The organism is Methylorubrum sp. B1-46 (assembly GCF_021117295.1).
Classification (GTDB): domain Bacteria; phylum Pseudomonadota; class Alphaproteobacteria; order Rhizobiales; family Beijerinckiaceae; genus Methylobacterium.
The window spans coordinates 4,489,623-4,545,995 of record NZ_CP088247.1 but is presented as its reverse complement, the minus strand read 5'-3'; the positions used below and the strand labels follow the sequence as shown (position 1 = coordinate 4,545,995).

Below are 56,373 nucleotides of genomic sequence, written 5' to 3'. Positions count from 1 at the left end.
CCGCTCTCGATGAAGGACGGCTCGGGCCTCGAGAACCGCATCGCCACCGCCGTCGCCGAAGCGATGGGCCGCAAGGCCCAGTTCGTCTGGCTGGGTAAGCCCGCGATCTACCTCGTGCGCGACGGGCTGGAGAAGAAGACCTGCGACGTGGTGGTCGGGCTCGATTCCGACGATCCCCGGGTGCTCACCAGCAAGCCGTACTACCGCTCCGGCTACGTCTTCCTCACCCGCGCCGACAAGGATCTCGACATCAAGTCCTGGTCCGACCCGCGCCTGAAGGAAGTCAGCCACATGGTGGTCGGCTTCGGCACGCCGGCCGAGGCGATGCTCAAGGACATCGGCCGCTACGAGGAGGACATGGCCTACCTCTACTCGCTGGTGAACTTCCGCGCGCCGCGGAACCAATACACGCAGATCGACCCGGCCCGGATGGTGAGCGAGGTCGCCACCGGCAAGGCCGAGGTCGGCGTGGCCTTCGGGCCCGACGTCGCCCGCTACGTGCGCGATTCCTCGACCAAGCTGCGCATGACCCCGGTGCCCGACGACACCACCCGCAGCGACGGCCAGAAGATGCCGCAGAGCTTCGACCAGTCGATGGGCGTGCGCAAGGACGACACCGCCCTGAAAGCGGAGATCGATGCCGCCCTGGAGAAGGCCAAGCCCAAGATCGAGGCGATCCTCAAGGAGGAGGGCGTGCCCGTGCTGCCCGTCTCGAATTGAGCCGCCGCGCGATCGCTTCCGTGATGAGGACCAAGACCAAGACAATGATGAACCGGACAAAGATCGGTACCGCCCTCCTCGGCTTCGCGCTCTTCGGCGGCGTTCTGGGCAGCCTTCCCGCCCTGGCCCAGCCGCAATCGGGCCCGCAATCGGGCGTGGTGTTCCGCAACACCGTGACCGGCGAGGCGCTGGACGTGACGCAGGGCAAGGAGGGCGGCCGCGACACGCCCGCCGTGAAGAAGTTCTTCGAGACCGGCGAGAACCTCTACATCGACGACAAGTCGTGCCTGCGCAACGGCGAGAGCCTCTACGCGACTTCGTGCTCGGGCTGCCACGGGCATCTTGCCGAGGGCAAGCTCGGACCAGGTCTCAACGACAATTACTGGACCTATCCGTCGAACACGACCGATGTCGGCCTGTTCGCGACGATCTTCGGCGGCGCCAACGGCATGATGGGCCCGCACAACGAGAATCTGACGCCCGACGAGATGCTGCAGACCATCGCCTGGATTCGCCACCTCTATACGGGGCCGAAGCAGGACGCGGTCTGGCTCAACGACGAGCAGAAGAAGGCCTACACGCCCTACAAGCAGGGCGAAGTCATCCCGAAGGACGCCAAGGGCCAGTGCAAGCCGCTGGAGGAGTGATCCGTTCGGGATTCGGGCCGGATCGACCGGCGCGATCGAGGGGGCGAGGACGCCGCTCGCCACATCCCACGAAAGCACGTCCCAAGAAGATCAGGCTCACCCAAGAGCACGTCTCAAGAAGTGGAGGAAACCATGAAGTCCACGCTCATCATCGCCGCCGCCGTCGCCCTGTCCGGCCTTGCCGCCCCGGCGCTCGCCTATGACGGCACCAAGTGCAAGGCGCCGGGCAATTGCTGGGAGCCGAAGCCCGGCTTCCCCGAGAAGATCGCCGGCTCCAAGTACGACCCCAAGCACGACCCCAAGGAGCTGAACAAGCAGGCCGATTCCATTAAGCAGATGGAAGAGCGCAACAAGAAGCGCGTCGAGAACTTCAAGAAGACCGGCAAGTTCGAGTACGACGTGAGCAAGATCTCGGCGAACTGATCCGCACCTCCACCCTCCCCCACGGAGATCGGGCCTGCCCGATATCCGCATTCCTGAGTGCTCAGCCGGGCAAGCCCGACGTGAGACGGGGGAGGGTGCCTGCGAAGCAGGCGGGAGAGGGGCCGGCTCCGAACTCTCCGGACGCGGCGCTCCCCTCTCCCGATCCTCGCTCACGCGAGGGCGTCTCAGTGTCTCTCCCCCCCGCTGCGCCGTCATTGCCAGAATGACGACGGTCAGAGACTGGGAGTTTTGTGAGGCACTCTAAACAAGAAACAAAGGCCAACCGCCGAATGAATACCCTGCGCCCCGGCGACGCCATGCTCACCGACTGGCGGGATGCGGCCGCGCGCTTCGAGCGCGAGGTCGGCAAGGTCGTCGTCGGCCAGGAGCGGGCGATCCGCCTGCTCACGATCGCGATCTTCGCCCGCGGCCACGTCATGCTCGAAGGCGATGTCGGCGTCGGCAAGACCACGCTGCTGCGCGCGGTGGCGCGGGCTCTCGGCGGCGCCTATGAGCGCGTCGAGGGCACCGTCGACATGATGCCCACCGACCTGATCTATCACACCTATCTCGGCGAGGACGGCCGCCCGCGGGTCGAACCGGGCCCGGTGCTGCGGCAGGCGGAAGACCTGTCGGTGTTCTTCTTCAACGAGATCAACCGCGCCCGGCCCCAGGTCCACGCGCTGCTCCTGCGCATCATGGCCGAGCGCAGCGTCACCGCCTTCAACCGCGAGTACCGCTTCCCCAACCTCCAGGTCTTCGCCGACCGCAACCGGGTCGAGCGCGAGGAGACCTTCGAGCTGCCGGCCGCCGCCCGCGACCGCTTCCTCATGGAGATCGGCATGGAGGCGCCGCGCGATGCTCAAGCCCGCCGCGACCTCGTCTTCGATCCCCGCTTCCACGACACCGACCGGCTGACCGGGGCGGTCGCGGCCGGCGTGCTCGACCATGACCGCATCGGCACCATCGCCAGCGCGATCCAGCACGCGATCTCGGCCGAGCCGGCGATCGAGACCTACGTCGTCGGCCTGTGGGAGGCGCTGGTGCGCCCCGGCCCCGCCGGCATCCGGCTGCCGGGCATCGACATGGACCGCCTGATCCAGGGCGGCGCCTCGCCCCGCGGCGTCGCCTTCCTCGTGCGCGCCGCCCGCGTCCGCGCTTGGCTGGAGGGCCGGGACTGGCTCGTGCCGGAGGATATCCGCGCCGTCTTCCCCGAGGTGATGGCCCACCGCGTCTTCCTCGAGCCCGTCTACGAGATGCGGCGCGCGCAGATCGTGCCCGACCTCATCCGCGCGGTGTTCGAGACGGTGCCCGCCCCGTGAGCGGCCCGGAGGACGGGGTCAGCGACACGGCCGACATCATCTACTGGCCGCGCTGGCGGCCCGGCGGACACCGGGTCGGCGCCCATCGCGGGCGCGATGCCGGCGGCCTCGGCACGTTCCGCGATCAGGTCAGCTTCTCACGCCTGCCGGATGCCCGCCGCATCGATCTGCGCGCGTCGCTCCGCGACCCGTTCGAGGGCGTGTTCGTGCGCCGCTTCGAGGCGCGCAGCCCGGTCGAGACCTATGCGCTCGTCGATCTCTCCGCCTCGATGCGCTTCCGCGGCCGGGCCGACCGGCGCGAACTGGCGCAGGCCTTCTGCGCCACGCTCGCCCGCTCGGCGACGCGGATCGGCGACGGCTTCGGCATGATCGCCTGCGACAACACCCTGCGCGACGACCTCACCCTGCCCGCCACCCGCCACCGCGCCGCCGCCCAGGCTGCCGCCGCGCGCCTGGGCGAGGCGATCGGCGATGGACGCGGCGCCGAGGGCCTGCTGGAGGCCGCGCGCCGCCTCGCCGGGCGCCCGAAGCTGATCTTCCTCGTCTCCGATTTCCGCTGGCCGGAGGCGCTGATCGAGGCGGTCTTCTCGGCGCTGGCGCTGCACGACGTGACCCCGGTGCTGCTGGCCGATTCCGCAGAGGCCGAAGACCTGCCGGCCTGGGGCCTCGTGGAGCTCGATGACCTGGAGGGCGCCGGGCGCCGCCTCGTCTTCCTGCGCCCGTCCTTGCGCCGCCGCTGGATCGCCCGCGAGGCCGAGCGCGTCGAACGCTTGCGCCGGATCTGCACCCCCTTCGCCCGTCCGCCCTTCCGGCTCGCCGACCGCTTCGACGCGGAAGCCTTGAGCCGCCACCTGATGACGACGTGAGAGCGATGCGCGCGCTTGGTCTCGCCCTCCTCCTCGCGCTGGTGTCGCTGCCGGCCGCCGCCCAGGTGCGCGGCGTCGAGCTGCGCACGCCCCGCGCCTTCGGCTATTTCCAGGGCGATCTCGTGCAGGTCCAGGCCGAGATCCGCACCGATCCCGGTTTCACCCTGCAGCGCCCTTCCCTGCCGAAGCCCGGCCCGGTCACCTACTGGCTCGACCTGCGCGACGTGCGCACCGAAGAGAGCCGGGGGGCTGACGGCGCGCATGTGATCCGCCTGCGCCTGACCTATCAGGACTTCTACGTGGCGCTCGATGCCCGCACCCTCGAAGTGCCGGGCTTTCCCGTCACGGTCGAGAGTGCCGGCACGAACGGATCGACCACGGCGGTGGCGCAGGTGCCGACCTGGAAGATCGGCGTCTCGCCCCTTCGCGAGGTGCAGCCCGAGCGGCGCGACGACCCGGCCGAGTACCTCCGGCCCGACGGACGCACCCCGCGCCTCGATCCGCAGCCGGCCCTGGCCTCCGCCGCAGGTTTCCTCGCGCTCGCCGTCCTGGCGCTGGGGCTGCTCGCCTACGACCGGGCATGGTGGATTTTCGGACATCGCCGCGGCCGGCCCTTCGCGCAGGCGCTGAAAGCGCTTGGCCGGGCGAAACGGCAATCGCAGGGGGAAGCCCTGTACCGCGAGGCGCTGCTCGCCCTGCATCGCGGCCTCGACGCCACCGACGGGCGCCGGGTGCTCGCCGACGACCTGCCGGATTTCCTGGGGCGGCACCCGGCTTTCCAGGCTCAGGCGGAGGGCCTCCAAACGTTCTTCTCCGCCTCGCGGCTGGCCTTCTTCGGCCGGGACACCGCCGGGGCCGGCACGACGCTGCCCCTGCCCGAGGCCGAGACCCTGCTGCGCCGCCTCGGCGCGGTCGAGCGGAGCGCGTGACGCGGGTGACGGCGCTCCTCCCCTCCCTCGGCGTGGCCACGCCCTGGCTGCTCTGGCTCCTGCCGCTGGCGCTCCTGCCGCTGCTCCTGTCCGTCACCCGGCGCAGCGCGGTGTCCTCGGTCGCGGCGGCGCCCGAGGATCCCCTCTCCTCCGGCCTGCGGATCGCCCTGACCGCCGCCGGCATCCTGGCGGTCGGCGGCCTCGTCCTGGCACTGGCCGGGCCGTACCGCGCCGGCGAGCGGGTGACCCGCACCGGCATCGGCGCGCAAGTTTCGATGCTGATCGACCGCTCAGGCAGCATGAACGAGACGTTTGCCGGCCGGCAGCCCTCGGGGGCGGAGGAGTCGAAGGCCATGGCCTCCCGGCGCATCCTGCGCGACTTCGTCGGCGAGCGCGCCCACGACCAGTTCGCGGTGACGGCCTTCTCAACGGCGCCGATGCTCGTCGTGCCGATGACCGACCGGCACGACGCCGTGCGCGCGGCCATCGCCGCCATCGACCGGCCGGGTCTCGACTACACCAACGTCGCCCGCGGCCTCGGCATGGCGCTGTCGCAATTCGGCGCCGGCGCGCCGGGGGTGTCGCGCGCCCTGCTGTTGGTCTCGGACGGGGCGGCGGTGATCGATCCGCGCATCCAGGCGCAGTTGCGGGCCGAGTTCACTCGGGTGCAGCCGAACCTCTACTGGCTGTTCCTGCGCACCAAGGGCTCGCCCTCGATCCACGACAAGCCCGCGGGCGAGGACACGCCGCAGGCCGCGCCCGAGCGCCATCTCGACCTGTTCTTCAAGAGCCTCGGCGTGCCCTACCGCGCCTTCGAGGCCGAGGGCGCCGACGCGGTGGCGAATGCCGTGCGCCAGATCGAGGCGCTGGAGCGCGATCCCATTCCCTATACCGAGGAGCGTCCCCGCCGCGACCTCAGCGGCTGGGCCTACGGGATCGCCGCCCTCGGCCTGCTGCTCCTCGTCCTTGCCAAGCTCGCAGAGACGGATTTTGTCCGCACGCCCGCGCGGCTGTCGTCGAAGCGCCGCGCTGATCCGGCTCCGGCCACCGATGGGGCGGCCGCCGTGCCGAAAAGGGCCGCCGCATGATGCCCTCCGCTCTCGCCCCCGCGCATTCTCAATCCCCATCGCTGCGCACCCGGATCGGCGCAGGCGTGCGCCAAGTCTGGCGCAGCCTCCGCCCGATCCTGCTCGTGCTGCTGCCGATCCTGCTCGCTGCCGCCGCCGCCGCCCTCGCGCTCGCGGCGTGGCGGGACACGCGCACCAACGCGGCCATCGCCGAACTGGAAGCGGGGCGCGACATCGCCGTCCTGCCCGACGCGCCGGACGCGCTCCTCGTCGCGCGGGTCAAGTTCCTGGCCTTCCGCGACCGCCTGGGCGAGACCGAGCCGCTGCTGGAGACCCTCGACAACCGCAGATCCGGGGATGCGGCGGCGCGCGCCCGCTACATCGTCGCCAATGCCCGCATCCGCGAGGCCTTCCGGCTGATCGAGCGCAGCGAACTCGACAAGGCGGGCCCGCAGGTCACGCTCGCGCGTCAGGACTACCGCCGGGCGCTCCAGGCCCGGCCCGACTTCTGGGACGCGAAGTTCAACTTCGACGTCGCCTCGCGCCTGATCCGCGACTTCCCTGAGTTCGACCGCAAGTTCGGCGACGAGCTGAAGGCCGAGCCCAAGCAGATCTGGACCGACATCCCTGGTCAGCCCCGGGGTGGGCCATGAGTGTGTGGGCCGAGTTCCCCTTCGGAAAAAACCTGCGCGACCGCCGCTTCCAGGCGCTCGCCGCAGCCCTGCTGCTCGCAGGCCTGGCGATCGTCGTGCCGCCGCTGCCGCTCACCCGCTCGGGCGTGTCGGTGCTGGCGGTGGTCGACATCACCGGCAGCATGAACGTGCGCGACTATACGCGCGACGGGCGCCCGGCGAGCCGGCTCGACATCGCCAAGGCGGCCCTGCGCGATCTCCTGCCGGAACTGCCCTGCGGCTCGCGCCTGGCGCTCGCGCTCTTCACCGAGCGGCGCCCGTTCCTGCTGTTCGCGCCGATCGAGGTCTGCGCCGACTTCGCGCCGCTGGACGGGGCGATCGCCGCACTCGACTGGCGCATGGCCTGGGAGGGCGACAGCCGCGTCGCCGCGGGCCTGCACAGGGCCATCACCATGGCCGGCGAACTCGACACCGACCTCCTGTTCGTCACCGACGGCCAGGAGACGCCGCCCCTGCCCGCCAACGGCATCCCGCCCTTCGAGGGCAAGCCCGGCGCGGTGCGCGGCCTGATCGTCGGGGCGGGTGGCCACGCGCTCGCGCCGATCCCGAAATTCAACGATCGCGGCCGTGAGACCGGCTTCTACGCCGAGACCGACGTGCAGCAGGAGAACCGCTTCGGGCCGCCGCCCGCCGACGCGGAATCGCGCGAGGGCTACAACCCGCGCAACGCCCCCTTCGGTGGCGCCGCGGCGCGGGGCGAGGAGCATCTCTCCTCCGTGCGCGAGCCGCATCTGAAGGCGCTCGCCGCCCAGACCGGCCTCGCCTACGCCCATCTCGACGGGCCGGACAGCCTGCGCGCGCCGCTGCTTGCGGCGGCGACCCCGCGCCCCCTGCCCGGCCGGCTCGACCCGCGCCCCTTCCTCGGCGCGGCGGCGCTCGCGCTCGTGCTCGCCAGCTTCCTCGCGGGTGCGCGGCGCGCCCGCCTCACACCCTTCACCCCCAGCAGGATGTTATAATGCGTCTGTCCCTTCTCGTTCTTCCGCTCGCACTCGCCGCGACCGCCGCCCTCGCCCACGGCCCGACCCCGCAGAAAGTCTCCCAGTCGATCACGATCAAGGCGAGCCCGGACGCGGTGTGGAAGGTGGCGGGCGACTTCGCCGGCATCGGGAAGTGGCACCCGGCGATCGCGAAGGCGGAGGGCAGCGGCTCCAAGGAGAGCGGCACCCGCACCCTCACCTTCAAGAGCGGCGGCAAGATCGAGGAGAGCCTCGACGAGTACAAGGCGGACGCGCGCACCTATTCCTACCGGATGGGCGAGCCGGACCTGAAGGCGCTGCCGGTCTCGTCCTACTCCGCGACCCTCACCGTGAGCCCGGAGGGCGACGGCGCCAAGGTGGAGTGGATGGGCCGCTTCTACCGCGGCGATACCGGCAACGAGCCCCCAGAGAACCTCAGCGACGAGGCCGGCAAGGCGGCGATGAACACGTACTTTTCGGAAGGGCTGAAGGGCCTGAAGGCGGCCGTGGAGGGTGGCAAGGCCAAATGATCCGTCCCGCCCTCGCCGCGCTGCCCATCCTCCTGCTCGCCGGCCTGCCGGTGCGGGCCGCGACGGTCTACGTCGCGAGCCAGCAGGGAGCGCAGGTCACGCGCGTCGAGGCGGGCGCGGTCGCGGGCCACGCCACCGTCGCGGGCGCCCCCGCGACGGTGGCGGCGGGCGGCGGGCTCGTCTTCCTCAGCCATCCCGACGGGCAGGCGATCACGGTCGCCGACGGCGCCACGGGGGCGGTGCTGCGCCGCCTCCCCTACAAGGGCCAGGGCTTCGGCCTCGCGGCGTCGGCGGACGGCCGGACCCTGTTCGTCGCCGACTGGTCGGGCCACCGCGTCGATCGGCTCTCGGCCGCGGACGGCACCGTCGAAGCCTCCGCCGAGACCGGCCGCGACCCGGCGCACATCGCCCTCGACCGCGCGGGCCGGCTCTACGTCGCCGACCGGGAAAGCCACCAGGTCAGCGTGTTCGACGCCGCCCGGATGACGCGGATCGCGACGATCTCTGTGGGCACCGCGCCCTTCGCCCTGGCGCTGAGCCCGGACGGGCGCCGCCTCTATGTCGGCAACGTGCGCAGCAATGACCTCACCGTGATCGACACCGGAAGGCTCGAGGCGCTCGCCACCGTCCCGGCCGGCGCCATGCCCTACGGGCTCGCCGTGAGCCCGGACGGGGCGCGGGTGTTCGTGACCAACCAGCAGGCCGGCACGGTCACCGTGCTCGATGCGGGCACCCTCACGATCGCCGCGACGGTGGGTGTCGGCCGCTATCCCGAGGGCATCGTGATCGAGGGCGGCCGGGCCTATGTCGCGAACTGGTTCTCCGACAGCGTCTCCGTCCTCGATCTCGCCACGCTGAAGGAGGTGGACCGCCTCTCCGTCGCCGAGGGCCCGCGCAGCCTCGCCGTCGCTACCCCCGCACAGGACATCCCGCGATGAGATCGCCCGCGGCCCGTCTGATCGCCGGGCTCGCCGCCCTGCTCCTCCTCTCCGCCTGCGACCGCGGCGCCGAGACGTCCACCGAGACGGCGAGCGCGGCGCCAGACCGCGGCGACGACGGGGCGATCGTCGCCTCGACCGCGGAGGATCACCTGCCCGACTGGCTCTCGCCCACCGACGGCACGGATCCGGCGCGCTGGCTCGCGGGGCGCGAGGCGGGACACCCCTTGCCCGCGGACGCCGCCGCGGTCAGGGACTTGCGCGAATCCCTCGACCGGGCGCGCAGCGCCTTCGTGGAAGACAAGCGCATGATCGCCAACCGCACGGTGCAGCTCGGACAGATGCTGTCCGAGATCGGCAAGACCGAATCCTATCGCGGCCTGATCGACGGCCTCGGCGCGATCGCGGCTTTGCGCGGTCGCCACAAGAGTCTCTACGGCGAGATGTGCCAGCATTACTACAACACCCGCGCCCAGGGCGCCGACCACGCTACGGCCCTGGCCCGCCTCGAAGCCCGCGAGCGGCCTGAGGTCACCGCGCCGGAGCTGCCGCGTCAGCCGGGAGGGCAGCCGTGAGCAGCGGACGCGCCGCCGCCCTGCCCCGGACCGTGCCGGCCCGGCCGGAGACGCTCCTCGTCATCGACGACCACCCGATCGTGATGCAGGGCGTGCGCCGGCTGGCGGAAGCCGCGGGCGTGGGACGGGTCTACGAGGCCGCCGACATCGTCTCGGGCTACCGTCTGTTCCACCGGCACCGGCCGGCCCTCGTGGTGGCCGATCTGAGCTTTCGCGATGATGGGCTGTCCGGGCTGTCGCTGATCCGCCGCATCCGGGCGCTGGACCCCGCCGCACGCATCCTGGTCTTCAGCATGCATGCCGACCCGGTGCTCGTCTCCCGCGCCCTGGAGAGCGGTGCGCTCGGCTTCGTGCTCAAGGATGCCGGGTCGGACGCCTTCCTGGAGGCGCTCGACGCCGTCCATGCCGGGCGGGGCTACCTGCCGCACGCGCTCGCCACCGACGTGGCGATGCTGAACCGCAGCGCCCGCCCCGCCCCGCTCGCCACCTTGAGCGCGCGCGAGTTGCAGATCCTGTCGCTGCTGAGCCAGGGCAAATCCTACGACGCCATCGCCAGCGCCATGGCCGTGAGCTACCGCACGGTGATCAACGCCAGTTCCAGCATGCGCAAGAAGCTCGGCGTCGAGTCCCGCGCCGGGCTGGTCCAGATCGCGGTCAACCGGCGCCACGCACTGCTGTGAACCGGTCAGCCGTCACTCGGTGCGCCGCTCCGGCACGGGTTCAACGATCGAGGCCCGCGAGCGGGCATCGCCCGCGGGTGTGGCGAAGGGCAGCGTCAGCGCCGCCGCGACCAGCACGGCGGTGATCCAGCGCTTGGGCCGCTCGGGAGCGGAGGCCGCGAGGCTCGGACCGCCGAGCCGGGGCCGCGCGCCCTCCCCGCAGAGGGGTGCCGGACGCAGGAGCCCCCCTTCCGGCACCCGGTCGAGGTCGCGCTCGACCGCACCGAGCAGCGCGGCGGCCTCCCCGTCCAGGCTGTCCCAGTGACGGGTCAGGACGCCGCGCTCCGCCGGCTCGGACGCCGCGGCGTCCGGGCCGGTCTCCGTCGTCCGTTCCTCGGAATCCGTCCTGGCGCCGGTCATGGCGGGTGACGTCAGGCGCGGTGGTAGGCATCCTCGAGGCGGACGATGTCGTCCTCGCCGAGGTAGCTGCCGAGCTGGACCTCGATCAGCTCGACATCGTCGTTGCCGGGGTTTTCGAGGCGGTGGATCGCGCCGAGCGGGATGAAGATGTGCTCGCTCTCGCGGTAATCGGCGACCGTGTCGTCCACGGTGACCCGGGCGCAGCCGCGCACCACGACCCAGTGCTCGGCGCGGTGGCGGTGTTTCTGCAGCGAGAGCCGCCCGCCCGGCGCGACGGTGATCCGCTTGACCTGAAAACCGTCGGAGGCTTCCAGCACCCGGTAGCTGCCCCAGGGGCGGTGCGAGGAGGCGTGCCACTCGGCCTGGGGCCGGCCCTTGCTGCGCAGGATTTCGACCATCTTGCGTACGTCGCCGCAGCGGCTGCGGTCGGCTACCAGGATCGCGTCCTTCTCGGCCACGACCACGAGGTCGCGCACGCCGACGAGCGAGGTCACCATGCCCTCGGACGACACGAAGCAGCCCTCGCTGTCGAACAGTTCGGCCGCGCCGCGGCTGACATTGCCGAGGTCGTCGTGCTCGCTGATCGCCCAGAGCGCGTTCCAGTTGCCGACATCCGACCAGCCGCAGCGCATCCGCGCGACCGCGGCGCGGCTCGTCTTCTCCATCACCGCGAAGTCCAGCGAGGTCTTGGTCGTGCCGGCAAACCCCGCGGCATCGAGGGCGAGTGCCCCGCCCTCGTCGGCGGCGGCCTCTACCGCGAGGGCGGCGGCGGCGGCCGTCTCGGGATCAAATGCGGCATACTCGGCGCACAGGGTGTCGGCCCGCATCAGGAAATTGCCGGAATTCCACAGCCAGCGGTCCGAGAGGTAGCTGGCGGCGCGGGCCGCGTCCGGCTTCTCCGCGAAGGTGTGAACCGCGTGGCAGCGCGCCTCGACCCGCGCGCCGGGGCGGATCCAGCCGTACTCGGTGCTGGGGTGATCGGCCTCGATGCCGAAGGTGACGAGGCGCCCGGCCCGCGCCGCCGGCAGGGCGGAGGCCACCGCCCGGCGGAAGGCGCGCGGCTCGGTGACGATATGGTCGGAGGGGAGCACGAGCACCACCGCGTCCGGATCTTGCCGCGCGACCAGGGTGCAGGCGGCCAGGATCGCCGGGCCGGAATCGCGCCGCTCCGGCTCCAGCAGCAGGGTGACGGCGGCGTCGATGGCTGCCGCCTGCTTCTCGACCAGGCAGCGGTGATCGCGGTTCGCCACGACGATCGGCGGGGCGAAGAGCGGGCCCTGGAGCCGCAGCAGGGTCTGCTGGAAGGTCGAGTGCGGCCCGAGCAGAGGCACGAACTGCTTCGGCAGCGAGGTGCGGGAGGTGGGCCAGAGCCGCGTTCCCGAGCCGCCGCAGAGGATGACGGGCTGGATCCGTGCAGGCATCGACGGGCGTCCTTTTGTGCTGGGACTTGGAGGAGGGAATCGGAGGCGGGACTCGGAGAAAGGGATCAGGGGGTCTCGATCGAGCGGCGCAGGGCCGGCGTGGCCTGCGAGACGGGACCGGGCGCGGCCGCCCCGTCTCGGGTGGGGGGCGGCCCCTCGCCGGTTCCGGCCTTGGCGGGCGAGACCTGCACGACGTCGCCGGGCAGCAGCACCGAGGTGAGCGCGGCCTTGAAGGTCACCGCTCGGTCGCGCAGGGTCCGGGTGACCTCGATCGTCCAGCCGGTGGCCTCGCTGCCGCCGTCGGAGGCGGAGAGCCGCCGGGCGCGGCTCTCCAGGAGGTCGCGGGCGATGGGCAGGCTCGCCTCGGTCTCCAGGAGCTGCTGGCGGGTGGCCTGGAGGTCGGCCACGACCCGGCGCCGGTGGCCGTTCTCGGTGTCGCGCTGGCGCAGGGTGATCTCGCCGGTGGCGGTCCCGTTGCGGGCGAGGTCCGCGTCGATCCGGGCGAGTTCGGCCCGGACGCGGGCGTTCTCGCGCTGCCGGTCCACCATGATCGTCTGCAGGCCGTGGCCGTTATCGGTCAGCCGCGCGTAGTTGCGGACCTGGGCCTCGGTCAGTTTGACCTGCTCCTCGATGAGGGTCCGCTGCTGGCTCAGCGATGCCCGCTCGGTCTCGAGTCGCTCGATCTGTTGGCGCAGCAGGCCGACCTCGCTGCGCTCCGTCTCGCGCTGGAGCGAGAAGATCTCCTGCTCGCCGCGCAGGAGCGCGATGGCCTCGGGGCCGATCAGCTCGTCGGAGACGAAGCTCGTCCGCCCGTCCCGCTGCGCCTCCAGGCGCAGGAGGCGGGCGCGCTGGGCGAGCCGGGCGAGTTCGAGGCTGCGGAGCCGCTCGCGGGCGGTCAGCACCTCGGCCTTGAGCTCGGTGATCGAGCGGTCGCCGACCCGCCCGCCGCCGGCCAGAGCCACCGCGCCGAGCACGGTGAGGCCGTAGCGGTAGGTGTAGCTGCCGGGTGAGCGCACCTCGCCCAGCACGTAGACCGGCTTCATCTCGGAGAGCCGCAGGCTGACGGTGGCCGAGCGCAGGAAGCCGTCGTTGAGCCGGGTGCGGACCAGGCTCTCCGCCTGCTCCGGGCTCAGGCCCGCGACCCGGATGCGGCCGACCATCGGCAGGTTCAGGTCGCCCACCGCATCGACGACGTACTCGCCGGTGAGCTCCGTCTGGCCGAACACGACCATCGTCACCTTGTCGCCGCTCGACAGGAGCAGCGCGGCCTCGGCCGCAGGCTCCGGCAGCAGAGTCTCGGCCGCCATCGGCGCGCCGGTGGGCCAGAGCGCGAGCACCGCTCCGAGCAACGCCGCAAGCCATGCGCCGCAGCGACGCCCGTCGTTCCCAGACCGAAAAGTCCTGAAGTCGAGCATGCCTTCGCCTCTCGAGGCCGCGGTGCGGGCGTCCGGCGTCCCGGAGAATACCGGCTTCGGCGCCGGCCTTCGGTGCCTGCGCCGCCTCCGCCGTGCCCGGAAAAGGGCCAAGCCGTCGCGGCGCCCTGACTGAATGCCAGAGCCCCCACCCGTTTTGTCCTGGCTATTCGGGCCCTCCTCGGTTCGCGACCGGGTTAGTCCGACGGGGCCGGCACCGGCCCGCGGGCGCGGTTGGGAACGATGTCCGCGCCGATGGGCCGGCCGGAACGCGAAAGGGGCGGCGGCCGCCCGGTGGCGGTACGTCGCCTTCGCACCATGAGGCGCCTCGTCTTCCTCGAAACAGCAATGCCGGGCGCGGTCACCGTCTCCTAATCTGTCATCGAACGACAATGGGAGACGTCGAGCGATGAAGAAGCGTATTCTCGTGACAGGTGGGGCCGGATTTGTCGGCAGCCACCTGTGCGATCGACTGGTGGCGCAGGGGCACGACGTGCTCGCCGTCGACAATTTCTACACGGGAGACCGGTCGAACCTCGCAGGGCACCTGGGCAACCCGCGCTTCGAGGTCATGCGCCACGACGTGACCTTCCCGCTCTACGTCGAGGTGGACGAGATCTACAATCTCGCCTGCCCCGCCTCCCCGGTCCACTACCAGCGCGATCCGGTGCAGACGACGAAGACGAGCGTGCTCGGGGCGATCAACATGCTCGGGCTCGCCAAGCGGCTCGGCATCCCGATCCTCCAGGCCTCCACCAGCGAGATCTACGGCGATCCGGACGTGCATCCGCAGCCCGAAGACTATCGCGGCCTCGTCAGCGTCAGCGGCCCGCGCGCCTGCTACGACGAGGGCAAGCGCTGCGCCGAGACCCTGTTCTTCGACTACCAGCGCCGGCACCACGTGCCGATCCGGGTGGCGCGCATCTTCAACACCTACGGGCCGCGGATGAACCGCGACGACGGCCGGGTGGTGTCGAACTTCGTGGTGCAGGCGCTGCGGGGCGAGCCGATCACCCTCTACGGCGACGGCCGCCAGACCCGGGCCTTCTGCTTCGTCGACGATCTCGTCGAGGGGCTGATGCGCCTGATGAACGTCGAGGGCACGCTGGACGGCGCGGTCAATCTCGGCAACCCGACCGAGGTGACGATCGCCGAGATCGCCCAACGGATCATCGCGCTCACCGGCTCGCGCTCGGAGATCGTCTACCGCCCGCTGCCGCAGGACGATCCGCGCCAGCGCTGCCCCGACATCAGCCGGGCGAAGGCGATGCTGCACTGGAGCCCGAAGGTCGATCTCGACGAGGGTCTGATGAAGACCATCGCCTATTTCGAGACGCTGCTCTCGGCCTCCGCCTCGAGCGTGACCCCGTTCGAGCCGGCGCTGCCGGAACTCGCGAAGACCGGCTCATGAGCGCGCCGCTTCCCCGCGTTCCGATCCTGGGGGTGCCGGTCAGCGCGATCACCCTGGACGATGCGGTGGCGGCGGTCGAGGGTTGGATCCTCGGCCGCCAGCGCCACTACGTCTGCATCACCGGCGCCCACGGCGTCATCGAGTGCCAGACCGATCGCACCCTGCGGGCGATCCACGAGGGAGCCGGCCTCGTCACGCCGGACGGGATGCCGCTGGTCTTCATGGCGCGCCGGCTCGGCTTCCCGCGCACGCAAAGGGTCTACGGGCCCGACCTGATGCGCGCGCTCACAGCCCTGTCGGCGCGCAAGGGCTACCGGCAATACTACTTCGGAGGTGCCTCCGGTCTGCCCGAGCGGCTGGCCGCGCGCCTCACCGAGCAGTTCCCGGAACTGCCCGTCGCCGGCACCTTCTCGCCCCCCTTCCGCCCGACGACTCCGGAGGAGGACGCCGGCATCGTCGCTCGCATCAACGCGGCCAAGCCCGACATCCTGTGGGTGGGGCTCTCGACCCCGAAGCAGGAATACTGGATGGCGCGCCACCGCGAGCGGCTGGAGGTGCCGGTCATGGTCGGCGTCGGCGCGGCCTTCGACTTTCTCGCCGGCACCAAGCGGCAGGCGCCGGTCTGGATGCAGCGGCGCGGGCTCGAATGGGCCTTCCGCCTCGGCACCGAGCCGCGGCGGCTGGGGCGGCGCTACGGGCGGATCGTGCCGGAATTCATCCTGCGCGCCTCGGTCCAGCTCGCGAGCACGTCGCGGCCGGCACCGGCGCGGCCGCGGCGCTCCTTCTGAGTGTCTCTCACGAAACGCCCGCCGCCCGGCGGGAGCGCACCCGATGATCGGAAGCCCCGCCAGGCACTCCGAAGGGCTAGATGAGCGCGAAAGTATGATCGCCCATCGAGAAGATATGCTTAGTCGATCCACGAAATAAGAATCGAAGTGCCGAAGCAGAAAGGCGTCAAAACCATGTCGAAGAGCGCAGTTGTCACCGGGGCCGGCGGTTTCATTGGTGGACATCTGGTGACGTACTTGCGTCGCCACGGCTATCATGTCCGCGGCGTCGATATCAAATATCCCGATTTCGGCCCGAGCGACGCGGACGAGTTCATGCTCGCCGATCTGCGCTCCTTCGACGAGTGCCGCGAGGCGGTCAAAGGCGTCGACGAGGTCTACAACCTCGCCGCCGACATGGGCGGCATCGGCTACATCTCCGGCGCACACGCCTCGATCACCTTCAACAACACGATGATCAGCGCGCAGATGCTGAAGGCGGCCTTCGACGCGCGGGTCGAGCGGTTCCTGTTCTCGTCCTCGGCCTGCGTCTACCCGCAGCACCTCCAGGACGTGCCGAGCGTGATCCCGCTCAAGGAGGAGGACGCCTTCCCGGCCGCCCCCGAGGAGGGCTACGGCCTGGAGAAGCTCTACACGGAGAAGCTCTGCCAGTACTTCACCGAGGATTACGGCTTCCCGACCCGCTCCGTCCGCTTCCACAACGTCTACGGGCCCAACGGTACCTATGACGGCGGCAAGGAGAAGGCGCCGGCCGCGATCTGCCGCAAGGTCGCGCATACGCCCGACGGCGGCACGATCGAGATCTGGGGCGACGGCCAGCAGACCCGCTCGTTCATGTACGTGGACGACTGCGTCGAGGGCATCTACCGGATCATGCAGTCGGACCATCACGGGCCGCTCAACCTCGGCACGGACGAGCTCGTCAACATCAGCGGCCTCGTCGATCTCGTGGCCGACGTCGCCGGCAAGACGATCAACAAGTCGTTCGACCTGAGCAAGCCGCAGGGCGTGCGCGGGCGCAACAGCGACAACACCCGCCTGCGCGAGGTCCTGGGCTGGGAGCCGGGCATCCACCTGCGCGAGGGCCTGAAGCCCACCTACCGCTGGATCGAGGCGCAGATTCAGGAGGCGCAGCGGGAGGCGGACGCCGCCCCGAGGCAAGCCGCCGAGTAGGCCGCAGAGTAGGCCGGCCGACCGTCCCTCCCTCCCCGCAGGCAGTGCAGCGCGAGCGAATCCATGCCGGACGTCGATGTCGTCAACACCGGCCTCCTGCCGGCCGGGGGGCCGAGCTGGCAGGAGCGTGCGCAGGACCGGCTGCAGGAGCGGCTTCAGGAGCGTCTCGGCCCGGCCCGGCCCGGACGCTCCGAGGCGGCCGCCTGGGCCCGGCGCCTGACCGTCACCGGCGCCCTCATCGGCGGCGACGTCGCCGCCGTGCTGGCCGCCTGCGGGGCGAGCCTGGCCGTCATGGCCGCGGCCGGGGCCCTTCCCGGTCTCGCCCCGGCCCCGCTGATCGGCTGGTGCGCCCTGCAGATCGGCACCCTGGCCCTGTGCGGGCTCTACGAACCGATCGAGGCGGAGCCGATCGAGCGGCTGCGCCGCCGCGGTCTCGCCGCCGCCTTCGCGTTCGGCGCGGCCGTGCTGGTCGGCGGCGGGGCCTCGCCGTGGCTCTGGACCGCCGCCGGAATCGCCGCCCTCTTCTCGATTCCGCTCGGGCACTACGCGGAGGGGTTCGTGCGTGCGCGGCTCGTCCGACGGGGCGTGTGGGGGGCGGCGACCATCGTCTACGGCGAGGGCGCGGTGGAACTCGCCCGCAGCCTCGCCGCGCGGCCGGAACTCGGCCTGCGGCCGATCGGCATCGTCCGCGCCCCCGATCAAGCGGTCGAGCCGTTCCACGTCGAACCCTTTCGCGTCCAGCCCTTGCGCACCGTGCCGCCGGGGCCGGCCGAGGAGCCGGGGCGCGCGGCGGAGAATCTGTCGGAGCGCATGGCGGAGCTGCTGGCGGCGGCCGAGGTCGCGATCTGCACGCCGGGCGAGCGCGCCCCCGACCGCTTCGCCTGGCTGACCCGGCATCCGTTCCGGCAGGTCATCGTCGCCCACCACGCGCCGGAGGTGGAGACCGTGCGCCTCCAGACCCGGTGCCTCGGCTCGGTGGTCGGGCTCGTGGTGCGCCGGGCGATCTTCCTGCCGCACAACCTGCGCCTCAAGCGCGCCCTCGATCTTGCCGTGGCGCTGCCCGCGCTCCTCCTGTTCGGGCCGCTGATCGGCGTGCTGGCGCTGGCGGTGAAGCTCGCCGATCCGGGGCCTGCCTTCTACGTCCAGCCCCGCGTCGGGCGCGATGGCCGCACCATCCGCGTGTACAAGCTGCGCAGCATGTTCCGCGACGCGGAGGCGCGTCTGGCCGACCACCTCGCCGCCGACGAGGCCGCCCGGCACGAGTGGGAGCGGTTCTGCAAGCTGCGCGACGATCCGCGCGTCCTGCCCGGCATCGGCGGCTTCATCCGCCGCACCAGCCTCGACGAGCTGCCGCAACTGCTCAACGTGCTGCGCGGCGACATGAGCGTGGTCGGGCCGCGGCCCTTCCCGGCCTACCACACCGAGCGCTTCGGCCCGACCTTCCAGGCGCTGCGGGCGAGCGTGCCGCCGGGCCTGACCGGGCTGTGGCAGATCTCGGCCCGCAGCGACGGCGACCTCGCGGTCCAGGAGCAGCAGGACAGCTTCTACATCCGCAACTGGTCGATCTGGATCGACCTGTACATCCTCCTCGAAACGGTGCCGGCGGTGCTCACCGCCAAAGGTGCCCGCTGACGAGGGACCTTGCGGTCCCTCGCCCCCGCTCCCCGACACGCTCCCTTTCGACACCGATGCAGGCGTGACCCATGGACCCGTTCCACGAAGCCGACCCGCCCGGCGCTCGGCCCTCGCTCACCGCCCATTACGAGGCGGTCACCGGGCACGCCCTCGCGGTGCTGTGGCGCCGCAAGCTGATGATCGCCGCGATCGCCGGCCTGTCGGCGCTGGCGGCCGGGGCGGCCTCGCTCGCCCTGCCGCCGAGCTACGTCGCCGAGGTGCTGCTCCAGTTCGATTTCGGCCAGACCCAGGACGTGCGCGGGACCGGCAAGTCCGGCCCGCAGATCGCCCTGGAGCCGGCCTCGGTGGTGGAGAGCGAGGCGCGCATCATCCGCTCGTTCGCCATCGCGCAGGCGGTGGCGGGCCGGCTCGAGACCGAAGGGCCCAAAGCGGAGCACGCGGCCAAGGAGCCGCCGGCGGGATGGGTCGCCTCCCTGCGCCAGGCCCTCGAGACCCGAGTCCAGGCGGCTTTGCCCGCGCCTCCCGGCTCCCGCCAAGGGGAAACGACGCAGCAGGCGACCACGCAGCAGGAGACCGAGCGGGACGCCCGGGCGCAGGGGCTCCTGCGCGGGCTCACCGTCGGCAACGACGCCAAGGCCTATCTGATCACCATCGGATACCGCGACCGCGATCCGCGGCGGGCGGCCGAGACCGCCAACACCTTCGCCACCGAGTATCTCGCCCGTAAAATGCAGGCGGCCTCCCTCGCCACCGAGCGGGCGAGCCGGTGGTATGCCGAGCAGATCCAGGTCTCGCGCGGCGAACTCGCGCGGCTGGAAGGCGAGATCGATGCCTTCCGCAAGCGCACCGGCTTCGTCGAGTCGGTGCGCGAGGGCGTGGACCTGCGCGAGCAGCAATTGCGCGATGCCCTGACCGAACTCTCCAGCGCCTCGGCCAAGCGGCTGGCCGAAGAGGCACGGCTGCAGCGCGCCGGGGACGTGATGCGCTTCGGCGGCGTGCCGAACGCCGCCGACACGACGATCTCGCCGGTGATCCAGCAGATGCTGGCCGACGACAGCAAGCTGCGCCAGGAGCTGGAGCAGCTCACCGCGGTCTCCGGCGACAACCACCCGAGCGTGCTGCGGCTCAAGGCCTCGATCGCCGCGCTGCAGCAGCGGCTCCAGGCCCGCATGGCCGAGGTGCTGAAACTGGTCGAGGTCGATCTCGGCGCCGCCCGCGGGCTCGAAGCCTCGGCCGAGGCGCGGGTCGCGACCGTGCGCCGCTCGCTGATCGAGAGCAAGGCGCTCGAATCGAAGCTGCGCGCGTTGCAGGCCGATGCCACCGCCGCCCGCGACCGCCTGCGCGTCCTCGACGAGGGCTACCAGACCGCCAATGCGCTCAGCGAACTCAAGCCGGTGATGGCGCAGATGCTGGCGCCGGCCAAGGTGCCGACCCTGCCCACCGGCCCCGGCCTCGGCCTCGTGCTCGGCCTCGGCCTGTTTGCCGGCGCCGGGGCCGGCTCGGTGCTGGCGCTGGCGCTCGACCGCCGCGACCGCGGCTACCGCAGCCAGGGCGAGATGGAGGCCGAGACCGGCCTGCCCTGCCTCGCGCTGCTGCCGAGCCGGCCGGCGGGCGAGCATTCGGGCGAGCGCCTGGAGCAGGACCTCGTCTTCCGCGAGGCCGTGCGGGCGGCGGTGGCCGAGCTCGTCGCCGTGCGCGAACCGCTCAAGGTCGTCCTCGTCACCTCGGCGATGCCGGGCGAGGGCAAGTCCGTGGTCGCCCGCTCGGTAGCGCGCTCGCTCGCCGCCATGGGGCGCCGGGTGCTGATCCTCGACGGCTCGCCCCGCCGCGCCGCGATCGAGGATGCCCGCCTCGGCACGTCCGGCCCCGAGACGGAGGACGAGGAGGCGGAGGGCCGCATCTCGACCATCCGCCGCGTCTCCGGTCTCAAGGACGGGCACGACATCTACGCCGAGCCGACCTTCGGCATGCTCGTGCGGGAGGCGCGCGAGCGCTACGACGTGATCCTAGTCGAGGTGCCCCCGGTGCTGCTGCTCGGCGACGTGGCGCTCCTGCGCCAGCACGCCGACGCCGTGGTCCACGTCGTGGCCTGGCACGGCACCCAGAAGGCGGCGGTCACCGCGAGCCTCGCCTATATGCGCCGGCTCGGTCTGACGGTGGCCGGTCTCGTCCTGAACAAGGTCGACCTCAAGCGCCACCAGGGCCGGGCGGCGGACCGCGGCACGCTCTACCGCGACTTCTCGCATTACTACAGGAACAGCGCCTGATGGGCGCCCAGGCCGCAGCCGATTTGGGGGCGGCGATCCTCGTGAGCGCGGGGAGCTTCGCCTGCGCGGCCTGCGGCTCCCCCGCCGTCACCTGGCCGGCGGACCCGACCGCGGAAGCCGCGATCGCCTGCGGCGGCTGCGCCCGGCCGCTGGGCACGCTCGCCGCGTTCCGCGCCGGGATCGAGGGAATTCTGGCCGCCTGCCAGCCGCGCAGGGATGGCATGGAAAGCGGTCGGCACGAGATTTTCGAGGACAACCGCTGAACCGATCCCGTTCGATCCGCGGCCTCATACCAAATCCGGGGGATCCCTTCGGGATGGCGGATTTGGTCATCGCTCAAGCGCCGCGCGGGCTGGCTGATTCGATCCCTGCTTTGATCAAGCGGAGACTGGATCACTCCGTCATCGCAAGGCTCGGCCCGAGCGATCCAGCCTCGCGATGACGGGGCGCTGATCAGCGAACCCCCATGACATCCATCGCCAAGGCACCCATCGCCAAGGCACCCATCGCCAAGGCATCGATCGCCAAGGCATCGATCGGAAGTCTGATGAGCGGCCGCGTAGCGGCCTTCTCAGGACAAGGCGGAGGGCCGGGCCTCCCGCCTCTCCGAGGAACATCGCGATCAGACCAGCAGGAAATGGCCCGCGTTCAATTCGGCCTTGTCGGTGTCGGCGAGCCAGAGGGTGTCCGACCCTGAGCGGATCGCCACATCGTCACCGACATCCTGCGCCGCGGCCAGGACGGCACTGAGCGAGCCGAACATCGACCGGCTGATCTCGATCACGTCGTGAGCGGAGCCGCCGCTCTCGAAATCCTCGACCCAATCGGTGCCATTGCCGGCCTTGAACGCGAACCGGTCGGCCCCCGCCCCGCCCCACAGGTGATCGGTGCCGCTGCCGCCGTCGAGCCGGTCGTTGCCGGCCCCGCCATAGAGGTTGTCGTCGCCGGCGAGCCCGTTGAGCCCGTCATCGCCGCCCATCCCGTCGAGGTCGTCGGCCGCACTCGATCCGGTCATGGTCTCGGATGCGGCGGTGCCGTCGCGGTTGATGCCCGCGCCGGAGGGCGAGCCGCCGCCCGACGGTGACGCGCCGTTGCCGGTGACGATCCCGACGACGGTGCCGACCGTGCCCGCCACCCAGTCGAACACGTTCTGGAGCGGTACCATCGGCGTGGCCGACGGCGCCGCCGACACGTCGGCACCGGACGAGGACGGCCCCCAGGCGATGTTGTTGGCCACCGCCGGATCCGTATAGGTCGAGTCTTCGATCGACACGTTGTCGCCGCTCGCGTTCCAGATGACGGCGTTCGAGAGCGGGTCCCCCCGGCCCTGGTCTTCGGCGATGTTGTCGAAGGAGCGGGTGTCGATGAACGTGACGTCGTCGGAGTAGGACGAGAAGCCGCCATTGCCCATGTGGATCACGTCGACGTTCTGGACGTGGCCTCCTTGAGAATCACCCTCGAACATCACGCCGACGCCGCTCGGCGAGTTGTTGCCGTCGATCACGCCATTCGAAATCGTCACGTTCCGGCTGTCGATGATCGAGACGTTGTCCTCGACATGCGATCCGTTCGGATCGTTGGCGACGGCAAAATTCGTGAGGCTGCCGTCCGGCGACTGGAAGAACTGGACGAACTGGCCCGACGGGTAGAGCCCGTGGAAGTCGTGGCCCTCGATGTGGGAGAGCGTCGCGCCCGGCGACTGGCCGAGATAGATGCCGGTGCCGCTGTCGCGCAGCGTCACGTGCGAGGCGGTGAAGTCGGGTGAATTGACGACGCGGATGCCGGTGGCCTCGCCGGACAGGCCCTGATTGCCGTCGGGCGGATCGGAATTGACGATGAGGCTGTTCTCGACGCTGACGCCACTCGCATCCTCGACGACGATGCCGTGGCCGTCGGCGTGATGGATGGTGACGTTGCGGATGACGACGTCGTCGTGCTCGACCCGGATGGCGTCGCCGTCGGAAACCCAAAGATCCAGATTTTCGATGATCTGGCCGTCATGCGTGGTGCGGATGGGCGTCGTCCTGGTGGTCAATCCCGCGGGCATGCCTGCTCCATTTGTTAATATTTCAACAAAATCAATAACTATATGAATACAACCAGCGGATCGACCGGGCAAATCTGCAACGTCGGCAGTATGGACTAGATCATACGACCTATCGGCCCGAGGAAGTTATTCAACGTTAAGCTTTTACCACGAGCGTCCCGCCGCGATATTTTTCGCGGCGCACAATCGATGTGGCTGTACGGCCACGCTTCTTCGGCCCTAACAGATTCGAAGTCGCGTCGGCGCCGGCCGGGACCGCGGGAGATCCTGCGGTCCCGGCCGCCGAGCAGGCCTCTGAGCGGATGTCACGACGTGCCGGGCACCGATCCGTTCCCGGCCGAACGCGGACGACGCAGCGGCAGACAGGCTCAGACGAACAGGAAGTCGCCGGCCGAGAGCTGCCCCTTGTGGACGTCGGCGAGCCACAGCGTGTCGGCGCCCGAGGTGATGGCGACATCGGGGCCAACATCGTGGGCCGCGGACAGCAGGGCATTGAACGAGGCGAACATCGCCTTGCTCACCTCGATCACGTCCTGCGCAGGGCCGTTGAGCTGGAAGTCCTCGACCCAATCGGTGCCGTTGCCGACCTTGAACACGAAGTGGTCCGCACCGGCGCCGCCCCAGAGGTGGTCGGTGCCGCTGCCGCCGTCGAGCCGGTCGTTGCCGGCCCCGCCGTAGAGGCGGTCGTCACCGGCGAGCCCGTTGAGCGTGTCGTTGCCGCCCCGCCCGTCGAGATCGTCGGCGAAGCGCGAGCCGGTCATCGTCTCGGAGGCCGACGTTCCGTCGCGGTCGATGCCCGTGCCGGTCGGCGCCGGGCTGGCAGCAGGGGGCGTCGCAGAGGGCGTCGCAGGAGCCGCGGCCGTCGGGGCCGGGATCGGAGTCGGCGCCGGAGCCGGCGCGGTGCCCGTCGCCGAGCCGTCGAACACGTTGTGGATCGGCGTCATCGGCGTGGCCGATGGGGCCGCCGTGACGTCCGCGCCGGCCGAAGAGGTGCCCCAGACGATGTTGTTGGCCACACCCGGATCCGTGTAGGTCGAATCCTCGACCGTGACGTTGTGGCCGGTCATGTTCCAGATCAGCCCGTTCGACAGCGAGACGCCGCGGCCCTGATCGCCGGCATCGTTGTCGAAGGAGCGGGTGTCGACGAACGACACGTCGTCCGAATAGGACGAGAAGCCGCCATTGCTCATGTGGATCACGTCGACGTTCTGGACGTGGCCACCCTGGGAGTTGCCCTCGAACATCACGCCGGCCCCGCTCGGCGAGTTGTTGCCGTCGATCACGCCGTTGGCGATCGAGACGTTCCGGCTGTCGATGACCGAGACGTTGTCCTCGACATGCGAGTGACCCGGATCGTTGGTGACGGCGAAGTCCGACAGGCTGCCGTTCGGCGACTGGAAGAACTGGACGAGCTGTCCGCCGGGGAACGGCCCGTGGAAGTTGTGCCCCTCGATGTAGGACAGCTTCGCGCCCGGCGACTGGCCGAGATAGATGCCAGTGCCGCTGTCCTGCAGCGTCACGTGCGAGGCGGTGAAGTTCGCCGCGTTGACGACGCGGATGCCCGTGGTTTCCGCTTCTGTCTCGCCGCCGTTGCCGATGGGCGGATCGAGATTGACGATGAGGCTGTCCTGAACCGTGACGCCGCTGACGTCCTCGACGACGATGCCGTTGCCGTCGGCATGGTGGATGGTGACGTTACGGATGACGACATTCTTGTGATCGACGCGGATCGCGTCGCCGTCGGTGACCCAAAGATCCAGATTTTCGATAACCTGTCCGTCGTACGTCGTGCGGATGGGGGTGGTGCTATAGGTTTGGCCCGCAGGCATGCTTGCTCCTCGAGATGCGGTGATCGCAACGGAGCGGGTGCCTAACGAAGGTTAGTGGGCGGATCGATTGCGTAAATCTGCAACGTAACCCGTGAGGAGTACTCCCGACGGGGTATGGACGTGCGAAAACGGTTCAGCTTAATGCTGTTTTTGCGCGCGCCTGTGTCGGAAATTTTCTGACAGACGATGGCCTGTTGCCGAACGGTCACGCTTGGCTACTTGGCGGGTGTCCGCCGGTGACATACGGCTTCGATTTCCTCGCCGATCTTGCGAGGCGAAGCCGTGGCAATCCAGGGCCTCGCACGCTTCGGAGATGTCGGGACCGGGATCACTTCGGCGCCGCCTCGCGATGAAGCAGGGCGGCAGAAGCCGAAGCGATCACCCGGCCTCCGCATCAGATCGTCTGGTTGTAGGCCCCCACCTCGGGATGCTGGCGCAGCACCCCGTCGACCGCGGCGAACATCTCGTGCAGCCGTGCCTCCGAGACCGGGCTCTCGACCACAACCACGAGTTCGGGCTTGTTCGAGGAGGCCCGCACCAGCCCCCAGGTGCCGTCAGCGGTGGTAATCCGGATGCCGTTGACCGTCACCAGATCGGTGATCGCGTGCCCGCCCACCGGCTCGCCGGCCGCTTGGAGCGCCCGGAACCGCTCGGTCACCGCCTCGACCACGCCGTACTTCACCTCGTCGGCGCAGTGCGGCGACATGGTCGGCGAGCCCCAGGTCTTCGGCAGCGCCCGGTAGAGGTCGGCCATGGTCTGCCCCGGATTGCGGTCGAGCATCTCGATCACCGCAATCGCCGTGAGCAGGCCGTCGTCGTAGCCGCGGCCCACCGGCGCGTTGAAGAAGAAGTGGCCGGACTTCTCGAAGCCGGCCAGCGCCGAGAGTTCGTTGACGCGGCGCTTGATGTAGGAATGGCCCGTCTTCCAGTAATCGGTGCGCACGCCGCGGGCCTGCAATTCGGGATCGGCGGCGTAGAGGCCGGTCGACTTCACGTCGACCACGAAGGTCGCCTCGGGGTGCAGCTTCGACAGGTCGCGAGCCAGCATCACGCCGATCTTGTCGGCGAAGATCTCCTCGCCCTCGTCATCGACCACGCCGCAGCGGTCGCCGTCGCCGTCGAAGCCGAGGCCGACATCGGCGCCGGTCTCGCGCACCTTGTCGGCGATGGCGTGCAGCATCGCCATGTCCTCGGGATTGGGGTTGTAGCGCGGGAAGCTGTGATCCGGCTCGACATCGAGCGGGATCACCTCGACGCCGAGCCGCTCCAGCAGAGCGGGGGCGAAGGCGCCGGCGGTGCCGTTGCCGCAGGCGGCCACGACCTTGAGTTTTCGCGAGACGGGCTTGGCCCGCGCCACGAGATCGTCGAGATAGACCTGCGCGAAGTCCGAGACGAACTCGTAGGCGCCGCCGTCGCGGTACTGGAACGCGCCCGTGGTGACGATCTCCTTCAGGCGGCCCATCTCGTCGGGGCCGAAGGTCATCGGCCGCTCGGCGCCCATCTTCACGCCGGTCCAGCCGTTGTCGTTGTGCGAGGCGGTGACCATGGCTACGCAGGGGCAGTCGAGGGCGAACTGGCCGAAATAGGCCATCGGCGAGAGCGCGAGCCCGATATCCTTCACCCGCAGACCCGCCGCCTGCATCCCGGCGATCAGCGCGAGCTTGATCGCCGACGAGTAGCTGCGGAAGTCGTGGCCGGTGACGATGTCGGGGCGCACGCCGCGCTCATGGATCAGCGTGCCGAGCCCCAGCCCCAGTGCCTGGACGCCCATCAGGTTGATCTCCTGCGGGAACAGCCAGCGGGCGTCGTACTCGCGAAAGCCCGTCGGCTTGACCATCGGCCATTGCTCGAAGGCGAAGGTGTTCGGTTCGAGCTTCGGGACAGGCGTGGGAAAGGTCTTGGGGGACCGATCGGATGACATGGCAGACCTTTCGCGCGGGCGGTGACGCACGAGACCGCGTGCGCCGCCGGAAAAGAAGCTGAAGCCTGTTGCGGTTCTAGACCAAGAGAGCGTCCTGAGCCGAGGCGCCGTTGACCTTCCACACCTCGATCGCCGCCACGGTCGGGTTCTCCGCCGCGCCTTGCCAGAAGGCGAGATCGAGCGTCCCGTCGGTGACCGAGACCGTCCGCGTCAGGCTCGTCGCCGTCGCGCCCCCGGCAGCCGCGGCCCAGATGTCGTAGTTCGTGACCGTGGTGCCCTCGATGCCGATATTGAACTGGCGCTGGCCCGCCCCGCTGAGGCCGCCCGGATCGTCGGGCTGATTGTAGATCTCGGCGAAGTGCAGGATCACCTCGTAGGAGCCCGACGCCAGCGCGCTGCCGTCCGCGTTCTTGACGGCGTAGCCGAAACGCCCGTCATCGGTATCGGTGGTGGAGGCGCTCGCCCAGCCGAAGCGCTGGTTCTGGTAGAGCGCGTCGTCGGTGGTGCCGGCGATCGGATCGACGTCGGAATAGGTCGCGTTCCCGTCCTGGCCGGCGACGTAGAAGCGGTGCGGGGACGCCGCCGTGTCGGCCTCGAACAGGGTCCCGTCCGGACGGGTATAGGCGCTCCCGCCGGAATTGATCGCGAGGACGAGGGTGTCGCTCGCGGGTTCGGCGTCGATGGTGAAACCCTGTGAGGCGGCGGCGTTGGTGTTGAGGGAGGGGCTCGCGTCGGCGATCTCCCCGGCTTTCACCGTAGCGGTGTATGGCCCGTCGGCCCAGCCGCCCGCCGGCGCAGCGACGAGGTAGGTGGCGGTGGCCGAGGTCGCGCTCGTCGCCGCCTTTGATTGCAAGCTGATGGCCCCGACCACGCCTGCTCCCGTTACCGCGAGGTCGCTCGCACCAATGCTGGCGAGATCGATGCCCGAGGCATCGTTGTAGACCACCGACACACTCGCTTGACCCGCGGCGGAGGCGGGCGCCTCGACCTCGAAGGACCCGATGGTCGGCGCCGTCGCGTCGGCGCCGCCAGTCACCTGCCGCACGACGATGCCGCTGAGCTTGGCATTGTCGATGCCGTTGATGAATTGCAGGTCGAGCGTGCCATTGGCGCCTGCGATGACTGGACTCGAGACGAAGGTATAGGGCGTGTCGATGTTTCCCGATTGAGCCAGGATATCGAGGTCGTTCAGGATGGTCTGGCCTTCGAACGTGACGTCGAACACGCGCTGCCCAGGATTGCTCCACCAGAGCTCGGCGAACCGCAGCTCGACCGTGTAGGATTGGGTCATGCTGGCCACGGGGATCGCGTAGCTGAAGTTGCCGTAGCGCTCGGTCTGGTAGACGGTGTCGGCGAAGGCCGTCTGCAGGCCATTGCCACCGGTGCCATCGGTGAAGGCGCCGCCGCCGGTGAAGTACTGGTCGGCCGAGAAGCTGATCCCGCCCTGACTCACCGCACCGCCGCCGGCGTTGATCGCCGCGACGATCCCGATCGGGCTGCCGGGAGCGAAACCCGACAACTGGCTCGATACGGCGTTGGTGTTCCCGGCGGGACTCGCATCGGCAATCTCCCCGGCCTTCACGGTGGTGACGTATTGTCCATCGACCCATCCACCGGCTGGTGCGGCGACGAAATAGGTCGCGGTGGCCGAGGTGGCGCTCGTGGCGGCCTTCGATTGCAGCGTGATCTCCCCGATTGGACCATCACCGGTCATCGTGATGTCGCTCGGCCCGATGCTGTCGAGATTGATCCCCGAGGGGTCGTTGTAGATGACCGTGATGCTCGCGCTCGCGGTTGGGGTCGCTGGTCCCCGGATCACGAAGGGGCCGGCCACCGACGGCCCCGTCGTGTCGGTGTTGCCGCTTCCGTTCGCCTGTCGAACGATGATGCCGCTGAGCTTGGCGTTGTCGATGCCGTTGGCGAATTGCAGGTCCAGCGTGCCGTTGGCGCCCGCGGTGATCGGGCCGGAGACGTAGGTGTAGGGCGTGTTGAAGCTGCCGGTCTGGGCCAGGATGTCGAGGTCATTGAGGACGGTCTGGCCCTCCAGCGCGACGTCGAAGACGCGCTGGCCCGGATTGCTCCACCACAGCTCGCCGAAGCGCAGCTCGACCGTGTAGGCTTGGCTCGTGCTGGCCACGGGGATCGCGTAGCTGAAGTTGCCGTAGCGCTCGGTCTGGTAGACGGTGCCGGTGAAGGCCGATTGCAGGCCGTTGCCGCCGGTGCCGTCGAGGAAGGTGGCGCCGCCGGTGAAGTACTGGTCGGCCGAGAAGCTGATCCCGTCCTGGATCAGCGCCGAACCGCCGGCATTGATCGCCGCGACGATGCCGCCCGCGCTGCTGGTCTGGACCGAGAAGAGCTGCGAGGCGGCGAGGTTGGTGTTGGCCGCCGGGCTCGCATCCGCCACCTCGCCGGCCTTGACGGTCGCGGTGTACTGGCCGTTGGTCCAACCTCCCGTGGGGGCGGCGACGATGTAGGTGGCTGTGGCCGAGGTGGCGCTGGTGCTGGTCTTGGATTGCAGCGTGATCGCGCCGACCGCGCCGGGGCCCGTCACCGCGATGTCGGCCGCGGTGATGCTGGCGAGGTTGATGCCCGAGGCGTCGTTGTAGACCACGCTCACGCTGGCGCTGGCATCGCCCGCCACCGGCGCCTGGACCGTGAAGGGGCCCACCGTCGGCTTGGTGTTGTCGGTGCCGCCACCGCCACTGGCCTGCCGCACGACGATGCCGCTGAGCTTGGCGTTGTCGATGCCGTTGAGGAATTGAAGATCGAGCGTGCCGTTGGCGCCCGCCGTGATCGGACCCGAGACGTAGGTGTAGGGCGTGTTGAAGCTGCCCGTTTGCGCGAGGATGTCGAGGTCGTTGAGGATGGTCTGGCCTTCGAGCGAGACGTCGAACACGCGCTGGCCCGGATTGTTCCACCACAGCTCGCCGAAGCGCAGCTCGACCGTGTAGGCCTGGGTCGTGCTGGCGACCGGAATGGCGTAGCTGAAATTGCCGTAGCGCTCGGTCTGGTAGACGGTGTTGGCGAAGGCCGGCTGCAGGCCGTTGCCGCCGGCGACGTCGTTGAAGGTGGCGCCGCCGGTGAAATACTGATCGGCCGAGAAGCTGATCCCGTCCTGGGTCAGCGCCCCGCCGCCGGCATTGATCGCCGAGACCACCGGGTTCGTCGTGCCCGACTTCGCCGTCGTCGTGATGGTGATCCCGTCGAAATCCGCGGTGAACGGCGCGCCGTCGTTGGAGGTGGCCATCAGGCCGACCGCCATGCCGCTGGCCTTGCCGCCGACGGTGTAGTCGCCCTGGATCGCCTTCAGGAGCGCGCTGCCGCTCGGCACGGTCATGCTGGTGCCGGCGGTGAACGCGGCGTTTGCGTCGGTGGCGGAAGAAACCGCGCCGGTGCCGAAGCGCCAGAGGGGCGTGACCGTGTTGGTCTCGAGATTGACCGCGAGGCGCAGTTGCACCCAGCTCGCATTGGCAGCACTCAGGAGCGCGTTGTTGGTCACCGCCGCGGTCTGGGCGACGCCGAGATTCTCCATCGAGGTCTCGAAGATCGCGCTCGTGTATTTGCCGCCCGCGCTCTCACCGCGCCCGCCCAGCACCAGCTTGATGAAGTTGTCCTGGTCGCCCGTGCCGATCTGCAGGCCGGCCGAGGGGAAGCCGCCGTCGCTGGTGGCGTTGGGGATCCAGTTCGCCATCGTCAGGGTGACGTTGGCGGTGGCGACGCTGTCGTCAAACGTGACGCCGGCCTGGAGCGCGTCCTTGAGGGTGTTGTTGCCTTCCGTGAAGTCGCCCTCCTGCACGTTCTTCAACTGGATGACGCCGCCCGCACCGCCGGCGATGATGTTGGCGGAGGTGTAGAGGCCGCCGTCGAGGAACGGGTCGAGCCCGTTGATCATCGCGCCGGTGAGCCCGCTGCCGCCGAAGGTGCCGGGGATCGCGCCGGATTCGAAGTTGAAGACGACCGTTTCACCGCCCGAGATCACGTCGGTGCCGGCGGTGCCGTTGTCGGGGTCGAGGGCGAAGGGGTCGAGGGTGTTATTGATCCCGTCGCCGTCGAGGTCGAGGTTCTGCGGGTTGGTCGGCCCCGGCGTCAGGACCTTGATGTTGCCGTCGGCCAGCGTCGTGACCCAGACCGTGCCGGCGAACGGCTTGCCGTCGCCGACCGCGTCGATGCCCAGCGGCGCACCGCCGCCCATCGGCACGACCTGCTTGCCCGCCGCCACGATCTGGCCGGCGGCGCCCACCGTGGTGTCGACCCCGCCGGAGGCGTTGCGCGGGATGATGTGGAGATAGCCCGCGAGATCCGTGACGAGGATGGCGCCCTTGATGCTCGTGGTGCCGCCATCCGCCGTCGTCCACGTGGTCGAGGCGGTGTACTCGGCCAAGCCGTTGAGCGAGCCCTGGCCGGTATCGAGCGCCCCGTCGCTGATGCCGCCCTCGAAGAACACGCTCTCGCGCGGGTCGGCGGTGCCGGCCGGGATCACCGAGTCGAAGTCGGCGGGCAGGCCGGGATGGCCATGAGGGAGGAAGGTCGCGCCGTTGACGCCCGCCCCCGGCGTCAGGATCCAGCCGGCCTGGCCCCCCACCGCCCGCACGAGGTTCGGGTGGCCGCCGTAATAGCCTTCCCCGGTGATCTCGTGGAGCTGGTCGTAGTTGAGCCGCTTGGTGCCGCCGTCCTGATCGGGCGTGTTGAGCGGGATCTGGCTCTCGCTCGTGACGACGTTGCCGGCGGCGTCCGACGGGCGCCCGCCCCAGCCGTTATTGGCACCGTTGTCGTAGGTGAACATCTTGCCGTCGGAGGTCAGCAGCACGTCGTAGGCGTTGCGGTAGCCGGGCGAGTAGACCTGAACCGGGCTATCGGCGGTGATCTTGGCCATGTTGAACCCGTCGCGTCCGCCGAACGGGCCGCTGACGTCGGAGCCGTCGGGGTTCTCGTTGCCGGGCGTGCCGTCATTGGGCCGGTAGGGATCGTCGAGGGTCGGCAGGTCGTAGAGGTAGGGGTTGAGGCCGTTGGGGTCCTTCACCGTCATGGCATCGAGGGCCGTGAGATCGACCTTCAGTACGGCCGCCGCGTAGGCGAATTCGGGTAGCCCGGCGAAGTTGTTGGAGGGGGCGCCGGCATTGGTGTTGCCGCCCACCGCCACGTAGAGCGTCTTGCCGTCGGGCGAGAGCGCCATGCCGTTGGCGGAGTGGTTCTCCTCCGAACGGGGCAGGCCGCGCACGAGATCGACCTTCTTCCACGTATCGGTCGCGGTATCGAAGGTGAGACGGGAGATGATCGAGGAGTTGGTATCGAGATTCGTGTCCTCGCCGCCGTTGCCCGCGCCGATGCGGGGATCGCTCGACGTGACGTAGAGGACCGGGTTATCGGCGGTGCCGGTGACGAGGATGCCGGTGACCTGGCGCTCTTCGAGACCGAGGTTCAGCGTACCGTCGTCGTTGTGGTTCGGGATGTCGAGGATGAGGTCGATCGATTCCGTGGCGGTGACGACGTAGCCGTTGCCTTGCTGGGCGACCGTCAGGGCCTTGATGCTGCCGAACCGCTCGGCGACGTAGAGGCGTCCATCCGGTCCCCATTGCAGGGCCGAGGCCAGCCCCGAATACCCGGCAAGGGTCGACTGGGAAAACGTCACATCGGCCATGGTCATGCCCCCCGCATCCGGCTTGGCATCAAGCTCGGGGCCGACCGTATCCGCGCCCGATCCGGGCTTCATGCGCGCAGCGGTATTCCGCGGCGTTCTTCCGGGCTAGCGCGCCGTGAGCCGAAGGAGGGGCCGGTTCGGCGAAAGAGCACGCGCGGGAATTTGGGGGACGACGCCGTCCGACGCCGCGGCGACTCGGCGTACCGAAAGGATGAGGGGCGGGACCGACGTTCGGGTGATACCGCGGCCCCGGCCATCGCCGGTCTCGGCCCTCCGGCGGGCTCCGGCCCTGTCCGGCGCCGCCCCGGACCCGGACGTTCCGCGCTCAGATATAGTGGCGGTAGACGATGGAGTGGGCCGCCTCCTCGCCGTCGCGATCGCGATCGACGCTCGCAGTGCGGCCCTCCGCCAGACCGATCATCGAGACGAGCGCGAGCGGGATCACCTTCGGCAGGAAACGGGCGAGGTGACGTGCGGAGGATGCGAGGCCGCGCGCGGACCGAAACAGGATCGTCATGCGGAAGGTCTCCCTTCGCCGGCCGGCGCGCCACGATACCCGATCGGTGATGCCGCATTGTGTCGGAAATCGGCAGGACGCCGCGATGGAGCGGCCCGCCTGGATCCGGCGACCGCCCGTGATCAGGGCGTGGAGCGACGGCGGCCGAAAGCCCAGGTGCCGAAAGCCAGGGCTCCCACCGGAGCAACCAGGAGAGCGATCACGGACAGCATGCTCGACATGGATTGGGCCTCTCTCGCCGCAATGGGATCGGCTCCCGATCGTTCGTGATCCGCGGAGCCGTTGGGCCTGCCTAACATGAAATATCGTTCAGTCCACGGTCGAATTGATCACTATTCCGCAAGAATGCGGCCCGAGACGCCGCCCCGCGCGGCGGGGCTCATCCGGCCGGGGGTGGGCCCGTGCGTCCCGATCCGGCACAGAATGAACTGGCATTCCGCTCGCACCGGCGCCGCCGTGTCGTTCGCGGAAAGGCGTCATGTTTCCCAAACTGGTCGGGTCTCTCGCTCTCCTCGTGGCCGGATCCGTCCTCCTCCACAGTTGGGCGATGCCGCGCTGGGTGATCGCGACCCTGTGCGCCATCGGCACGGCCGCGACCGTTCTGCTCACCGCGCCCGCTCTGGAACGAACGATCGCTCCGGCCGCGACGACGCCGGACCGCGAGACGCCGAAGGGGCCCGCGCCGGTCTTCGAGGGAATCTGGGATCCGCTCGACCATCGGCAGGTTCTGAGCGGATCGTCCGGAACGGATCTCTAGAACCGTCGATCCCCGGTGTGTCGCGCTGTCGATCGACGAACCGGCATCCACCTCGTCGGAAAACGCTCCCGAACACCGTTCCGGGAGGCTGACCGCGAGACGTTTGGAAACCGATGCGCCCCCCCGGCCGGCACCGCCTTGCCGGCTCGTCCGACGGCCGCGTTTGCATCCCCCGCCGCCACGGCCGGCCGATGCATCGCCGCAACAGGCTGCCAAAAACATCGGTCAAGTAGAATGGTTGTGCGTAAGCGAATTCAAGAAATCAAGTATTTGTATTTATAACAGTTATAAAACATAGATCTTGCATGCATCATTCGCTCTTTGCCATACGCGGCGCACAGTTCGTTGTGTCCTCTTAGGTCGTTATAACCTAAGTTAAAAGCGTTTCGGAAAAGATGTTCGAAGATCGTGCCGCTTCCGCTCGGCCGGCTCCGCGTGCGGGCCGGATTTCTCGTTTGCTGGCTTCGACAATCCTGTCGGGAACGGCCCTGTGCGGCTTCGCGGGGGCGGGCAGCGCCCAGGAGGCGGGCAGCGCCATCGAGCTGTCCGAACTCAGCGTGATCGGACAGGGACGCGGCGCAACGCTCGGCGGCGCGCTCTACGGCCCCGGCGGGGCCCTGGGGGCGGTCCCGGGCTATGTCGCCAGCCGCAGCACCGTCGCGACCAAGACCGACACACCGATCCTGGAGACCGCCCAATCGATCTCCGTCGTCGGCCGCAAGCAGATCGAGGACCAGAACGCGCTCACCATCAATCAGGCGCTGCGCTACACACCGAGCGTCACCACGGAGCAGCGCGGCGGCGCCGGCTCGACCCGGCTCGAGCAGTTCTACATCCGCGGCTTCACCGCCCCGATCTTCCTCGACGGCCTGCCGCTGCCCGGCAGCCGCGACGCCTCGCCCACCATCGACCCCTACCGGTTGGAGCGGGTCGACATCATCAAGGGGCCGGCCTCGGTGCTCTACGGGCAATCGGGTCCGGGCGGCATCGTCAACCTCGTCTCCAAGGTGCCCCAGTTCGTCCGCCACGGCGAAATCTTCGTGCAGGGCGGCGGCTTCAGCGAGGTGCGCGGCGGCTTCGACGTCGGCGGCCCGGTCGGCGACGGCACGGGTGGCGTGGCCGACCAGTTCGCCTACCGGGTGGTGGGGCTGGGCTGGAAGGGCGACGGACCGGCGGTGACGACGCAGGTCGAGCGCTTCTTCATCAATCCGAGCCTGACCTGGCGGCCCGACGCCGACACGCAGTTGACCATCATCGGCAACTACCAGCGCGATCCGTTCTCCGGCTTCTACGGCGGCTTCCCGGCGGTCGGCACCGTGTTTGCCCGCAACTTCGGCAACGGCGCGTTCGGGCGCCTGCCGGTCGATTTCTACGACGGCGACCGCGGCATCGAGCGCTCAGACCGCACCCAGGCCTCGATCAGCTACCTGTTCGACCACCGCCTCAACGAGAACCTGCGCTTCCACTCCGCCGGCCGCTACCTGCGCACCGAGGGCGACTACCGCAGCGTCTACAGCGCCTTCAACGCGCAGAACGGCCCCTTCGCCAGCGGGCCTATCATCCCCCGTGCGGTGACCGGCTCCCAGGTCGGCATCGACGCCTGGACCATCGACAACAATTTCGTGGCCAATTTCGAGACCGGCCCGGTGGCGCACACGGCGCTCCTCGGCGTCGATCACCGCACCTTCCGCACCCGCACCCTGGGCGCGCCCTTCCCGGCGGCACCGGGCCTGAACGCGCTCAATCCGAACTACGACATGAACATCGCGTTCCCGGCCTTCACCACGGACGCGACCATCACCGCCGAGCAGACGGGCGTCTACTTCCAGGACCAGATCAAGTTCGACCGGCTCGTCCTGACGCTCGGCGGGCGCTACGACGTCGCCCGGCAGAGCGGCCCGACGCGCACACTCGCCACCGGCGCCCTGGCGATCCAGAACGTCCCGGCCGACGCCTTCACCGGGCGGGCCAGCCTGCTCTACCTATTCGACAACGGGATCGCGCCGTACGTCTCCTACAGCGAGGCGTTCGAGCCGATCGCCACGGGCCGCATCTTCGATCCGACCTTCGGGACGGTCGGGCGCATCCCGGACCCGGTCTCCAGCAACCAGTACGAGGCGGGCATCAAGTACCAGCCCCCCGGCACCGACATCCTGCTCACGGCCGCCGCCTTCGACATCCGCCGCTCCAACGCGACGCAGCCCGACCCGAACAACAGCGGCTTCGTGGTGCAGACCGGCGAGGTCGGCGTGCAGGGCATCGAGTTCGAGGCGCGGGCGAACATCAACGAGAACCTGACCCTGATCGGCGGCTTCTCGATCCTCGACATCAAGAACACCCGCGACATCACCAACACCACCAACGATCTCACCGGGCAGCCGGTGCCGCTGCTCGGCCGCAGCCCGGTGCTGGTGCCCGATTCCACCGCCTCACTCTTCGCCGACTATCGCTTCACCGACGGGCCGCTCCTCGGCCTCCAGGTCGGCGGCGGCGTGCGCTATCTCGGCCCGTCCTGGGGCGATCCGGCCAACACCTTCAAGGTGCCGGAGAGCGTGCTCGTGGACGCGGTGGCGAGCTACGACCTGAAATATCTCGACGCGACGCTCCAGGGCTTCCAGCTTCAGCTCAACGCTCAGAACCTGCTCGACGAACGCTACGTGACCGGGTGCTTCTCCTATTCGGGTTGCTATTACGGCCTGCCGCGCACGGTCTATGCAACCCTGCGGTACCGCTGGTAGGAGGCAGCGCATGGCGGCACAGGGCAGAACGACGGCGCTCGAGCGGGCCTCCGTGGCTGGCCGGGTCGTGCTGGCGGCGGGCGGCGGCTACGGTGTCGCGGCGCTCGCCACCGCGCTGCTGTCGCTGACCCTGCCGATGGCGCGCTCCGAGGCGGTGGCGAGCGCGACGCTCCTCAGCTTCGCCGTGATGGCGGCAATCGTCGTGCTGGTCTTCTCGACGCGCACCTTCCTGCGGGCGCTGCTCACCGTCGCCGGCACGGCTCTCGTGCTCGGCGTCCTCCTCTGGCTGGCGATGCGGGGATCCACGCCATGAAGGGAAGCTTCCGCCAGTCGATGGCGTGGCTGCACACGTGGTCCGGCCTGATCGTCGGCTGGGTGCTGTTCGCGATCTTCGTCACCGGCACCGCGAGTTACTACCGGCCGGACATCTCCCGCTGGATGCGCCCTGAACTCACGCAGGTCGAGCCGGTGGAGAACGCCGCTCTCGGCGCGGCGGCCGAGCGGGGGATCGCCTATCTCGGCCAGCACGCAGCCAAGGCGCGGACGTGGTTCATCGGCCTGCCGCAGCCGGACCGGCCGGTGCTCGACCTGTTCTGGCGCACGCGTCCCGGCGAGCCGCCGGGCCATGTCCTGCTCGATCCGCGGACGGGGACCGAATCCACCGTGCGCGAGACGCAGGGCGGCGACTTCCTCTACCGCTTCCATTTCGAGCTGCACATGCCGCCGCTCTGGGGGCGCTGGGTCGTCGGCCTCTGCGCGATGATCATGCTGGTGGCGCTGATCTCCGGCATCGTCACCCACAAGCGGATCTTTGCCGACTTCTTCACCTTCCGCCGCGACAAGGCGCCCCGGCGCAGTTGGCTCGACGCCCACAACGTCACCGGCGTGCTGGCGCTGCCGTTCCACCTGATGATCACCTATACCGGGATCGTCACGCTGGCGACCTTCTACATGCCCTGGGGCGTGACCGCCGCCTACAAGGGCAACGCCCAGACCTTCTTCACCGAGGCCGCCTGGATCACCACCCCGCGCGCGCCCGCCAAGCAGGCCGCCCCGCTGGCCCCGGTCGGGCCGATGGTGGAGCAGGCGCTCGCGTCCCGGCCGGAGCCGCTGGAGCGGCTGATGGTCGTCAATCCGGGCGACGCCAACGCCACCGTGGTCGCGGTGTTCGAGGAGCCGCACGGCCTCTCGCACGAGCACCCGCAGATCGCCTTCGACGGGGTGAGCGGCGCGATCCTGGAGGTGCGCGACGGCGGCCTCAAGCCCGCCGCCAAGACCTTCACGGTGATGACCGGCCTGCACGAGGGCCATTTCGCCGGCCCCCTGCTGCGGCTGCTGTTCTTCCTGTGCGGGATCATGGGCTGCGCCATGGTCGCGACCGGGGTCGTACTCTGGTCCCTGGCCCGCCTGCCGAAGGCCGGCGAGCACGCGTTCTTCGGCCTGCGGCTGGTCCAGGCGCTGAACGTCGGCAGCATCGCCGGCCTGCCGGCGGCGGTGGCCGTCTACTTCCTCGCCAACCGGCTCCTGCCCGTCGATCTCATCGGTCGCGAGGAATGGGAGATCCGCGCCTTCTTCGGCGCCTGGATCGTCGCGGCCCTGGTGCCGCTCGCCCGCCCGCAGCGCCGGGCATGGTGCGAGGGTCTGACCGCCGTCTCGGCGCTCTGCCTCGCGGTGATCGCCGCCGACATCCTGACGATCCCCGACCATCCCCTGCGGCTGGGAAGCGGCGAGGCGCTCTTCGCGTGGTTCGACGGCGCGATGCTGCTGCTCGCGGGCCTGTTCGCGCTGGCCGCCCGCAAGGTGCTGCGCTACGAGGCGCCCAAGCGAGATCGAGCCGCGAAACCGGCAGCGGCCGCGGCCCCCGCCCGCTTGGCCGCGCGGCGCCCGGAGCCAACCCACGCATGACGCCCCTCGTCCTCGCCGCGAATCTGGGCCTCAGCTTCGCCGCGCTCGCCGCCCTCTGCCTCAGCCTGAACCGGCACCATGCCGAGGTGTTCGACCGCAAGGCGGAGCGGACGGCGGTCTTACGCCTGCGCCTCTTCGGCTGGGGGGCGATCGCCCTCTCCTTCGTCGTTGCCGGGCTGTTCGAGGGTTGGGCCTTCGGCCCGGTGCAGTGGATCGGCGCACTGATCGGGGCGGCCGCGGCTCTGGTGCTGCTCCTGTCCTACCGGCCGCGCTTCGTCGCCCCCGCCGCGCTCGCCGCACTTGCCGCGGCAGCGCTGCCCTTGGCGTTCCTCGCCGCCTCGGCCTGATGCGTCCGCTGCCGCCGCCTCAGGCGCTCGCCCATGCGAGCCGCCTGCTTGCCGCGCACGGCTTTCGCGAGACCGCCCGCAACACGCGCGGCGACAGCCTCTACCTCGCCCGCGGCGAGGGGCCGGAGCGGCTGCGCCTGTCGAACCATGCTCGCACGCCGAAGCAGCGGCGGGTCCACCCCGAGGTGATGGCGAGCCTCGTGATCCGCGCGCCGAAGACGGAAGCGCAGGTCGCCGCCCTGGTGGAAGCCGCCCTGCGCGACTTCGCCGGCGGGCTCGCGCGGCGCGAATCCCGCCTCACAGCGCCGCGCTGACGCGGCGCATCCGGCGCCGCTCGGCGGGAATCTCGAACACGCCCGACCACAGCCCGACACGGCGGCCCCAGGCGTGCCGGTCCTGCGCCTCGTACGCCGCCGACGTGCTGCGGTCGGCGATGGCGTAGCCGTTGGCGACCATCCAGGCGGCGAGGTCGTCGCCCTCGCGCCGGCACACGGCCGTGAGGGTGCCCTCCGCGCCCGTGGCGCGCGGCTCGCAGGTCACGCTCTCCCCGCCGATCCGCGCCGCCAGGGCCTTGGCGGCGGCACGGCCGCAGGAATAGTCGCGCTCATGCCCGTCGGAACAGGTCTGGTCGAGGTCGGGCGCATCGATGCCGTAGAGCCGCAGGCGCCGGCCGCCGATCTCGATCGTGCTCCCGTCGATCACCGTGGCCGGGCCGCTCACGATCGCGGGCGTGGCCTCGCCCGCGCGGGCCGGGGCCACTTGGAATCCGGCCAGCAGGGCCAGAGCGGGAACGAGGAGCGCGGCGAGCAGGCGGCGGGCGCCCGGTTCATCCGGGGGACGATCCCCGTTGGATCTGGCCGGACTGGCGATGGTGCCGGCGAGGCAGGCGGCGTAGATCAGCAGGATGGTGGCGGTGAGCGACATCGGAACGGGTCTCGCGCAGAGAGTGGGGAGGGCGCGCCGGTCAGGGCCGCGCCGTCGATGCCGCTGTCTCGCAAACCCGATGGCGCGCGAGCCTGACGCCGCCTGTCAGCCTCGCGTCAGCCGGAGGCGGTCACACCCGACCCACGCCATGGTCCGTTCCCTGCTCCGCCCGCTCCTCGCTCTGGTCGCCCTCGCCCCGATCCTCGCCCCGATCCTCGCCCCTTGCCTCGGCGCCGTGCCGGCATGGGCCGACGACGACGGCGAGCGGGCGCGCCGCGCCCTGGAGCGGGGCGAGATCCGCCCCCTCGACGCGGTGCTCGCCGCCGCCCGCGCCGCCGTGCCGGGGGACGTGGTGGCGCTCGATCTCAAGCGCGACGACGGGCGCTGGCTCTACAAGCTGCGCATCCTCGGCACCGACGGGCGCCGCCGCGACGTGAAGATCGATGCCAGCTCCCTCAAGCTCCTGGACGTGGACGACGATGACTGAGACCGTGAGCGAGGCGGCATGCGCATCCTCGTCGTAGAGGACGAGCCGCGCATCGCGGCCGACATCCGCGAGGGCCTGGAGCGAGCCGGCTACGTCGCCGAGATCGTCGGCGACGGCGAGGCGGCGTGGTTCCGGGCGGAGACCGAGACCTACGACGCCATGGTGCTCGATCTCGGCCTGCCGCGCCTCGACGGCCTCGGCGTGCTGCGCCGCCTGCGCGGGGCCGACGTGGCGCTCCCGGTGCTGATCCTCACCGCCCGCGACGGCTGGCGCGAGCGGGTCGAGGGGATCGACGCGGGCGCCGACGACTATCTCGTCAAGCCGTTCCGGATGGAGGAGCTGGTGGCGCGGCTGCGCGCCATCCTGCGCCGCACCGCCGGCCACGCCTCGCCCGTGCTGCGGGCGGGCGCGGTCGAACTCGACACCCGCACCCGGACGGTCTCGGTGGCCGGCCGCGAGACCGACCTCACCGCCCTCGAATACCGCCTGCTGGCCTTCCTGCTGCATCGCCAGGGACAGGTGGTGGCGGCGGGCGAGCTGCTCGACCATCTCCACGGCAGCGACAGCGACCGCGAGGCCAACGCGCTCGAAGCCCTGCTGACCCGGCTGCGGCGCAAGCTCGGCCCCGGCATCATCGAGACCCGCCGCGGCCACGGCTACCTCGTACCGGCCGATCCGACGTGAACAGCGGCTCGCTGCGCCTGCGGCTCGGGCTCGCCGCCGCCGGGCTGATCGCCCTGGCGCTGGCGCTGGCGGGCGTGGGGCTGACGCTGATCTTCGACCGGGTCCTCGACGCCCGCACCGCCGATGGGCTCGACCGCACCGCCAAGCTGATCGCCGGACAGGTCGCCCTGGCACCGGACGGCGCCCTGACCCTGCCTCGCGAGCCGCCGGATTCGCGCTTCTCGGCGCCCTATGGCGGCCTCTACTGGCAGATCGACCGCGCGGGAGGCACTGCCCTGCGCTCGCGCTCGCTCTGGGACCGCAGCCTCGGCACCGTCCCCGACGCCGCGCAGGAACCGGCGGTCGGCGACCTGGCCGGGCCAGACGGCGGACGGCTGATCGCCGTGACCCGGCGCGTCTCGATTCCCGCCAACGGCACCGCCGTGGCGCTGGCCGTCACCGTCGCCGAGGACCGGCGCGATCTGGCCGAGAGCCGCGCCACTTTCCTGCGCCTGTTGGTGCCCTCGCTCGGCGCTCTGTTCGTGGCGCTGACGCTGGCCATGTCGCTGTTCGTGCGCCGGGCGCTGAGCCCCTTCCGCACGCTGCGGGCGGATCTCGCCGCGATCCATGCCGGAACGCGGGCGCGGCTGCCCGAGACCTTTCCGGAGGAGGTGCGCCCGCTGGTGGCCGATCTCAACCGCCTGCTCGACGCGCAGGAGCGCGACCTGGAGCGGGCCCGCACGGGTGCCGGCGACATGGCCCACGGCCTGAAGACCCCGCTCGCGGTGCTCGACGCGCTGGCCCGCCGCACGGAAGGCCGCGACCCCGCCCTGGCGGCGGAGATCGCCGAGCAGGCCCAGGCCATGGGCCGGCAGGTGGAGCGTACCCTCGCCCGGGCGCGGGCAAGCTCGGGAGGTTTGCGGCGCAAGGCCTGTCCGGTCGCGCCGGCGCTCGAAAAGATCGTCGGCGCCCTGAAGCGCCTCCCCGAGGGTGAGGCCCTGCGCTGGGAGATCGCGGTGGCCGACGGCCTCGCCTTCCCCGGCGACGAGGGCGACCTCACCGAGATCCTCGGCAACCTCCTCGACAACGCCCGAAAATGGGCCCACCGCCGCATCCGCGTCTCGGGGGGGGCGGAGGCCGGCGAAGGCCGTCTGGTGCTGGAGGATGACGGCCCCGGCATGAGCGAGGCGGCGATCGCCGGCATCGCCCGCGGCCGGCGCTGGGACGAGACCCGGCCGGGCACCGGCTTCGGCATCGCCATCGCTCGAGACCTCGCCGAGGGTGTCGGGGCGCGGATGGCCTTCGGTCGCTCCGAACTCGGCGGCCTGCGGGTGGAGGTGAACTGGCCGGTTGCGGCTTGAAGGGAGCGCGTCCGACCAAATCCGAGTGATCCCTTCGGGATGGCGGATTTGGACTTCGCTCAAGCGCCGCGCGGGCTGAGCGATACGGTTTCCGCTTTAATCAAGCGGAAACCGTATCAGGCCGCCTGCCCGAGCGCCCCGAGCAGGTCGGACCGGCCGTAGGGCTTCGGCAGGAAGCCCGCATCGGGGAGATCGCCCGGCCGAAGCCGGCCCGAGGTGACCACGAGGCGGATATGCGGCCAGCGCGCCCGCACCCGCGCGGCCAGCGTCAGCCCGTTCATCGAGCCCGGCATGTCGATATCGGTGAACAGCGCACCGAAGGCCTGCGCCTTCCCCTCCAGCAGTTGCAGGGCCGCATCGGCATCCGGTGCCTCGGCCACCGGCAAGCCGGCATCCTCGAGCATGTCCACGGCAACCATGCGCACGAAACTCTCATCCTCGACGACGAGGATGCGGGGCGCGGGGGACGGATGGGGCGGTTCGGAGGTGTGAGACATCGGCGGGGCGGGCAGGATCGGGTTGAGGAGAAGCGGTCTTCCCAAAAGAGCCCGCGCGGCGATTGGTTTCAGCGGAGCCGCAGAAGATTTCATGAAACATCGGCCATCATTCACGGCTCGCGGAGCGCGCCGGTATCCGGAAGCCCGCGTATTGCCACCCTCCGGCCTTTGGATTACGGGAGCCCGGAATCGGGTGATCGAGGCCCACCGTGACGCCGTCATCGACGCCCCTGGTCCTTCCCGTCGGCACCCTTGCCCGGCGCTCGTCCCCATCCTCCGAGCCCCTGCCGCAGCCTTCCGCCACGTCGATGGGCGCGGGCAGGAGAGCGGACGCAAGGCCCCCGGTATCCGCTGGGGAAGACACCGTCCTGGAGACCTGTTTTGGCGTCTGATCCTTTGACGTCCGTTCCTTCTGCGTCCGCCCCCTCGGCGCCCGGATCCGCGAGCCGGCCCACCGGCGCTCCCGCGCTGGCGAAGGTGGCCACCGGCATCGACGGGTTTGACGCCATCACTTTCGGCGGCCTGCCGAAAGGCCGGCCCTCGCTGGTCTGCGGCGCGGCCGGCTGCGGCAAGACGCTGTTCGCCACCACCTTCCTCGTCAACGGCGCGACCCGCTTCGACGAGCCCGGCGTGTTCATGAGCTTCGAGGAGCGCGCCGAGGATCTCGTCGCCAACGTCGCCTCGCTCGGCTACGACCTCGATCGCCTGGTGGACGAGGGCAAGCTCGCCATCGACCACGTCCGCGTCGAGCGCTCCGAGATCGAGGAGACCGGCGAGTACGACCTCGAAGGGCTGTTCATCCGCCTCGGCTTCGCGGTGGATTCGATCGGCGCCAAGCGCGTCGTGCTCGACACGATCGAGACGCTGTTCGCGGGCTTTTCCGACGAGACGGTGCTGCGCGCGGAGCTGCGCCGCCTGTTCGGCTGGATCAAGGACCGCGGCCTGACCGCCATCATCACCGGCGAGCGCGGCGACGGCCAGCTCACCCGCCAGGGGATGGAGGAATACGTCTCTGACTGCGTGGTGCTGCTCGACAACCGCGTCGAGGACCAGATCACGACGCGGCGCCTGCGCGTGGTCAAGTATCGCGGCTCGGCCCACGGCACCAACGAGTATCCGTTCCTGATCGATGCGGACGGCATCAGCGTCCTGCCGGTCACCTCGGCCGACCTCGACTACCGGATCGCCGAGGGCGTGATCTCCACCGGCATCCCCGGTCTCGACGCGATGCTCGAACCCGGCGGCTTCCACCGCGGCACCAGCATCCTGATCTCGGGTGAGGCCGGCACCGGCAAGACCATGATCTCGTCGAGCATGATCGACGCGGCCTGCGCGCGGGGTGAGCGCTGCATGGCCTTCGTGTTCGAGGAGAGCGGTCACCAGATCGCCCGCAACGCCCGCTCCATCGGCCTCGACCTCGCCCGCCACGTCGAATCCGGCCTGCTGCGGTTCGAGGCGGCGCGCCCGAGCCTCTACGGGCTGGAGATGCACCTGGCGCGCATGCACCGGGACATCGACCGGTTCGAGCCCAGCCTCGTGGTGATCGATCCGCTCTCGGCGCTGCGCGGCCCGCCGGCGGAGCTGCAGGCGACGATGCTGCGCATGATCGACATGCTGAAGAGCCGCGGCATCACCGCCGTCTTCACCAGCCTGCGCGAGGACGGCGAGATCGATCACGACAGCGCGATCGGCGTCTCCTCGCTGATGGATGCCTGGATCAAGCTCCTCAACGTGGAGGCCAACGGCGAGCGCTCACGCACGCTCTACGTCATCAAGGCCCGCGGCATGCGCCACTCGAACCAAGTGCGCGAGTTCGCGATGTCGGGCGAGGGCATCGCCCTGATCGACGCCTATATCGGCCCGGCAGGCGTGCTGACGGGCACCGCCCGCGTCGTGCAGGAGGCGGCGGAAGCCGCCGCCGCCCTGCGCCGCGAGCAGGAGAGCCACCGCCGGCGACGTGATGCAGAGCGGCGGCGCCAGTCCCTGGAACGCCAGATCGACGAACTCCGGGCCACCCTGGAAGCCGTGGAGGAGGAAGAGGCGGTGCTGGTGAGCGAGGACGAGATGCGCGAGGCGGTGCTGACGGGCGAGCGGCGCATTCTGGCCGCGCGACGGGGAGGCACGAAATGAGCGGGGCCGGACCGATGTGTGAGGACGGCGAGGGCGGTGCCGACGCCGCGATCGACGAGGGCCACTACCACCTGCGCCTCTACGTCGCCGGGCAAACCGCCAAGTCGCTGACGGCGATGGCCAACCTCAAGCGCTTCTGCGAGGAGCACCTCGCCGGCCACTACGACATCGAGGTCATCGACCTGATGAAGAACCCGCAGCTCGCCGCCGGCGACCAGATCCTGGCGATCCCGACCCTGGTGCGCCGCCTGCCCGCGCCGCTCAAGCGGATCATCGGCGACCTGTCCAACACCGAGAAAGTGCTGGTCGGCCTCGACATTCGTCCGAAGGCGGACGGGCTTTGAACGGCGGGGGCAGCATGGGCGGCGGGCGCACCCGGTTGCGCCTCTACGTCGCCGGCACCTCGCCGCGCTCGACCCGCAGCATCGAGAGCGTGCGCCGCCTGTGCGAGCGCCGGCTCGAGGGGGCGTGCGACCTCGAAGTGGTCGACCTCTACCAGCAACCGGCGCTCGCGGGCGCCGACGGCGTGGTCGCGGCCCCGACCCTGGTGCGGCTCTCCCCCCTCCCCGCCCGGCGCATCGCCGGCGACCTGAGCGACGAGCAGCGCGTCCTCGACGGCCTCGAGCTCGCCGCGCTCGCGCCGGCGGATCCGCGCGAGACCGTGAGCGGGGGTGCCGGTGAGCGCTGAGGCCCTGAGCGCTGAGGCCCTTGCCGAGGCGCAGGCGCGCATCCGCGAACTGGAGTCGCGGCTAGAGGAAGTCGAGGACACCCTCGCGGCGATCCGCCGGGGCGATTTCGACGCCATCGTGGTCGAGGGTCCGGCCGGCGAGCGGCTGGTCTACACCCTGGAGAATGCCGACCGGCCCTACCGCGTGCTGATCGAGCAGATCCAGGAGGGTGCCTTCACCCTCGGGCCCGACGGAACGCTGCTCTACTGCAACCGCCGGCTCGCCGAGACCCTGGGCACGCCGCAGGAGCGCCTGATCGGCCAGCCCTTCGCGCGCTTCGCCGCCGGGGGCCAGGACGCGGCGCTCACTGCCCTGATCGCCCAGGCGGCGCAGATGCCGGCCCGCGGCGAGATCGCCCTGTGCGACGAAGCGGGCATCGAGCGCCCGGCCTATCTCTCTCTGAGCCGCCTCGACGGCGACGGCGACACGCTGCTCCTGTGCGGCGTGGTCACCGACCTGACCGCCGAGCGGCTGCGCCTGCACGAACTCGCCGAGGCCAATGAGCGCCTGCGCGCCGAGGTGGCCGAGCGCGAGCGGATCGAGGACGCCCTGCGCCAGTCGCAGAAGATGGAGGCGGTGGGCCAGCTCACCGGGGGCGTCGCCCACGACTTCAACAACCTGCTCACCGTCATCAAGTCCTCGACCGACCTGCTCAAGCGCTCCGACCTCGCGGAAGAGCGCCGCCGCCGCTACGTCGACGCCATCTCCGACACAGTGGGGCGCGCCGCCAAGCTGACGGGCCAGCTCCTCGCCTTCGCCCGGCGCCAAGCCCTCAAGCCCGAGGTGTTCGATGCCGGCCGCGGCGTCGCAGCGGTAGCCGACATGGTCGGCACGCTCACCGGCGCGCGCATCCAGGTGAAGACCCTGATCGAGCCCTGTTTCGACGCGGCGGGCGAGCCCTATGCCTGCCTCGTGGAGGCCGATCCCAGCCAGTTCGATACCGCGCTCGTCAACATGGTCGTCAACGCCCGCGACGCCATGGACGGCGAGGGCACGCTCACCATCCGCGTCGGCCATGCCGGACAGATCCCGGCGCTGCGCACCCATCCAGCGGTGGCCGGCGACTTCGTCGCCGTGTCGATCTCCGACACCGGCACCGGCATCGCGCCCGCCGACCTGTCGCGGATCTTCGAACCGTTCTTCACCACAAAAGGCGTCGGCCAGGGCACCGGACTCGGCCTGTCCCAGGTGTTCGGCTTCGCCAAGCAATCGGGCGGCGACATCGCGGTGGAGAGCGTGCTGGGAGAGGGCACGACCTTCACCCTGTTCCTGCCCCGCGCCAAGCTCGCCCCGACCATGCCGGAAGCCGCCGACGAGCCCGAGCCGCTGGCGCCGGGCCACGGCACCTGCGTGCTGCTGGTCGAGGACAACCGCGAGGTCGGCGCCTTCGCCACGCAGGCGCTTGCCGAACTCGGCTACGGCACCGTCTGGGCGATGGATGCGGAGCAGGCGTTGGCCGAACTGGCCCGCACGCCGGAGCGCTTCGACGTGGTGTTCACCGATGTGGTGATGCCCGGCATGAACGGCGTCGAACTCGCCCGCACGATCCTGGGGCAGAGGCCGGGCATGCCGATCGTGCTCTCCTCCGGCTACAGCCACGTGCTAGCCGAGGACGGACGCCACGGTTTCCCGCTGCTGCACAAGCCCTATTCGGTGGAGGATCTCTCCCGCATTCTGCGCCGGGCGATCCAGCGGCGCGGCAGCCGGGCAAAGTGATTGTCCCTTTTCCCGCAGAGACTTGCATCGCGGGCAAGAAAAAAGGCTCGGATCGCTCCGAGCCTTGAAGGGAAAAGGCCATTGGGGGCTGAACTGGCCTTCGTGATCGGATAATGCGCGACGGCTCGACCGGTTCCGCAAGAAAGTTCAAAAAACTTCGGGCGAAGGGTTCGCGCTTCCGCGAGGTGCGGCGGCACGCGGCAGACCCTCGAAAAACATGGTCGGCAGGCTCCGGCGGATCGCGCCAGTCCGGAGGCCCGCGGAATGAACAGGGTGATACGCTGGCTGCTGCGGACGCTGGGTGGCGTCGCCGCGCTCTTGATCCTGAACGGAGCGATCCTGCTGGGGACGTGGATCGTCCTGCGCAACATGACCTTCACTGATCCGTTCGCCGAGCAGATTGCGGCCCATTATCGTCGCTCGATACCGGCGGAGATCGACATCACGTCGATGGTCGCCCAAGGATCGGATGCGACCCTGATCGACCTCATCATTCCGGTCAGACGGGAGGGCTGCGGCGGGGCTGCGTTTCAGCTCTCCGACGCGGCGGCCGCCCAGATCACGAAACAGGGTCTCGCGTTTCTCGGATCGGCCCGGATCGGGCGCGGCTACAAGAATAGCCCCGAGGAGTATTACGCGACCTATCAGCCCTGGCAGGAGACGCCCGTGCCGAGCACGTGGATGGGTGACGGCATTTGGGCGGCAGGGTTCGGATGTTTGAAGGACGATGCCCGTCACTTCGACGCCGACGCCGTCTACCGAGCCGTTCGTAAGCCGGGCGCCTACTTCACGACCGGGCCGGAGAAAGAGCTTCTGATCATCCCGCGCCTGCGCCTCGTGGTGCTCACCTACTTCGGATGATCGTTCGCGGAGCCGAGCAGCTCTGCCGCGGCAGGCGGTGAAGGCTCTAGCGCGGAGCCGCCGCCCGGCGCAGGCGGTCGTTGATCGCCTCGCCTAGCCCCGCCTCCGGCACCGGAACGACGGCGATAGTCGGCGCGCCGGAGGCGTCGAGCCGGCGCAGGGCCCCGAACAGCCGGGCAGCGGCCTCCGCCGGATCGCCGCGCTCGCTCAAGGATTCGGCCGCCACCGCTCGCTCCAGCCCAGCCGGGCGGAACGCGCCGAACAGCAGCACCGCCTCACCCGGTTCGATGCGGGCGGCGTCGAGCCGTACGCCGGCCCGCGGGGCGTAGTGCGAGGCGAGCAGGCCCGGCCCCACGGGCCGCGAGCCCGGATCGCCGGCCGCCTCCGGGTCAAAGCCGAGGACGGCGGCCAGAGCCTGCCGTGTCACCCCGCCGGGGCGCAGCAGCCGGGGTGCCCCGCCGAGGCAGGCGACCACGGAGGATTCGACCCCGACCGGGCATTCGCCACCATCGAGCACCGCCGCGATGCGCCCGTCGAGATCGCTCAGCACGTGCTCGGCGCTGGTGGGACTGACCCGTCCCGAGCGGTTGGCCGAGGGCGCCGCCAGCGGCCGCCCGACCCGCTCCAGCAGCGCGCGGGCGGCGGCATGGGCCGGCACGCGCAGCGCCACGGAGTCGAGCCCGGCACGCGCAAGATCGCAGACCGAGCCGCCGGGCGCCGCCGGCACCACCAGGGTCAGCGGCCCCGGCCAGAATGCTTCCGCGAGCCGAAGGGCGGCTTCGTCGAACACGCCCTCGGCCCGTGCGGCCTCGATCGTGGCGACATGGGCGATCAGCGGGTTGAAGCGCGGACGCCCCTTGGCCGCATAGATCGCGGCCACGGCCTCCGGATCGGTGGCATCGGCCCCGAGCCCGTAGACTGTCTCCGTCGGTAGGGCGACGAGGCGCCCCGCCCCGATCAGCGCGGCCGCCTGCGCGAGGCCGTCCGCGTCGGCGGCCAGGCGCAGCGTGGGGATGGTTGACGGTGGGGCGTCCATGTCGGAGTGGATGCGAGGAAGAATGGCCGGCCGTAGCCTCTCTGGCCGCAAGCCGTCAAACGGGATCGCCGCCCCCTTCAACGCGCGGCGGGAGGAGCGGTGAACCGGTCATGAGCTATCGCGCGCCCGTCGAGGAGATGGCCTTCACGCTCCGTCACGTCGCGGGGCTCGACGCCGTGCTGGCGCGCAGCGGAGCCGAGATCGGCCCGGACGACGCGCTCGCCATCCTCGAAGAGGCGGGCCGGTTCGCCGCCAACGTTATCGCCCCCTTGAACCGCGTCGGCGACCGCCACGGCACGCCGTTCTCGGACGGGACCGTCACCACCGCACCGGGCTGGGTGTCCGCCTACCGCGCCTTCGTCGAGGGCGGCTGGAACGGCGTGCTCGCCGCCCCCGACCATGGCGGCCAGGGCCTGCCGCACCTGATCGCCGCCGCCTGCACCGAGATGTGGAACGGCGCCAACCTCGCTTTCGGCCTCTGCCCGCTGCTCACCGCCGGCGGCATCGAGGCGCTGGCCGCCCACGGCTCCGACGACCTGAAGGGCCGCTATCTCGAAAAGCTCGTCTCGGGCGAGTGGACCGCGACCATGAACCTGACCGAGCCGCAGGCGGGTTCGGACCTCTCCGCTCTGCGCACGCGGGCCGAGCCCAACGGCGACGGCAGCTACCGGATCACGGGCGCCAAGATCTACATCACCTACGGCGAGCACGATCTTGCCGACAACATCGTCCACTTGGTGCTGGCCCGGCTGAAGGACGCGCCGGCCGGCACCCGCGGCATCTCGCTGTTTCTCGTGCCGAAGGTGCTGCCGGACGGGCGCCGCAACGACCTGCGATGTTCGGGCATCGAGCACAAGCTCGGCATCCACGCTTCGCCGACCTGCTCCATGGCCTTCGGTGACGCGGGCGGAGCCACCGGCTGGCTGATCGGCGAGGAGAACTGGGGGCTGGCCTGCATGTTCACGATGATGAACTCGGCCCGGCTCAATGTCGGGCTGCAGGGCGTCGGCGTGGCGGAAGCGGCCTATCAGAAGGCCCTCGACTATGCCCGCGAGCGCCGCCAGGGCCGGGCGCCGGGCGCGCCCGAGCCGGTCAGCGCCATCGTCGCGCATGCCGACATCCAGCGCATGCTTTTGACCATGAAAGCCTACACGGCGGCGGCGCGCGGCATTTGTTACCTCACCGCGCAAGCCCTCGACGCGGCGCACGGCCCCGAGGGCAAGGCGGCACATGACCGTGCCTCCCTGCTGACGCCGGTGGCCAAAGCCTTCTCCACCGACATCGCCAACGAGGTGACCTCGCTCGGCGTCCAGATCCATGGCGGCATGGGCTTCGTCGAGGAGACGGGTGCGGCCCAGCTCATGCGCGATGCCCGCATCCTCGGCATCTACGAGGGCACCAACGGTATCCAGGCGATCGATCTCGTCACCCGAAAGCTGCCGCTCGACGGCGGTGCCACGGTCGGTGCCCAGATCGCCGCGATGCGGCGGGTGGCGGAGGGCGTGCTGAAGGACGGCGCACCCGGCTTCGGCCTCACCGCGCCGCGGCTTCGCGAGGGCATCGGCAGCCTCGACCGGGCGACGAGCTTCCTGCTGAAGGCGCTCGCCTCGAACCGGCCGCAAGAGGCGCTGCCCGGCGCGACGGCGTATCTGCGCCTGTTCGGCCTCGTTCAGGGCGCGGCCTGCCTCGCGACCGCCGGGCTCGCCGCGAGCGCCGCGCTCAAAGCGGGCGAGACCGATCCGGCCCATGCCGCGCGCATCGCGCTCGCCCGCTTCTTCGCCGAGAACCTGCTGCCGGCGGCCGGCGGCCTGGAGCAGGCGATCCTGACCGGCGGCGACTTCGCCGACGATCCTGCCTTCGCGCTCGCGGGGTGAGCGCGGTTATCGCGCCGCGGCCGGCCCGTATCCGGCGAAGAAGACCCGGACGGCTTCCGCGACCCGGTGGGCGATCTCCGCCTCGCCGGGCGCCGCGCCGGCGTTGAACAGCAGGCGCGTCAGCATCCCGGCCTGGCAGAGCTGGAGGAAGTGCTTGGCGGCGAGGTCGGTGTCGTCGGCGGCGAGGCGCCCGGCCGCGACCTGCGCGTCGAGATAGGCCCTGAGCCGGCCGACGCCGCAGGCCGGGCCGGCCTCGTAGAAGGCCTGCCCGAACCGGGGAAACTTCTCGCAGGCGCCCATCACCATGCGGATGATCGAGACGTGCTCCGGCCGCGCCATCATCGCGAGATAGCTGGTGCCGAGCCGCGTCAGCACCGCGCGCACGTCCGGGTCGTCCTCGTCGAGCCGGAACAGGTTCTCGGCCAAGCCCGCCTTCGCCTCGGTGGTCAGGGCTTCGAACAGCGCCTCCTTGCTATCGAAGTAGACGTAGAGCGTGCCCTTCGAGACGTTGGCCGTCTTGGCGATCTCGCCCATGCTGGCCCCGTCGAAGCCGGACGCCATGAAGACCTGCCGCGCGCCCTCCAGAATCTGCCGGCGCTTCTCGCTCTCGCCCGAAGAGGACGCCTGAGAGGTTCCCTGCGGAGCCGCCTGCCCCCGATCCTGTGTCGCCGCGCTCGCCATCGCCTGAACCCGCTGACCCTGAATTGCCCGCATTGACCGAACCGTTCAGTCAGTGATAGCTAGCCTTCGAATGAGGGCGGCGTCAACTCGACCCGTTCAGTGACCGAACGGTTCGGTCAATACATGTCTGGGATGTCAGCCATGTCGCTTCGTGAGGATGCCGGCCGGTCCGAGGCTGCGCTCGAGACGGCCGAGGTGGAGCGGGCCGAGGCCGGCCGTTCCCCGGCCCTGCGCCCCGCCTCCATCACCGAGCCGGTGCCGCCCTCCCCCGCCAAGCCCCGGCGCCCGCTGCGGCGCGCGGTGCTGGGGCTCGTGCTCTGTGCGGCTCTCGGCGGGGGCGCCTATGCCGGCTGGGATTGGTGGACGGTCGGGCGCTTCTTCGTCAGCACCGACGACGCCTACGTCCAGGCGGACATCTCGGTGCTCGCCGCCAAGGTCTCGGGCTATCTCGCGGCGGTGCCGGTGGTGAACGGGCAGGCGGTCAAGCGCGGCGACGTGATCGCCCGGCTCGACGATGGCGATTACCGTCTCGCCCTGAAGGCGGCGCAAGACAAGCTCGCCACCCAGGAGAGCACCATCGCCCGGATCGGCCGGCAGGCCGAGGCCGCGCAGGCGCAGGTGCTGCAGAGTGCGGCGCAGATCGATGCCGCCAAGGCCGACGCGGTGCGGGCGAGCGCCGATTACGCCCGCGCCACGGGGATGCAGGCCGACTACGTCGCGAAATCCCGCCTGGATCAGGCGAAGGCCGACCGCGACCGCACCGAGGCGGCGGTGAAATCGGCCGAGGCGGCCCTCATTGCGGCACGCGCCAATGTCGAGGTGCTGCGGGCGCAGGGGCGCGAGGCGGAAAACCTCGCCGCGGAACTGCGCACGGCGGCCGACCGCGCGCAGCGCGACCTCGACTTCGCGGTGATCCGCGCGCCCTTCGACGGCGTCGTCGGCAACAAGGCAGTGGAGGCCGGCGCCTACGTCGCGCCGGGTTCGCGCATCGCCGCCCTGGTGCCGCTGCAGAGCGTGCGGGTCGATGCGAATTTCAAGGAGACGCAGCTCGGCCGGGTCCGGCCGGGGCAGGAGGTCCACATCCACGTGGACGCCTATCCCGACCGCGACATCGTCGGCACGGTGGAATCGCTCTCGCCCGCCTCCGGCTCGGTCTTCAGCCTGCTGCCGCCCGACAACGCCACCGGCAACTTCACCAAGATCGTCCAGCGCCTGCCGGTGCGCGTCCACGTGCCGGAGGCGGTCGCCCGCGAGGGCCTACTGCGGCCGGGCCTGTCCGTGGTGGTGCGGGTCGATACCCGCGCGGGCGCCGACGCGCCGGTGCAGAAGCTTGCTGCCCGGCGCTGAGACTCCAGCCGGTCAGAACCATTCGTCCCGCCCGCGACCTCATCCTGAGGTGCCGCAGCGAAGCGTAGGCCTCGAAGGATCCTCCAGATCCCACGCGATCCCTGGAAGATCCTTCGAGGCCCGCTACGCGGCCACCTCAGGATGAGGTCGCGGGTGGGACCAATCCCCGAACCGTCTTCCGAGGCGCCCCATGGCCGCCACCGCGACCCTCGCCGTAAACCCCGTCGCCGACCCGCCCATCGACCGCCGCCGCATGGTGGCGTTCCTGTGCATGGTGTTCGGGATGTTCATGGCGATCCTCGACATCCAGATCGTCTCGGCCTCGCTCAACGAGATCCAGGCCGGGCTCTCGGCCTCGGGCGATGAGATCCCCTGGGTGCAGACGAGCTATCTCATCGCCGAGGTCATCTCGATCCCGCTCTCGGGCACCCTGTCGCGGGTGCTCTCGACGCGGTGGATGTTCTCGATCTCGGCCGGCGGCTTCACGCTGATGAGCCTGATGTGCGCCACCTCCTCGTCGATCGGTGAGATGATCGTCTGGCGTGCCCTCCAAGGCTTCATCGGCGGCGGCATGATCCCGACCGTGTTCGCCGCGGCCTTCACGATCTTTCCGCCCTCCAAGCGCTCCATCGTCTCGCCGATGATCGGCCTCGTGGCGACGCTGGCGCCGACCATCGGCCCGACGATCGGCGGCTACCTCACCGACCTGTTCTCCTGGCACTGGCTGTTCCTGATCAACATCGTGCCAGGCATCTTCGTCACGATCTCGACCTTTCTCCTGGTCGATTTCGACCGGCCGAACTTCGATCTGCTGAAATCCTTCGACTGGGCCGGCCTCGCCTTCATGGCGGGCTTCCTCGGCTGCCTCGAATACGTGCTCGAAGAAGGCCCGAACCATGACTGGTTGCAGGACGAAGCGGTGTTCGTCTGCGCCATCGTCTGCGCCGTATCGGGCTTGGCCTTCTTCGCGCGCGTCTTCACCGCGCGCCAGCCGATCGTCGACCTGCGTGCCTTCTCCGACCGCAACTTCGCCGCCGGCTGCGCAGCGAGCTTCGTCCTCGGCATCGGCCTCTACGGGCTGACCTACCTCTATCCGGTCTATCTCGCCCGCGTGCGCGGCTACTCGGCGCTGCAGATCGGCGAGACGATGTTCGTCTCGGGGCTGTGCATGTTCGCCACCGCGCCGATTGCCGGAAAGCTCTCGGCGAAGCTCGACCCGCGGGCCATGATGGCGATCGGGTTTTCGGGTTTCGCCGTCGGCACCTGGATCGTCACCGGACTGACCAAGGACTGGGATTTTGACGAGCTGCTGTGGCCACAGGTGCTGCGCGGCTGCTCGCTGATGCTGTGCATGATCCCGATCAACAACATCGCGCTCGGTACCCTGCCGCCGGAGCGGATGAAGAACGCGTCCGGTCTGTTCAACCTCACACGCAATCTCGGCGGAGCGGTCGGACTCGCCCTCATCAACACGATCCTGAACGCCCGCTGGGACCTTCACCTCGTGCGTCTGCACGAGCGCTTCACCTGGGCCAACGGCGCGGCGCTGGAGCGGCTCGACGCCATGCGGCGCCAGTTCGAGGTATTCGGCGGCGACGCCAACGGCATGGCGCTGAAGGCGCTCAACAACACCGTGCGGATTCAAGGGCTGGTGATGGGCTTCGAGGACGTGTTCCTCGTCCTCACCGTGCTGTTCTTAGGCATGGCCTGCGCCACGCCGCTGATCCGCCGCCCGCGCGGGGCCGCGCCGGCGGGAGCGGGGCATTGAGGGCCCTCCTCACGCCGCCTTCGCCCCCGCGGCGCGGTCGGGGATGACGATGCGGAAGCGCGCGCCGCCCGCCGTCTCGTCGAGGCAGAGGGTGCCGCCGTTCAGGCGCACCAGTTCCGAGGCGATGGCGAGGCCCAACCCCGTGCCGCCGGCCCGGGTCGAGCCCTGGAAGGCGGCGAACAGGTTGGCCTTGGCCCGCTCGGGCACGCCGGGGCCGTTATCGGTCACGAGGACCGTGACGGAACCTGCACCGGGCGGTCCGACGCGGATGCCCTCGATCAGAACGGTGCCGTCCGCGGTCTTGGCCGCCGCATGGGCCTGGACCGCGTTGCGCACGAGGTTGGTCAGCGCCCGCAGAAGCTGCTCGGGATCGACGTCGATCTCCAGATCCGGCGCCGCGCGGGTCTCCACGCGGAGGTGGGCGGCCGGCATCAGGTCGGCGAGGTCGGTCAATTCCTCCAGAAGAGGGGCGAGCGCCACCATGCGCCGCTGCGGGTTCGGCTCCGTGGCGCGGCCGTAGGCCAGCGTCGCCTCGCAGAAGCGGATCGCCCGGTCCAGGGTCTCCACGAGGCGCGGCGCGACGCGCTGCACCAGCGGGTCGGAGACGCTTTCCAGGCGGTCGCCGAGAAGCTGGGCGGTGGTGAGCAGGTTGCGCAGCTCGTGGTTGATCTTGCTCACCGAGAGGCCGAGTTCGGCCAGCCGCCGCCGCTGGCGCAGCTCGCCGCCGAGCGCCACCTGCATCCGGGCGAGCGCGGTCTCCGCCTGCCCGATCTCGTCGGTGCGCGCCGAGCACGGGGCGATTCGATCGGTCCGCTCGGGGTCGTCGGCGAAGGCGGCGATGTCGCGGGCGAGCCGGACCACCGGCCGCACGATCGCCCGCTGAAGTACGAAGAAGACGAGCCCGGCCGCCAGCGCCGCGATGATGAGGCAGGCCACGAGCAGCCGGAGCGAGAAATCGGCCAGAGCCGCCCGCAGCGGGCCCTCGTCGAGCAGGACCTCGACCGCGTCGAACCCGTCCTGCCCCGGCCCGATCGCCCGGATCGGTGCCTCGGTAGGAAGGAACAGCGTGCGGAAGGCACCGCCGACCGAACCCGTCAGGCCGCGCTCGCGCAGATCGACCGTCTCGGCGACGGCGGTCGGCGCCGGCCCGTCGGTGAGGTAGCGCCACGTGTCGCCCACCCGCACGGCGATGGCGCGGGCGCCCACCCCCATCAGCAGGCGCCGGGCGGTCTCCTCGGGGACCTGCCCCTCGGGAGCGGCGTTCAGCACCAGGGCGGCCACCCGCGCCGCCGCGACCCGGTCGGACAGCCGCGAGAGCCGGTAGGTCGCCACCGCCGGAACGTAGATCAGGATCTCGGCCAGGACGACGAAGGCGACCGTCAGGAGGAACAGACGGCCCGACAGCCCCAGCCGCCCGAGCCAGGCGAGGGCGCGCGAACGCGACGGCGGCGGGCCGGCCGATGCCTCGATGTGCCAGGGCAGGGCGGCTTTTGCCGCCGGATCATTCTGAGCCACGTCCACCGGCTCTGATGGCCGGCCAGGAAACGGAAGGCGGGGCCGTTTCAAGCGTCACCCGTCGTTGTGTCGTCCAATCGCAATCCGAATGGTGCGCCTTTTGCCGGCCTCCCCAAGCCGCACAAGTTGTACGGCCGTCCGACGACGCGCGCTATTCGCTTGTGCGCAAGTCTTATGCGCGAAGCGTCCGCCGCTCAAGCCGTCGGCGCAGATAAACTGTCAAAAGAGCAAACCC

The 56,373-nt window shown here is 70.3% G+C and carries 50 protein-coding genes (2 of these 50 running past the window's edge); 36 read left to right on the top strand and 14 right to left on the bottom strand.

Going from position 1 to position 56,373, the window contains the following annotated elements:
- From moxJ to LPC10_RS21085, 13 genes are all read left to right on the top strand, one after another.
- Positions 1–720 carry the 3' portion of a methanol oxidation system protein MoxJ gene (gene moxJ, locus LPC10_RS21145; RefSeq protein WP_231344220.1) on the top strand. Its footprint begins 159 nt before the window's first position, so the window shows 720 of its 879 coding nt (coding positions 160–879); the start codon falls outside the window, past its left edge; the stop codon is at positions 718–720.
- 44 nt (positions 721–764) lie between these two features.
- A complete protein-coding gene (moxG, locus tag LPC10_RS21140) occupies positions 765–1,367 on the top strand; it encodes a cytochrome c(L), periplasmic (RefSeq protein ID WP_231347111.1) in 603 nt (200 codons plus the stop codon).
- Between the two features lie 132 nt (positions 1,368–1,499).
- Positions 1,500–1,790, top strand: a complete 291-nt coding sequence (locus tag LPC10_RS21135; RefSeq protein ID WP_108941851.1) for a methanol dehydrogenase [cytochrome c] subunit — start codon at positions 1,500–1,502, stop codon at positions 1,788–1,790.
- Between the two features lie 290 nt (positions 1,791–2,080).
- Positions 2,081–3,112, top strand: coding sequence for a MoxR family ATPase (locus tag LPC10_RS21130; protein WP_231344219.1), 1,032 nt, complete (start codon positions 2,081–2,083; stop codon positions 3,110–3,112).
- Complete coding sequence (locus tag LPC10_RS21125; protein WP_231344218.1) at positions 3,109–3,978, top strand: MxaS protein; 870 nt, start codon at positions 3,109–3,111, stop codon at positions 3,976–3,978. Before LPC10_RS21130 ends, LPC10_RS21125 begins: the two co-directional genes overlap by 4 nt.
- Before the next feature lie 5 nt (positions 3,979–3,983).
- Positions 3,984–4,907, top strand: a complete 924-nt coding sequence (locus LPC10_RS21120) for a nonribosomal peptide synthetase MxaA (RefSeq protein ID WP_231344217.1) — start codon at positions 3,984–3,986, stop codon at positions 4,905–4,907.
- A gap of 5 nt (positions 4,908–4,912) precedes the next feature.
- Positions 4,913–5,995, top strand: a complete 1,083-nt coding sequence (locus tag LPC10_RS21115; RefSeq protein WP_231347110.1) for a VWA domain-containing protein — start codon at positions 4,913–4,915, stop codon at positions 5,993–5,995.
- Complete coding sequence (locus LPC10_RS21110) at positions 5,995–6,627, top strand: MxaK protein (RefSeq protein WP_231347109.1); 633 nt, start codon at positions 5,995–5,997, stop codon at positions 6,625–6,627. The genes LPC10_RS21115 and LPC10_RS21110 overlap by 1 nt, the downstream gene beginning before the upstream one ends.
- Positions 6,624–7,622: a vWA domain-containing protein gene (locus LPC10_RS21105; protein WP_231344216.1), complete on the top strand. Its 999-nt coding sequence runs from the start codon at positions 6,624–6,626 to the stop codon at positions 7,620–7,622. Before LPC10_RS21110 ends, LPC10_RS21105 begins: the two co-directional genes overlap by 4 nt.
- On the top strand, positions 7,622–8,152 hold the full coding sequence (locus tag LPC10_RS21100) for an SRPBCC family protein (RefSeq protein ID WP_231344214.1): 531 nt from the start codon (positions 7,622–7,624) through the stop codon (positions 8,150–8,152). Before LPC10_RS21105 ends, LPC10_RS21100 begins: the two co-directional genes overlap by 1 nt.
- Positions 8,149–9,090 carry a beta-propeller fold lactonase family protein gene (locus tag LPC10_RS21095; RefSeq protein WP_231344213.1) on the top strand — a complete coding sequence of 314 codons (942 nt, stop codon included), beginning with the start codon at positions 8,149–8,151 and terminating at the stop codon, positions 9,088–9,090. Before LPC10_RS21100 ends, LPC10_RS21095 begins: the two co-directional genes overlap by 4 nt.
- Positions 9,087–9,665 carry an MxaH protein gene (locus tag LPC10_RS21090; RefSeq protein ID WP_231344212.1) on the top strand — a complete coding sequence of 193 codons (579 nt, stop codon included), beginning with the start codon at positions 9,087–9,089 and terminating at the stop codon, positions 9,663–9,665. Before LPC10_RS21095 ends, LPC10_RS21090 begins: the two co-directional genes overlap by 4 nt.
- A complete protein-coding gene (locus LPC10_RS21085) occupies positions 9,662–10,345 on the top strand; it encodes a response regulator transcription factor (protein WP_231344211.1) in 684 nt (227 codons plus the stop codon). Before LPC10_RS21090 ends, LPC10_RS21085 begins: the two co-directional genes overlap by 4 nt.
- Positions 10,346–10,357: 12 nt before the next feature.
- On the opposite strand, the gene LPC10_RS21080 is transcribed toward LPC10_RS21085, so the two are convergent.
- The 3 genes from LPC10_RS21080 to LPC10_RS21070 all read right to left on the bottom strand — a co-directional run bounded on the left by LPC10_RS21080 (position 10,358) and on the right by LPC10_RS21070 (position 13,502).
- A complete protein-coding gene (locus tag LPC10_RS21080; protein ID WP_231344210.1) occupies positions 10,358–10,744 on the bottom strand; it encodes a hypothetical protein in 387 nt (128 codons plus the stop codon).
- An 11-nt stretch (positions 10,745–10,755) separates the two neighbouring features.
- Positions 10,756–12,165, bottom strand: coding sequence for a mannose-1-phosphate guanylyltransferase/mannose-6-phosphate isomerase (locus tag LPC10_RS21075; protein ID WP_231344209.1), 1,410 nt, complete (start codon positions 12,163–12,165; stop codon positions 10,756–10,758).
- 65 nt (positions 12,166–12,230) lie between these two features.
- Positions 12,231–13,502: a polysaccharide biosynthesis/export family protein gene (locus LPC10_RS21070; RefSeq protein ID WP_231344208.1), complete on the bottom strand. Its 1,272-nt coding sequence runs from the start codon at positions 13,500–13,502 to the stop codon at positions 12,231–12,233.
- A gap of 484 nt (positions 13,503–13,986) precedes the next feature.
- Between LPC10_RS21070 and LPC10_RS21065 the strand changes: the two genes are divergently transcribed.
- The 6 genes from LPC10_RS21065 (at position 13,987) to LPC10_RS21040 (ending at position 21,114) form a co-directional block, all read left to right on the top strand.
- Positions 13,987–14,988, top strand: a complete 1,002-nt coding sequence (locus tag LPC10_RS21065) for a UDP-glucuronic acid decarboxylase family protein (RefSeq protein WP_231344207.1) — start codon at positions 13,987–13,989, stop codon at positions 14,986–14,988.
- Positions 14,985–15,776 (top strand): WecB/TagA/CpsF family glycosyltransferase, encoded by a 792-nt coding sequence (locus LPC10_RS21060; protein ID WP_231344206.1) that lies wholly within the window; start codon positions 14,985–14,987, stop codon positions 15,774–15,776. Before LPC10_RS21065 ends, LPC10_RS21060 begins: the two co-directional genes overlap by 4 nt.
- 174 nt (positions 15,777–15,950) lie before the next feature.
- A complete protein-coding gene (locus LPC10_RS21055) occupies positions 15,951–16,949 on the top strand; it encodes an NAD-dependent epimerase/dehydratase family protein (RefSeq protein WP_231344205.1) in 999 nt (332 codons plus the stop codon).
- Between the two features lie 63 nt (positions 16,950–17,012).
- Entirely contained in the window at positions 17,013–18,581 is a 1,569-nt protein-coding gene (locus LPC10_RS21050) for a sugar transferase (RefSeq protein WP_231344204.1), read from the top strand.
- Between the two features lie 71 nt (positions 18,582–18,652).
- A complete protein-coding gene (locus LPC10_RS21045; RefSeq protein WP_231344203.1) occupies positions 18,653–20,851 on the top strand; it encodes an exopolysaccharide transport family protein in 2,199 nt (732 codons plus the stop codon).
- On the top strand, positions 20,851–21,114 hold the full coding sequence (locus tag LPC10_RS21040; RefSeq protein ID WP_231344202.1) for a hypothetical protein: 264 nt from the start codon (positions 20,851–20,853) through the stop codon (positions 21,112–21,114). Before LPC10_RS21045 ends, LPC10_RS21040 begins: the two co-directional genes overlap by 1 nt.
- Before the next feature lie 359 nt (positions 21,115–21,473).
- On the opposite strand, the gene LPC10_RS21035 is transcribed toward LPC10_RS21040, so the two are convergent.
- From LPC10_RS21035 to LPC10_RS21015, 5 genes are all read right to left on the bottom strand, one after another.
- Positions 21,474–22,898: a right-handed parallel beta-helix repeat-containing protein gene (locus LPC10_RS21035; protein WP_231347108.1), complete on the bottom strand. Its 1,425-nt coding sequence runs from the start codon at positions 22,896–22,898 to the stop codon at positions 21,474–21,476.
- 368 nt (positions 22,899–23,266) lie between these two features.
- Complete coding sequence (locus LPC10_RS21030) at positions 23,267–24,727, bottom strand: right-handed parallel beta-helix repeat-containing protein (protein ID WP_231344200.1); 1,461 nt, start codon at positions 24,725–24,727, stop codon at positions 23,267–23,269.
- 394 nt (positions 24,728–25,121) lie between these two features.
- The gene (locus LPC10_RS21025) at positions 25,122–26,648 is read right to left on the bottom strand and encodes a phosphomannomutase/phosphoglucomutase (protein WP_231344199.1); all 1,527 of its coding nucleotides are present in this window, start codon (positions 26,646–26,648) and stop codon (positions 25,122–25,124) included.
- 76 nt (positions 26,649–26,724) lie between these two features.
- The gene (locus tag LPC10_RS21020) at positions 26,725–32,286 is read right to left on the bottom strand and encodes a malectin domain-containing carbohydrate-binding protein (protein ID WP_370644737.1); all 5,562 of its coding nucleotides are present in this window, start codon (positions 32,284–32,286) and stop codon (positions 26,725–26,727) included.
- 325 nt (positions 32,287–32,611) lie between these two features.
- Positions 32,612–32,803 carry a hypothetical protein gene (locus LPC10_RS21015; protein ID WP_231344195.1) on the bottom strand — a complete coding sequence of 64 codons (192 nt, stop codon included), beginning with the start codon at positions 32,801–32,803 and terminating at the stop codon, positions 32,612–32,614.
- Between the two features lie 478 nt (positions 32,804–33,281).
- On the opposite strand from LPC10_RS21015, the gene LPC10_RS21010 reads away from it, so the two are divergent.
- The 6 genes from LPC10_RS21010 to LPC10_RS20985 all read left to right on the top strand — a co-directional run bounded on the left by LPC10_RS21010 (position 33,282) and on the right by LPC10_RS20985 (position 38,864).
- A complete protein-coding gene (locus tag LPC10_RS21010) occupies positions 33,282–33,560 on the top strand; it encodes a hypothetical protein (RefSeq protein ID WP_231344194.1) in 279 nt (92 codons plus the stop codon).
- A gap of 395 nt (positions 33,561–33,955) precedes the next feature.
- Complete coding sequence (locus tag LPC10_RS21005) at positions 33,956–36,298, top strand: TonB-dependent siderophore receptor (RefSeq protein WP_231344193.1); 2,343 nt, start codon at positions 33,956–33,958, stop codon at positions 36,296–36,298.
- Positions 36,299–36,308: 10 nt separating this feature from the next.
- Positions 36,309–36,611 (top strand): iron transporter, encoded by a 303-nt coding sequence (locus tag LPC10_RS21000; RefSeq protein ID WP_231344192.1) that lies wholly within the window; start codon positions 36,309–36,311, stop codon positions 36,609–36,611.
- Entirely contained in the window at positions 36,608–38,203 is a 1,596-nt protein-coding gene (locus LPC10_RS20995) for a PepSY domain-containing protein (protein WP_231344191.1), read from the top strand. Before LPC10_RS21000 ends, LPC10_RS20995 begins: the two co-directional genes overlap by 4 nt.
- Positions 38,200–38,550 carry a DUF3325 domain-containing protein gene (locus LPC10_RS20990; RefSeq protein ID WP_108941827.1) on the top strand — a complete coding sequence of 117 codons (351 nt, stop codon included), beginning with the start codon at positions 38,200–38,202 and terminating at the stop codon, positions 38,548–38,550. The genes LPC10_RS20995 and LPC10_RS20990 overlap by 4 nt, the downstream gene beginning before the upstream one ends.
- Complete coding sequence (locus LPC10_RS20985; protein WP_231344190.1) at positions 38,550–38,864, top strand: hypothetical protein; 315 nt, start codon at positions 38,550–38,552, stop codon at positions 38,862–38,864. The genes LPC10_RS20990 and LPC10_RS20985 overlap by 1 nt, the downstream gene beginning before the upstream one ends.
- Here LPC10_RS20985 and LPC10_RS20980 read toward each other — a convergent pair.
- On the bottom strand, positions 38,848–39,474 hold the full coding sequence (locus LPC10_RS20980; protein WP_231344189.1) for a thermonuclease family protein: 627 nt from the start codon (positions 39,472–39,474) through the stop codon (positions 38,848–38,850). The genes LPC10_RS20985 and LPC10_RS20980 overlap by 17 nt on opposite strands.
- A gap of 148 nt (positions 39,475–39,622) precedes the next feature.
- Between LPC10_RS20980 and LPC10_RS20975 the strand changes: the two genes are divergently transcribed.
- From LPC10_RS20975 to LPC10_RS20965, 3 genes are read left to right on the top strand one after another with little or no spacing between them, the layout of a single operon-like run.
- The gene (locus LPC10_RS20975) at positions 39,623–39,961 is read left to right on the top strand and encodes a PepSY domain-containing protein (RefSeq protein ID WP_231344188.1); all 339 of its coding nucleotides are present in this window, start codon (positions 39,623–39,625) and stop codon (positions 39,959–39,961) included.
- 18 nt (positions 39,962–39,979) lie between these two features.
- A complete protein-coding gene (locus LPC10_RS20970; protein ID WP_231344187.1) occupies positions 39,980–40,645 on the top strand; it encodes a response regulator transcription factor in 666 nt (221 codons plus the stop codon).
- Complete coding sequence (locus LPC10_RS20965) at positions 40,642–41,985, top strand: ATP-binding protein (protein WP_231344186.1); 1,344 nt, start codon at positions 40,642–40,644, stop codon at positions 41,983–41,985. Before LPC10_RS20970 ends, LPC10_RS20965 begins: the two co-directional genes overlap by 4 nt.
- Positions 41,986–42,101: 116 nt before the next feature.
- Here the strand turns inward: LPC10_RS20965 and LPC10_RS20960 are convergent, their stop codons facing one another.
- Positions 42,102–42,482 (bottom strand): response regulator, encoded by a 381-nt coding sequence (locus tag LPC10_RS20960; protein WP_231344185.1) that lies wholly within the window; start codon positions 42,480–42,482, stop codon positions 42,102–42,104.
- A 477-nt stretch (positions 42,483–42,959) separates the two neighbouring features.
- Between LPC10_RS20960 and kaiC the strand changes: the two genes are divergently transcribed.
- The 5 genes from kaiC (at position 42,960) to LPC10_RS20935 (ending at position 47,917) form a co-directional block, all read left to right on the top strand.
- Positions 42,960–44,612, top strand: a complete 1,653-nt coding sequence (kaiC, locus tag LPC10_RS20955) for a circadian clock protein KaiC (RefSeq protein WP_231344183.1) — start codon at positions 42,960–42,962, stop codon at positions 44,610–44,612.
- Positions 44,609–44,956, top strand: a complete 348-nt coding sequence (locus LPC10_RS20950; RefSeq protein WP_370644582.1) for a circadian clock KaiB family protein — start codon at positions 44,609–44,611, stop codon at positions 44,954–44,956. The genes kaiC and LPC10_RS20950 overlap by 4 nt, the downstream gene beginning before the upstream one ends.
- 14 nt (positions 44,957–44,970) lie before the next feature.
- The gene (locus tag LPC10_RS20945) at positions 44,971–45,300 is read left to right on the top strand and encodes a circadian clock KaiB family protein (RefSeq protein ID WP_231344182.1); all 330 of its coding nucleotides are present in this window, start codon (positions 44,971–44,973) and stop codon (positions 45,298–45,300) included.
- Positions 45,290–47,056, top strand: a complete 1,767-nt coding sequence (locus LPC10_RS20940) for an ATP-binding protein (RefSeq protein ID WP_231344181.1) — start codon at positions 45,290–45,292, stop codon at positions 47,054–47,056. The genes LPC10_RS20945 and LPC10_RS20940 overlap by 11 nt, the downstream gene beginning before the upstream one ends.
- Positions 47,057–47,320: 264 nt before the next feature.
- Entirely contained in the window at positions 47,321–47,917 is a 597-nt protein-coding gene (locus tag LPC10_RS20935) for a hypothetical protein (protein ID WP_231344180.1), read from the top strand.
- Positions 47,918–47,963: 46 nt separating this feature from the next.
- On the opposite strand, the gene LPC10_RS20930 is transcribed toward LPC10_RS20935, so the two are convergent.
- Positions 47,964–48,953 (bottom strand): L-threonylcarbamoyladenylate synthase, encoded by a 990-nt coding sequence (locus tag LPC10_RS20930; RefSeq protein ID WP_231344179.1) that lies wholly within the window; start codon positions 48,951–48,953, stop codon positions 47,964–47,966.
- Between the two features lie 110 nt (positions 48,954–49,063).
- Between LPC10_RS20930 and LPC10_RS20925 the strand changes: the two genes are divergently transcribed.
- Complete coding sequence (locus LPC10_RS20925) at positions 49,064–50,827, top strand: acyl-CoA dehydrogenase (protein WP_231344178.1); 1,764 nt, start codon at positions 49,064–49,066, stop codon at positions 50,825–50,827.
- A gap of 6 nt (positions 50,828–50,833) precedes the next feature.
- Here LPC10_RS20925 and LPC10_RS20920 read toward each other — a convergent pair whose 3' ends face one another.
- Positions 50,834–51,508, bottom strand: a complete 675-nt coding sequence (locus LPC10_RS20920; RefSeq protein WP_231347106.1) for a TetR/AcrR family transcriptional regulator — start codon at positions 51,506–51,508, stop codon at positions 50,834–50,836.
- Between the two features lie 141 nt (positions 51,509–51,649).
- Here LPC10_RS20920 and LPC10_RS20915 point away from each other — a divergent pair, with 141 nt between their 5' ends.
- Complete coding sequence (locus tag LPC10_RS20915) at positions 51,650–52,855, top strand: HlyD family secretion protein (protein WP_231344177.1); 1,206 nt, start codon at positions 51,650–51,652, stop codon at positions 52,853–52,855.
- Positions 52,856–53,045: 190 nt separating this feature from the next.
- Positions 53,046–54,623 (top strand): DHA2 family efflux MFS transporter permease subunit, encoded by a 1,578-nt coding sequence (locus tag LPC10_RS20910; RefSeq protein ID WP_231344176.1) that lies wholly within the window; start codon positions 53,046–53,048, stop codon positions 54,621–54,623.
- A gap of 9 nt (positions 54,624–54,632) precedes the next feature.
- Here the strand turns inward: LPC10_RS20910 and LPC10_RS20905 are convergent, their stop codons facing one another.
- Together LPC10_RS20905 and LPC10_RS20900 are read right to left on the bottom strand one after the other, a co-directional pair.
- Positions 54,633–56,138: a HAMP domain-containing sensor histidine kinase gene (locus LPC10_RS20905; protein ID WP_231344175.1), complete on the bottom strand. Its 1,506-nt coding sequence runs from the start codon at positions 56,136–56,138 to the stop codon at positions 54,633–54,635.
- A gap of 172 nt (positions 56,139–56,310) precedes the next feature.
- Positions 56,311–56,373, bottom strand: partial view of a TVP38/TMEM64 family protein gene (locus LPC10_RS20900; RefSeq protein ID WP_231344174.1) — the final stretch only. 774 nt of this gene lie beyond the right edge of the window; the window shows 63 of its 837 coding nt (coding positions 775–837); its start codon lies beyond the right edge, outside the window; its stop codon occupies positions 56,311–56,313.

Coding starts and splice junctions, on each gene's coding strand:
- LPC10_RS21080 (WP_231344210.1), bottom strand. CDS start 10,744: ATGACCGGCGCCAGGACGGATTCCGAGGAACGGACGACGGAGACCGGC.
- LPC10_RS21030 (WP_231344200.1), bottom strand. CDS start 24,727: ATGCCTGCGGGCCAAACCTATAGCACCACCCCCATCCGCACGACGTAC.
- LPC10_RS21040 (WP_231344202.1), top strand. CDS start 20,851: ATGGGCGCCCAGGCCGCAGCCGATTTGGGGGCGGCGATCCTCGTGAGC.
- LPC10_RS21075 (WP_231344209.1), bottom strand. CDS start 12,165: ATGCCTGCACGGATCCAGCCCGTCATCCTCTGCGGCGGCTCGGGAACG.
- LPC10_RS21025 (WP_231344199.1), bottom strand. CDS start 26,648: ATGTCATCCGATCGGTCCCCCAAGACCTTTCCCACGCCTGTCCCGAAG.
- LPC10_RS20950 (WP_370644582.1), top strand. CDS start 44,609: ATGAGCGGGGCCGGACCGATGTGTGAGGACGGCGAGGGCGGTGCCGAC.
- LPC10_RS20960 (WP_231344185.1), bottom strand. CDS start 42,482: ATGTCTCACACCTCCGAACCGCCCCATCCGTCCCCCGCGCCCCGCATC.
- LPC10_RS21130 (WP_231344219.1), top strand. CDS start 2,081: ATGAATACCCTGCGCCCCGGCGACGCCATGCTCACCGACTGGCGGGAT.
- LPC10_RS20995 (WP_231344191.1), top strand. CDS start 36,608: ATGAAGGGAAGCTTCCGCCAGTCGATGGCGTGGCTGCACACGTGGTCC.
- LPC10_RS21020 (WP_370644737.1), bottom strand. CDS start 32,286: ATGGCCGATGTGACGTTTTCCCAGTCGACCCTTGCCGGGTATTCGGGG.
- LPC10_RS21050 (WP_231344204.1), top strand. CDS start 17,013: ATGCCGGACGTCGATGTCGTCAACACCGGCCTCCTGCCGGCCGGGGGG.
- LPC10_RS20985 (WP_231344190.1), top strand. CDS start 38,550: ATGCGTCCGCTGCCGCCGCCTCAGGCGCTCGCCCATGCGAGCCGCCTG.
- LPC10_RS21110 (WP_231347109.1), top strand. CDS start 5,995: ATGCCCTCCGCTCTCGCCCCCGCGCATTCTCAATCCCCATCGCTGCGC.
- LPC10_RS21095 (WP_231344213.1), top strand. CDS start 8,149: ATGATCCGTCCCGCCCTCGCCGCGCTGCCCATCCTCCTGCTCGCCGGC.
- LPC10_RS21035 (WP_231347108.1), bottom strand. CDS start 22,898: ATGCCCGCGGGATTGACCACCAGGACGACGCCCATCCGCACCACGCAT.
- LPC10_RS20980 (WP_231344189.1), bottom strand. CDS start 39,474: ATGTCGCTCACCGCCACCATCCTGCTGATCTACGCCGCCTGCCTCGCC.
- LPC10_RS20975 (WP_231344188.1), top strand. CDS start 39,623: ATGGTCCGTTCCCTGCTCCGCCCGCTCCTCGCTCTGGTCGCCCTCGCC.
- LPC10_RS21065 (WP_231344207.1), top strand. CDS start 13,987: ATGAAGAAGCGTATTCTCGTGACAGGTGGGGCCGGATTTGTCGGCAGC.
- LPC10_RS20990 (WP_108941827.1), top strand. CDS start 38,200: ATGACGCCCCTCGTCCTCGCCGCGAATCTGGGCCTCAGCTTCGCCGCG.
- LPC10_RS20910 (WP_231344176.1), top strand. CDS start 53,046: ATGGCCGCCACCGCGACCCTCGCCGTAAACCCCGTCGCCGACCCGCCC.
- LPC10_RS21000 (WP_231344192.1), top strand. CDS start 36,309: ATGGCGGCACAGGGCAGAACGACGGCGCTCGAGCGGGCCTCCGTGGCT.
- LPC10_RS20925 (WP_231344178.1), top strand. CDS start 49,064: ATGAGCTATCGCGCGCCCGTCGAGGAGATGGCCTTCACGCTCCGTCAC.
- LPC10_RS21105 (WP_231344216.1), top strand. CDS start 6,624: ATGAGTGTGTGGGCCGAGTTCCCCTTCGGAAAAAACCTGCGCGACCGC.
- LPC10_RS20915 (WP_231344177.1), top strand. CDS start 51,650: ATGTCGCTTCGTGAGGATGCCGGCCGGTCCGAGGCTGCGCTCGAGACG.
- moxG (WP_231347111.1), top strand. CDS start 765: ATGATGAACCGGACAAAGATCGGTACCGCCCTCCTCGGCTTCGCGCTC.
- LPC10_RS21045 (WP_231344203.1), top strand. CDS start 18,653: ATGGACCCGTTCCACGAAGCCGACCCGCCCGGCGCTCGGCCCTCGCTC.
- LPC10_RS21120 (WP_231344217.1), top strand. CDS start 3,984: ATGCGCGCGCTTGGTCTCGCCCTCCTCCTCGCGCTGGTGTCGCTGCCG.
- LPC10_RS20920 (WP_231347106.1), bottom strand. CDS start 51,508: ATGGCGAGCGCGGCGACACAGGATCGGGGGCAGGCGGCTCCGCAGGGA.
- LPC10_RS21005 (WP_231344193.1), top strand. CDS start 33,956: ATGTTCGAAGATCGTGCCGCTTCCGCTCGGCCGGCTCCGCGTGCGGGC.
- LPC10_RS21015 (WP_231344195.1), bottom strand. CDS start 32,803: ATGACGATCCTGTTTCGGTCCGCGCGCGGCCTCGCATCCTCCGCACGT.
- LPC10_RS21010 (WP_231344194.1), top strand. CDS start 33,282: ATGTTTCCCAAACTGGTCGGGTCTCTCGCTCTCCTCGTGGCCGGATCC.
- LPC10_RS20945 (WP_231344182.1), top strand. CDS start 44,971: ATGGGCGGCGGGCGCACCCGGTTGCGCCTCTACGTCGCCGGCACCTCG.
- LPC10_RS20970 (WP_231344187.1), top strand. CDS start 39,980: ATGCGCATCCTCGTCGTAGAGGACGAGCCGCGCATCGCGGCCGACATC.
- LPC10_RS21060 (WP_231344206.1), top strand. CDS start 14,985: ATGAGCGCGCCGCTTCCCCGCGTTCCGATCCTGGGGGTGCCGGTCAGC.
- LPC10_RS21055 (WP_231344205.1), top strand. CDS start 15,951: ATGTCGAAGAGCGCAGTTGTCACCGGGGCCGGCGGTTTCATTGGTGGA.
- LPC10_RS20930 (WP_231344179.1), bottom strand. CDS start 48,953: ATGGACGCCCCACCGTCAACCATCCCCACGCTGCGCCTGGCCGCCGAC.
- LPC10_RS21090 (WP_231344212.1), top strand. CDS start 9,087: ATGAGATCGCCCGCGGCCCGTCTGATCGCCGGGCTCGCCGCCCTGCTC.
- LPC10_RS21100 (WP_231344214.1), top strand. CDS start 7,622: ATGCGTCTGTCCCTTCTCGTTCTTCCGCTCGCACTCGCCGCGACCGCC.
- LPC10_RS21135 (WP_108941851.1), top strand. CDS start 1,500: ATGAAGTCCACGCTCATCATCGCCGCCGCCGTCGCCCTGTCCGGCCTT.
- LPC10_RS20935 (WP_231344180.1), top strand. CDS start 47,321: ATGAACAGGGTGATACGCTGGCTGCTGCGGACGCTGGGTGGCGTCGCC.